This window comes from Microcoleus sp. D3_18_C4 (genome assembly GCF_036702355.1).
In the GTDB taxonomy this organism is placed as follows: domain Bacteria; phylum Cyanobacteriota; class Cyanobacteriia; order Cyanobacteriales; family Microcoleaceae; genus Microcoleus.
In genome coordinates this window covers 1-57671 of sequence record NZ_JAUBTF010000014.1, presented here as the reverse complement: position 1 = coordinate 57671, position 57671 = coordinate 1, and the positions used below count along the sequence as shown (strand labels likewise).

The following is a 57671-nucleotide window of genomic DNA, read 5'->3' as shown; positions in this document are numbered from 1 at the left end:
TGAGGCCGGGGGGGAAACTTGCTACGGAACAGTTATTTGAATGGGCGGATTTTCAGCCTGGGGAGACTGTTTTGGAGTTGGCTGCTAGTTTTGGATATAGTTCGATCGCCCTGGCTGAACGTTTTGGCGTAAAAGTAGTGGGAGTTGAGAAAAATCCCGACAGTGTGGCCCGCGCTCGTGCTAATGTTGCAGCAGCGGGTTTGAGCGATCGAGTGGAAATTGTGGAAGGAGATATTTTTCACTTGGATCGGATTTCCCAACAGTTTGATTGGGTGTTAGCTGAAGCTATCCTGACAATGCAGTCGCCGTCGGGGAAAGCTAAAATTGTATCGGGAATTTGCGATCGTTTAAAACCAGGCGGCAAGTTTCTCTCTCACGAACTTTTAGCTAGAAACCGAGAATCAGAAATTCAAAAAGCTTTATCAGAAGTGACTCGGGCTAATTCAACGCCTTTGTCTGAGTCTGGCTGGATTGCTGTTTACCAAAACGCAGGTTTGCAAGTAGAAAAGTGTCAAAGCGGGGTGATGGGGCTCCTCAACTTGTCGCGAATGCTGCAAGATGAAGGGCTTTTGGGTACTGTGCGGATTGTGTGGAATATTTTAAGTCGATCGCAAATTCGCGATCGTATCTTAGCAATGCGTCGAGTTTTCCAGCATTACCAACAGGATCTAGGCTACATCGTTATCTCGGCCAAAAAACAATCTTAACCGACTCAATCGATTTTCGATTTTCGATTGAAGAAAGTGAAGCCACTGATAAATTCGAGACTTGTGACCAAATTAATTAATTGTCAAAAACTATGACTACTACTCTTTTACCGCTACAATCTTCAGCAATCCAACTCCGAGACGCAATTGAATATCCCGCCGCCGGAGTCCTGAACAAAATTTTAGTCAAAGACAAGAATTGTCAGTACAGTTTATTTTGTCTGGCTGCCGGAACGGAAATTTCGGAACACTCTTCGGCACGGAATGCCACAGTTAATGTCATAGAAGGAAAGGGTATTTTGACTTTGGAAGGCAAGGATATTGTTTTGGAACCGGGGGTATTTGTCTTCATGCCCGGTCAAGCTCTTCACGCTTTGAAAGCCGAAGAAAATTTGGCGTTTATTTTGACACTTTCCGAGTCTCATTAATCCCATAAATATTGCTTGGGGGGCGGGTTTAATCAACCATACTTGCCTAAAATCAATAATCTCATAAAGCCGCCCCAATTAATTGATTATGGGGGCGGTTTTATATAGTGAGTTGCAGTCAAATATTGGTTGTGAAATCATGTCCCGTAGCATCATCAGTTGGGGCGGGGCGGGTTTACGAGATTGTTAGTTTGAGACGTAAATTGTTGGTAAAACCCGCCCCTACAAAAATTGGGATTTTAACATTTAGTCTATGTCATCTCCAGAGGCGATATGCTCCAATTTTTCCCAATCCAATACAATAATTTTACCGCCTCGACTGTAGGAAACAAACGGCTTGAGTTTCTTAAATAACCGCACGCATTCTTCGTAGGTAATTCCAATACTGCGAGCAATTTGATAGTAGGGAAAACGTTTTTCTAAACATACACTATTATCCGCCATTTTCCTACCTTGCTCGACGCCAAAGTAATGAATAAATCGGGCCAGCCGCACGATCGCCCTTTCCGACACCAAACCGTGCACTGTCTCGTGCAGTTGCTGCAACCGCTGATTAAACACCGCCAATATTCGCAAGGCAATCTCAGGATTTTCCCGAATTGCTGCTAGCAAAACTTCCCGTTCTGTGGTAAGAACTTCCACATCAGTTTCTGCCGTCACCGTTGCGGGGGCAATGCCGTTGCCTAGCAAAGCAGGTGCGGCAAAAATATCTCCCTGAAACAAAGTGCGGAGAATTGTTTCTTTGCCCGCCGCCGCTGTTTTTGCAACCCGCAGAGAACCGCTCAAAAGAGTGTATAATTTTTCGGGGATGCGATCGCCCTCATACATCACAACTTCTCCCTGTCGGTAACTGCAAATTACTGTGTGTTCTTGCAATCGCTCTAATTCAGTTTGGTTTAAGCTGGCAAATATTCCTATTTTAGCCAGTTGCTCAACAGTTGATTTCATAGATTTAACTCTACCCGATCCGAGTCCATTGAGAGTATAGTAACGGTGAATTCAGAATATATCGAGACAAGCAGAGCCATCTACGAAAATGCCCAACCAGAATATCGGCGATATTATTTTGATGAGATAGCTGGCGGATTTGTACTCGTCCACCAAGACCATAATCTTAATAATTCCGAAAGTTTTGTCGCTGAAGTTTTGGCTAAAATGGGAAAGAGAGTTAGACTTTTGAGCGAGCAAGCACCGTCTGGAACTAAAACTCCAGATGCTGAGATTGACGGTCAAATTTGCGAATTTAAGGAATTAACAAAAGAGTCGAGTAATTTAAAAAATAGAGTACAAGAAGGGTTTGGAAAAGCCAAAAATCAAAGTGCAAATGCAGTCATTTTTCACGTAAATATAGAAATTTACGACATTCGAGAGATAGACGAAGGCATCAGGCAAGCCATATATTGGGATGTTAAGCATCTCATGCAAACTATCATTTTGGTTTTCAACAACCAATCTGTTCTAAAAATTACTAGAGAGGAATGGGAAAATGGGCAGCGTTTTTCAAGAATTTGAAGAAATTGTAAATAACGGTATAAAAAATAATATGCCGCGGGATGCAAGATTGATTATTGTTGGAGAGATCCTCTACGCAGTAACTCGGGACGAACTAACCAATAAAGAAGGTTGGCTGCTAGAAAATATGCTTGGAGGCAGAGAAGAATGGGAAAAGGGGCTAGAATATGCTATTTTTGGAGACCCAAAACACGGACACATAGCGCCACCCCTAACTATCTCTGATCAACCTCTGGTTATTGCAGGCAAAACTTTTCATTCTCGTTTGATGACGGGGACGGGAAAATATCGCAGCATCGCAGAAATGCAGCAAAGTGTCAACGCTAGCAGGTGCGAAATTGTTACCGTGGCTGTGCGGCGAGTGCAAACAAATGCTCCGGGGCATGAAGGATTGGCAGAGGCTCTTGATTGGACTAAAATCTGGATGCTGCCAAATACTGCCGGTTGTCAAACTGCGGATGAGGCGATTAGAGTAGCTCGTTTGGGCCGGGAAATGGCGAAACTTTTAGGGCAAGAAGACAATAATTTTGTCAAATTAGAAGTTATTCCTGATGCTAAATATTTGCTGCCAGATCCGATCGGCACTTTGGAAGCTGCAGAACAATTAGTTAAAGAAGGTTTTGCCGTTTTGCCTTACATCAATGCCGATCCCTTGCTGGCAAAACGCCTCGAAGAAGTCGGTTGTGCGACAGTCATGCCTTTAGGTTCGCCCATCGGTTCAGGGCAAGGGATCAACAATGCGGCCAACATTCAAATAATTATTGACACGGTAAATATTCCTGTGGTTGTCGATGCGGGGATCGGAACGCCCAGCGAAGCGGCGCGAGCAATGGAAATGGGAGCCGATGCACTGTTGATTAATTCCGCGATCGCCAATGCCCAAAATTCCCCGGCAATGGCAAAAGCAATGGGAATGGCAGCAGAAGCGGGGCGGATGGCGTACTTAGCAGGCAGAATGCCGATCAAAGATTACGCGATCGCCTCTTCCCCCCAAACAGGCACTGTCACCTCAAAATAAATTCCTGAATTTTCCTGGGCGCTTTTTTGGTAGAGTTGTAAACATCAAAAATATTAAGGATTGTGACTGATGCCTTACATCAAAGATGACGATGGACGCCTGAACAACTTTGCTAAAGAGCCGAAGGTGTATGAAGCCGTACCTCCCAACAAAAATCAGCAACGCAACTACATCATCCTGGGTATTGCAGCAGCCATGTTAGTCGCCGGTTTGGTGTACGTGGCTGCCTCCGTCTGAAAACTGGCCTGAGACTCAAAGCTGCTTCAAATCGCAATTTTAAATAATCCTTCGAGAAACCATGTTTTCCTTTCCCAAGGAAACATGGTTTTTGTGTTTCAATACAAAGCAGGTAGTTGCGACAATCCTGAAGCGTGCCAAGCGAGCTGGAAAGCTAAATAAGACCAGCATAAATTTGGTGTTTTCCTCTTGGCTGTCGGGTTCAGGGACTTGGGTTGCAAATACTAACACGGGTTCGTCACCCACATAAAATTGCAAATTGAAAATCTACAATCCTTTAGTCATCACCGGTGCGATTGACTGCCTTCGGGGCTTAGTTGTGAGTTATGAGCGATCGAGATTTCAACTCTCAACTCTACAATCTAAAATCTACAATCCCAAATCTAAAACCTAAAACCTAAAATCTAAAATCTAAAATCGGCTGCTCCTGATGTCTATTCCTTCCCAAAAAGTTTCTAGCTCAAACAAGCTGATCTATCAACGCTTGAAACAGGCGATCGACCTCAATTTACGCCGTCAAATTTTTATTGCCGCCTGCGACGACTTGTGCTTGCGAGACTGTCTGGCAGCCCGCTTGCAGACAGAATTAGCCGCAGAGAGCGCAGGCTCAGATCCTCGCTCCCCGATCGACTACCCCCGATTTGTCAGTTTGGAACTCGACTTGAGCGATCCAAATCCTTGGGGTTCGATCGCCGCGTGGCTGACCCAACACCCACCGCCGCAAAACAGGGGCAGCTACAGCCCTGTGCCGGGATTTCAAATTCTTGGGGCCGAACACCTGACCAGGCAGTCAGCAGCCGTGCAGTGGTCGTTCCTGAGCTATTTGAGAGACATCGAAGCAAACCTGCAAATGTGCGAGTCTACTCTGTTGCTGTGGGTGTCGCGGCCCTGGCTAAGTTCGATCGAACAATCGGCCCCGGAATTTTGGCACTGGCGAACCGGAGTATTTGAGTTTGAAGGCGAACCAACTCCAGCTAAGGGAGACTTCGGGCACTTTGAGGACTTGGAGAACTCAGGAGACTTGCGAAACCTGCGGGACAGCGGAGATTTTGGTAACAAACTTTTAATATCTTCTTTGTCTGGACAATCCCCAATTCCCGACGAACAATTCCCAATTGCCTATCCCCCGTCCCCAGCGCCAGATTCTAAATCCGTCCAACTGACAGATGAGGAACCATCGCCAATTTCCCATCCCCCGTCCCCAGCGCCAGATTCTAAATCCATCCAACTGGCAGATTTGGTGCTAGCAGCGGCTTCTGAGGATTTGGAAGGCGAAAATAATCCCTCATCAGAGGAGAATTTTCTGCCGCTGCAAACCCTGCAATACATCGAACTGCTGCAAGAACATCAGTGTTGTTCCGAAGCATTGGCTTTGGCTTATCACGGTTTGGGAAATTACTACCGCGATCGCATTCTGGGCGGAGACGTTTCAGAGCAAAACCTGACAATCGCCATTCGCGCGATCGAACAAGTGATTGCGTATCTCGAAGTTGACAGCAACTCGCAGCAAAATCAACCACTAACTGAGGAATGCGCGCGACTGATTGCCCAATTGACAGAAAATTTAACTCTGTACGCCCAGGAGTCCAACAGCCTACCGCCAATTTCCGATCTGCTCAACGATCTCGGCACTCTCTACTGGATGCTGTCACGCGATCGCACTAATGCCCTCAACGCCTCAGATCCAGTATCCAGCCTTGAACGCAGCATCGCCCTCTACCTTGAAGGTTTGAACCGAACAGATGCTGAAACCGTACCCCAAACCCGCGTTAGATTAAACAAAAATTTGGGAATCGCCTCGGCAGATTTAGCTCGCTATCGAGACAAGACAGAGAACTTGCAGCACGCAGTTGCAGCTTACCAACAAGCGCTGCTGGATCTAGACCCCGCCGTGGAGCCTCAGCAGTACGCTGCTGCTCAGAATAATTTGGCGACAGCATACTGGAATTTAGCTCAAGATGGTGAGCCGATCGTATATCTCAAAAGTGCGATCGCAGCTTACACCCAAGCCCTCTCCTGTTACAGTCCCGAACGAGAACCCCTCAACTATGCCGGAGTACAAAACAACCTCGGTACCGCCTGCTGGAACCTCGCCCAGCACGAACCCTCAGAACCCCTGCTAGTCACGGCGATTTCCGCCTACCGCGAAGCATTGAAATACCGCACCCGCGAATTAGTACCCGCAGCAGCCGCGGCCACCTACAATAATCTCGGTACCGCTTATTGGCATTTGGCGAACCAGTTTCAGCAGCAGAAACAGGGGCGGACGGAATCATTGCAGCAGGCGATTACCGCCTACGAAGCCGCCCTGGATATCGCCGGAGAGATCGATCGAACCAAACTCACTTTTGACGCCTTGGCCGCCCGTAACAATCTCGGACTAGCCCACTATCAACTAGCCACCGACCCAGATTTCGCCGCTAACAAAGTCGCACAGACAAGCCATCTAGAAGCAGCACTGCACCACCAGTTGCAAGTGTGTGCCGAATGGGGACAAAATCTCAATGACAAAGGGTTAACATATGGGGATAAACTCAACTTGCAAGCCGCGGCAAACTCCCAAGCTGCTGATTCCCGGCAAACAGCATTGAGCTATATTGTCAAAACGATTAGAGCTTTCTATAGTGAATGTGGGCTGCCAGGCCAAAATTTAGCCTTATCCAAAGTTCCTGGAGATTTATTGCCTGAAATTTTGCGTAGGTTATAAATAGGGCTATAACTATTAAAAGCTCAATTTTTTCGAGATTTGTATCCAGTTTTCTATTATTATGGCTGAATATTCTTGCCTAATTCTTCAAGCAAACTTGTGGTCATGGCCCCTGTAAAAATCCTTGTGGTTGATGACGACCCGGCAATCCGAAATTTGATTCACCGTTTTTTGAGCCAGCAAGGTTATCAAGTAGAGTCTGGCGAGGACGGTCAGACTGGTCTGGAATTATTTGAGCAACTCAATCCTGACTTAGTAGTTCTAGATGTAAATTTACCTGATACAACTGGCTACAAACTGTGTCAAGAAATGCAAAGACGCACGGGTGTGTTTGTGTTGATGCTGACTGCCCGAACCGATGAAGCTGACAAAATGAAAGGGTTTGCCGAAGGTGCTGACGACTACATTACTAAACCTTTTAGTCTTGTAGAGATTGGAGCTCGCGTTGCAGCAATTTTGAAGCGCAAACGCATTGTTACTCCCGCCGAACAACAAACTCTTACTTTTGGAGAGCTACTAATAGATCCGGTTCGCCGCGAGGTAATTCTCGGCAGCCAGATAGTTGCTTTGACTGCTTTAGAATTCGACCTGCTGTACTGTTTGGCTAGCAAACCCGGTCGCGTGTGGAGGCGATCGGAATTGCTGCATGAAGTGTGGGACTACGAGTATGTAGGAGCCGATCGCGTGGTGGATGTCCATATCGGTCAAATTCGCCGCAAAATTGAACTAGATCCCAATCAAATGCCGATGATTCAAACCGTCCGGGGGGTGGGTTACAAGTTTGAGCCAACAACCTAGTAGCATCCGCCATTCCGCTCTAGGGGCGGGTTCACCAATATCTCGGATTAACATACTCGATATTTGTAAACCCGCCCTCCCCACACAAGAATTCAGATTGATCGAGTATCTGATTGTTTGTTCTGCAAATACTCGCCCACTTCTCGTGCACGATCAAAACCCCTTCGCACGCAATCTCCCAAAGCCACTCCGCCAACGTAGTTGCTGCACAAATACACCCCCGGCAAAGATTTTAAGCCTTCATCGATTTGTTGCAGGCGATCGAAATGACCCAAATTGTACTGAGGAATCGCCCGCTTCCACACATTCACCGCTAAAACTTTTGGCTGTGGCACATCTGGTTTCAGCAAAATCCGAGACAAATCTCGGTGCACCTCCCGAACGATTTGTTCTGAGTCAAGATTGCCAATTTCCGAGTCTGTTGCGCCGCCGATGAAACTGGTGAGAGTGTGCCAGCCCGCAGGCGTGCGATCGGCAAATAAACTTGATGTCCAAATCGTCCCCAGAGTGCGAATTCCCTGCCCCCTCGGAATTAAATTTCCAAAACCTACTAATTTACCCTTGAGATCAGAATGCGGATAGGCTAAGACAACGCAGGCAACCGTAGGATAAGTAAAAGCTTGTAAAGCACTGCTAACTTCCGGTTGCAGAGGCTGCAACAAATCGGCTGTAACGTAAGCGGGCGTTGTCAAAACCACGGTGCGCGCCTCAACTTCCTGCTGTCCTTCGGGCGTGGAGAATACAGCAATGTAAGTTTCGCGTTGTGTACGCTGGAGGCGAGTCAGGTGCCAGTTGAGTTTCACTCGATCGCCCAATTTAGCAGCGATCGCCTCTGGCAAAGCCTTCAACCCCTGTTTGAACGAACCCAACTCCCCCGGCCTAGTCTTAGGCACATTCGGGTCTGCAGGCACTTGCTTCGGTCTTTTCCTAGCAGAAAGCAGCGCCCCCGCCATCAGCCCGCCACCCAGATCAGCCATCTTTGCTACCCGGCCAAAAGCCGCCGCCGCGCTAAGTTGTTGCGGATCGCCCGCATAAACCCCAGAAACAAAAGGTTCCACCAACCGCTGCATCACTTCCGTCCCCAGATGACGGCGGAAAAATTGAGAAACAGTTTCCTCGTTACCCTGCTGCGAAAGTCCAGCGCCCATTGCCGGCGCGACAAACCCCAAAGCCCCGAACAACGCCCGCAGTTTTCCCGGAAAACTCAGTAACTGAGACTGAATCATCGCCGGTGGAGTCATCGGCACCGGTTGCAGCTTTTTTTGCCAATACACAAAACGAGGCAATTTGCGATCGGCAAAAATCAACTCTTGCTTCAATCCCACATCCACAGCCAACTTCATCAATTCCGGCGTCGGCGAAAAACTGTTCGGGCCCTCCTCCCAGAGAAACCCTTCGGCTGTCACAGTGGTGATGTTCCCGCCCACACGTCCCTGACTCTCAGCGACTAAAATCTTTAGCGAGGATGGATTCGTTGCTTCCTTGTGAAGTGCGTGCGCCAAACTCAAACCGCTAATACCCGCACCCACAATCAAGGTATCTAATAGTTCCATATTACATAGAAAAATATCGCAATCTTTATGTTACATGGCTTTGCACGGCTTGCGTTCTTTGCTGGGCGTACTGCCAAACCGCTTTCAGATTACCGAATTGGGAATTGCGAATCGGGGATTGGGAATCGGGAATTGGGAATTGGGAATCGGTAAGCTTTCCGGCATTTCTTAAGCATTTTTCTCGCAGGTTGTGGATGAGAACCTCTGCCCACCTCCCCGTCTCCCCGCCTCTCCATCTCGCTTTTGTCTCCGCTGGGTCTGGTTTAAAAAAAGAGCATCTGCTCTAATTAAGGTATATTCCCAAAAATACTATTTCTTTAAAATTTTTGTATTATAGGGAACAGCGCCAAAAATTGCACCGGGAAACGCAGCCGTAAACTGTGCAAAAAAATTGGAGTGGGTTAAACTAACTTTAGGAAAATTTTAGAGCTTAACTTGCAAGTCCGCACACCCCTTTGAACAGATGGGGTTTCATGCCCTAATCAAAAGACATAGTTGACCAGCTATCGTCTTAACTGATTAGGTTATCAAAAATATGCGTGTAAGCTCAAGCTGCTATGCGATCGCGCGTGAAATATTTGAAACGGTAATTGTTCCGTTGAAAGTAGATCATCAAAGTACCAAGTGACCAAGTAGCCCCGTGTAGGAATAATCAATATTCAAGGCGGTTAAAACTGCCTGATGCGTGCTGCCTCGATCGGTCTACTCACATCTTGCACCCTTCTCGATTAACAGGCTTTCCGGCCTGTTCCACATTGAAAATGGTGCAACATATGAGTCTAAAGACACGAGGTTTCCATAATACTAAGCTTTTCTCATGAAAAAATACCCATGCAGGAAGTTATCAACTCGTTTCAGTCTTTTTTCTCTAACTCTGTTGATGCTTTCCTAGAGTGCGATCGACAGCAAAAGTACCTATCGATCAATCCTGTCGCTGCTGCTTGGATGGGATTGGAGCCTGCTGAAATAGTCAACAAAAATAATCAGGAATTATTAAAATTATATCCCAATAATGCTGCTGTCAAAAATATAATCTCGCAGATTGATTCTTGCCTGCAACAAGTATTTATAACCGGGGAAAAACGGCTGGCAATTCATGAGGTGACGACGGCAGACGGCGGGATTAAAATTTACGAAACTGCTTATACGCCAGCGGTGGATGCCTCTAGCAAGCAGATGCGGGTTTTGGGTATTGGTAGAGATATCACCAGGCACTACCGCTGGCAGCAGCAGAAAACTCAACAGTTACGCCGATCGAACCATTTACTGTGGTTGAATGCAGCTAACAGTCCGCTGGCAATGGTAGGCTGGGATGAAGATTTTCGGATTGTTCAGTGGTCGAAACGCGCCGAGGAAATCTTTGGCTGGACATCAGATGATATGATGGGCAAGCAGTTCGGCGATTTGGCTTTGGTTTGCGAGGAAGATAGAGAGGCTGTAAGCGCGATCGAGCTCGAACTAGCCACCGGCAACGGCAATACTTCAATTAACCGCAACTATACTAAAAGCGGACAGGTGATTTGGTGTCGCTGGTTCAACTCGATTATTCGCAGTGGCGATACTTTTACCGTGCTTTCTTTGGTGGAAGATATCACCGATCGCAAAAGATTGGAAGCAGAAAAAGCCCAAGCTTCTCGCCTCACAGCAATGGTAGCCGATGTCGGTATTGCCCTCACCAAACACCCTCAAGATATCCTGCTTCCCTGCTGCGAGGCAATGGTGCGGAATCTTGATGTTGCTTCGGCTGAAATTTGGACTTTCAACTCTCAACAGAATGTTTGGGAATTGCAAGCAGCATCGGAAATATACAGTCGCACAGACGATCGCGCTAGCTTTATTGAAAATAAGGTTAACTCGATCGCCCAACAGCAAAAACCGGAATTTGACTGCGGATTTGAACTGAATAATTTTGGACTCCCAGAGGAAGAATCCGCGAAAGCAACAGCGGCACAGATTTCCGAAGTAGCACTTCTCAACACCAGCCAAAAGCCGACAAATTGCCCAATCCCCAAGCAAATTCTAACTTTCGCCGGCTACCCTTTGATAGTCGAAGAACGGCTGGTGGGAGTCATGGTAATTATCAGCCGCCAGCCGCTGACAGCACCTTTTCAGGAAACTTTAGCATCGGTTGCCGATGTCATCGCTTTAGGCATCGAACGCAAGCGTGCAGAAGCTGAATTAAAATCAGCTAGAGGGTTCCTTAATTCCGTAGTAGAAAATCTGCCTGTGGGAGTTTTTGCTAAAGATGCTTCTTCGCTGAAATTTGTGCTATGGAATAAAGCGGGAGAAACGATCGCAGGTGTTACCTCTCAAGAGGCGATCGGCAAAAATGACTACGATATTTACCCCAAAGAACAAGCTGATGTTTTTACTGCTCAAGACAGAGAAATATTGACCGGTCATCACAATCAGTCTACTGTTAAAGACATCGCCGAAGAGCCGATCCAAACTCGCCACAAAGGTATGAGAATACTGCACACCCGCAAAGTGCCAATTCTCGACGCCGCAGGCCGTCCTCAGTACGTTTTGGGGATTACTGAAGATATTACCGAACGCAGGCAGGTAGACGAAAGCGTGCGCCTCTACGATCAAATTGTCGAGAATATGCAAATTGGTTTGTACGTCTACCATTTAGAAAATATAGACGATGACAGCACTCTCAGGGCGATCGCCTCCAATCCTGCAGCTACCCTATTTACCGGATTAGAAATGGCTGATGTTTTGGGAATGACAATCGACGAGATTTTTCCCCAACTGCGATCGAAAAACATTCCCCAAGCATTTGCTTCGGTAATTCGCACCCAGAAAGCCGTAGAACTTGAAGATATTGACTGCGATGAAGGCGGCCGCATAACTCGCGCTTTTTCTATTAAAGCTTTTCCATTACCCAACAACTGTGTCGGTGTTGCTTTTGAAAACATTACTGCTCGCAAGCGCCTAGAACTAGAACTGCAGGCTTCTTTGGAAAAAACTGAACGTTCCGAACAACTCCTACGCACAGTAATAGACAAAACCAGCGACTGGATTTTTGCCAAAGACAAAAATTTTCGCTATATTCTGGTCAACAGGAGTTTCGCTCAAGCGATCGGTAAAACAGTAGAAGAAATCATTGACAAATCCGATTTAGAGTTAGGATTTTCAGAAGATATCGTTTTTGGGAATTCCGCCCAAAATATCCGAGGATTCCGCACAGACGACTCTGCTGTACTGGCCGGCGAAATTATCCACAATCCCTGCGATCCGGCAACTATTGCTGACGGTTCAGTACATATTTTTGATACCCAAAAACTTCCCCTGCGCGACGCTGAAGGTAATGTATTTGCAGTGCTAGCTTTCGCTCACGATATTACCGAACGACATGAATCGGAAGCAGCTTTGCGTAGAAGTGAATCAAGATTTAGGTCTTTGGTTGCTAATATTCCCGGAGTTGTTTATCGCTGGCAGTGCGATTTTTCGACTAATTTTATTAGCGATGCCGTTTACTTATTAACCGGCTACCCGGCGGCAGATTTTATTTGGCTTTTGGACAGGAGAGGCCGGACTTTTGCTAGCATTATTTATCCGGAAGATTTGGCAAAAGTAGAAGCAACTATTCGGCAAGGCATAGAAAACAAAGAGTCTTATAACTTGGAATACCGCTTGCTAGCAGCAGACGGCACGGTTAAATGGCTGTGGGATAAAGGTTCTCCTGTGTTCGACGCTGAGGGAAACGTTTGCTATTTGGACGGGGTAATTTTTGATATTAGCGATCGCTACTACGCCGAGGAAGCATTGCGCCAAAAAACTTTAGAGTTAGAAGCAGTTTTTCGCGCTTTGCCTGATTTGTATTTTCGACTAGATGCTGACGGTATTATCGTGGATTATTTGTCAGGAACTTCTTCGAGTTTATACCTACCTCCCGAACATTTTATGGGTCAACGAATAACAGACATATTGCCACACAATGTCGCCTGCCAATTTGCCCAAGCAATCTTTGAAGTTTCCGAAACAAGAAATTCAATCGATATAGAATATTCGCTTTCCATGTCGGAAGGAGAAACAACTTATGAAGCCCGACTGTTGCCGTTTAATTCAGATCAGATTATTATTCTAGCACGCAATATTACCAAGCGCAAACAAGCCGAAGCTCAATTAAAACATAAAAATCGCCAGCTAGAGCAAACATTGAAACAATTAGGCAGGACGCAAGCTCAACTAATTCAAGCGGAAAAAATGTCGGGTTTGGGACAGCTAGTGGCGGGAATTGCTCACGAAATCAATAATCCCGTCAGTTTTATTTACGGTAATATCACTTACGCTAGTGAGTATGCCAAAAACTTGCTGGAACTGTGTAGTTTGTACCAAGCACACTACCCGGAACCTGTTGCTGTTATCCAAGATTTGGCAGAAAAAATAGAACTAGAATTCATGAAAGAGGATTTCCCGCACCTGCTGAATTCAATTCAAACCGGAGCAGATCGGATTCGCCAAATAGTTCTGTCTTTGCGTAACTTTTCCCGCCTGGAAGAATCAGATCTTAAGCGTGTTAATATTCACGAAGGAATAGACAGTGCTCTATTGATTTTGCAACACAAGATTAAAGAAAATGGCCGAAACCGTCATATTCAAATAGTTAAAGAATATGGGGAATTGCCCCAGATACAGTGCTACGTGGGACAGTTAAATCAAGTGTTTATGAATATTTTAAATAATGCTGTTGATGCTTTAGCAAATGTCAGGAATAGGAAGTTGGAATTAGCGAGTTATTCGGAAGATGAACGGCAAGATTTGGCTGGTTTACCTTTAACTTGCGACACATTGCCCTGGATTCGGATTCGCACGGATGTGTTGGAGAACAATCGGGTGGCGATCGTAATTTCAGATAACGGGTATGGCATGGTAGAGTCTGTTAAGTGTCGGGTATTTGACCCGTTTTTTACTACTAAACCAGTAGGCAAAGGTACAGGTTTGGGACTGTCTATCTCCTATCAGATTGTGGTGGAAAGGCACGGAGGGACGCTGCAGTGCATTTCCGCGCCGGGAGAGGGAACTGAATTTGCGATCGAGATTCCAATTCGGCAGAGGTAATGAGTTATTGGTAATTGGTAGTTGCACGAGAAAAATGATAATCTAATTAAAGGTTCTAAAAGTCAGGAATATTAGCATGGTATACAAAAGCATACATACTTCTAGTGCCGTTGCAAAACAAATTAAAGAAGAAGAAGATGATGATTCCTATGTTGACTATTTTTATGACGATCAGGGGGCTCCGCCGGGAACTCTCGACTTAGAACCAGATGCGCCGCCTCCGGAGATTGTATTAATTGACTATTGCGACACAGCAGCTACTCGCGCCCACTTGGCAAATCCTCAAAAAGCTGCTGCGTATTTAGATACAGCATCTGTTTCTTGGGTTGATATGTTGGGATTGGGAAACAAAGAAACTTGGCGGCAAATGGCCGAAGTATTTAATTTGCACGTAATGGCTCAGGAAGATGTAGTTAATGTTCCCCAGCGACCGAAAGTTGTAGACTATGAAGAACACATTTTAATCATTGCTTGGATGGTGATGCTGCATCCAGAATCAGATACTTTTCATAAAGAACAAGTAAGTTTGATTTTGGGCAAGCATTACCTGTTAACTGTTCAGGAAGAACCGGACTATGATTGTTTTGAACCAGTGCGCGATCGCATTCGTAAAGGACAAGGCATGATTCGCAAACACGGAGCAGATTATCTGGCTTATACTTTGTTAGATTCGATTATAGATGGATTCTTCCCTGTATTAGAAGTTTACGGAGAGCGCATTGAAGAATTAGAGGATGAAGTGGTGGTGAACCCCACCCGCAAAACCCTGGAAAAAATCTATAAAATCCGCCGAGAATTGCTGACTCTGCGCCGCGCCATTTGGCCACAGCGGGATGCAATTAATGTTTTGATTCGAGATAGCAGTGATTTGATTAGTCCAGAGGTGCGAATTTACCTGCGGGACTGTTACGATCACACGGTGCAGGTGATGGATATGGTGGAAACCTATCGAGAGTTGTCTTCGGGTTTGATGGATGTTTACTTGTCTTCGGTTGGTAATAAAATGAATGAAATCATGAAATTGCTGACGGTGATTTCGAGTATATTTATTCCTCTAACCTTTGTGGCGGGAGTATACGGGATGAATTTCAATACAGAGAAATCGCCATTGAATATGCCGGAACTGAATTGGTATTTTGGCTATCCGCTGTGTTGGGCGGTGATGGTAGGAATCGCCTCTGGTTTAGTTTACTTCTTCTGGCGGCGCGGCTGGTTTGATAATTTTTCTACTATCAAAGATGACTCATTAAAGTAACCGAATTGAAGATTTCAGATTGGGGATTAAAGATTGAATAATTCAAAATCCTGTTAGGTAAAAAGGTTTCCTGCCCCTAGTTGAATCCGTGCGATAAATCCTTGGATGATAATTGCCAACTTTTGTGCCCCCTGATTCATCAGTGAGTGATTTTAAGGGAGTTGCAGGGAAATTTAATTGTTGGGCGGGCTTTCGGGCCCACGGTACAAGAGTTTGAATAAACTGAGATGTTGCACCATTCTCAAGAACAGGCAAGATGCCTGTTCCACAAAAAATAAACTTGATTGTGGAACAGGCATCTTGCCTGTTCATAAAAAGCTTATTGACAATAGTGCCAGATGTGAGAATAAACACAAATGTCCAAGTTAAGTGGGCGACAAGTTAAAATATTCAATCTCAAATCCCAAATTGATTGACGAACGATCGCGTACAATAAATCTGGGGAAAAAGTAGGCGCAGGCGGTTGCGGATTAGCGAAAGCTTGTCTGAGGAAAGTCCGGGCTCCCGAAAAACCAAACTTGCTGGGTAACGCCCAGTGCGAGCGATCGTGAGGATAGTGCCACAGAAAGATACCGCCCCCCATTTGAGATTTGAGATTTGAGACTGGAGATTGAATCAAAAATCAAGCCTCGAAAATCGCCAAGTGTTAGGGGGTAAGGGTGCAAAGGTGCGGTAAGAGCGCACCAGCAGCATCGAGAGGTGCTGGCTCGGTAAACCCCAGTTGGGAGCAAGGTCGGAGGGACTATGGTTGGTTTTTTACCAGTTCCGTTTTTTGGTACTGCTTGAGGCGTCTGGTAACAGGCGTCCCAGATAGATAACTGCCCTCGACAACTGCTTGCAGTTGAGAGAACAGAACCCGGCTTATGTCCGACTTTTTCCCCACCCAAATTTGGGTAAGGTGCTTAGGGCAGATTTGTCAAGGTGTAGTTAAGGTGTTGGCGTCATCGTAACCGTTGAGCTTTATTCTTGATATGTTATTTATTGCTAATAATTTATCAAATAAAGAAGATTGATCGATCGCCAGAAGCAGAGATTTCCAGCGTTTGAGGCACTTCTTCACCACCTTGACAGAGCGGACTATAAGCACCAGGAGGACTATTTAGTTTTTTAATAAAAAGCTTTTTAGTGATATGAATCTGATATACCATTTTCAAAAAGTCATGCAACTTTATACAATATCCAAGCCCGGATAGTCATCCGTAATTCGCAATTAATTATAAAATCTAAAATCTAAAATCTAAAATCTAAAATGGTATGATTTATCCGGGTCGCCAAAAGCAACTTGAAACAGTAATTCAAAAATTGGGACTGCCAAAGAATGATGCGATAAAATGGCATCTCCTCGATTTAGCTTTGACTCATGCGAGCGCGTCAGCTAAGGCAAATTACGAGCAACTAGAGTTTGTCGGTGATGCAGTGGTGCGGCTGGCTGCGTCGGAATTGTTGTTTGAGACTTATCCTGACTGTACAGTGGGAGAATTTGCTGCTATTCGATCGATCTTGGTGAGCGATCGCATTCTTGCTAAAATCGCTGAAAGTTACGGGTTCGATCGCTATTTAATTGTTTCCAGCAGCGCCGCCTCGGACAAAACAGGCGCTGAACCCCGACTGGCCGATGCTTTGGAAGCGGTACTGGCTGCGCTTTATTTGAGTACCCAAAGCTTAGAATTAATTCGCCCTTGGCTAGATTCTCACTTTCAACGCTTAGCGACAGAAATCCGCAGCGATCCGGCCCGCCAAAACTACAAAGCTGCTCTCCAAGAGTTGACTCAAGGCAAATACAAAACTTTGCCCAAATATAGCGTGCAAGAAACCGGGACAGTGCAGGGGGGGGAGGATCGTTTTACCGCAGAAGTTCTCATTCAGGGAAAGTTGGTAGCAGAGGGAAAAGGTCGATCGATCAAAGCGGCGGAACAAGCAGCGGCTCAGGCAGCTTTTAATAAATTAGTTAATAGTCAGTAGTCAGTAGTCAGTTGACTGTTGACTGTTGACTGTTGACTGTTGACTGTTGACTGTTGACTGTTGACTGTTGACTGGTGTTATCAGTTATTTGTTATTTGTTAGCTGCTACCAATAACCAATAACCAATAACCAATAACTACTGCCAACAGTCAACAGTCAACAGTAATTTTTTTGAGTTAAAACATAGATAATAATAACAAAATATGCTATAATTGCTGTGCGATTTTTGAAATTATAATCAATGAAAATCGGAATAGCTGTATTGGGTGCAGGTCGCTGGGGAGTTAACCTAATTCGCAACTTTCTCGAACATCCCAACAGCCAAGTTTTAGCGGTGGTAGACCCGAATCGAGATTCATTGGCGGCCGTTCAAAAACAGTTTAATCTCGATGCCTCGGTGATTCTAGCTACCGATTGGTCTCAAGTGCAAGCCTTGCCGGGACTGCAAGCTGTGGCGATCGCTACTCCAGCTTCCACACACTATACCCTCGCAGCAGCAGCGCTGAAACAAGGCTACCACGTCTTAGCAGAAAAACCCCTCGCCATCAACCTCACTGAAGCAATAGAACTCTGTCAATTAGCCGAAAAACAGCAGCGGCAACTCTTCGTTGACCACACTTATCTGTTTCATCCAGCAGTCGATCGAGGCCAAAGAATTATTCAACAGCATCAACTCGGAAAATTGCGCTACGGTTACGCCCAGCGCACCCATTTTGAACCGGTGCGCCATGACGTTGATGCCCTTTGGGACTTGGCAGTTCACGATATCGCTATTTTCAATACTTGGTTGGAACAAACGCCAATTGAAGTAAGGGCGATCGGCACTGTTTTTCCGAAGGAAGAAGGAATAAATCAAGAAGCAGCAGAAATTGAAAATCAATTTTCTCCTTCACTGCTGACTACTAATCCTGCAGAAAAACTAGCAGATTTAGTTTGGGTAACGCTCACCTATCCCGACGGATTTCAAGCATTTATTCATCTGTGCTGGCTAAATCCCGACAAACAACGGCGCTTAACAGTTGTTGGCAGTTTGGGAACCTTGATTTTTGACGAAATGTCGCCAGAAACTCCCCTGATTGTGCAGCGTGGCAATCCAGATTGGGGAGGCGAAGAGAATAACTCTTTTGAAAGTGCGTTAGCGAAGCCCGCCCCTACGGGGGCTACGCCAACGAAGAGGATCGCGCCGCAGCCAACAAGCCTCAGACACCGCGAAGTGTTGAGTTTAGAACAAGTAGAACCGCTGAGGCGAGTGTGCGCTCGCTTCCTCAACTGCGTGCAAACAAATACCCCCTGTCTTACCTCTTCCGGCTCCGCCTCCGTCGAATTAATCCGCATTCTCAGCACTTTGAGCAAATCCCTCGAACTCGGCGGACAGCCCCTAAGACCATTTTAGATTTTAGATGTTAGATGTTAGATGTTAGATTGGGAAAATCACTCCTCAACTTTTGAAATTTCCCTTTTCCGTTACTAAGTCGGGGCTGTGAAAATAAAAACTTGACTGCTGATTGACAGGCAAAGAAATCATCACCGTAGTACCTTGATTCACGCCCGCGCTGTGCAGGGTAATGCTTCCGATCATAGATTCCATTATCCTTCGCGAGATAGCCAAGCCCAAACCGTTACCGCCAAACTTGCGAGTTGTAGAACCATCAGCCATCACAAAAGGTTGAAACAATTTCTGCTGGTGCTCGGGATCGATACCAATTCCCGTATCTTTAATTGTCACCACCACCCAATCGCTTTGACCGCTGGGACCCGTCATACTTTCCCCACTGCCGTTAAAACTACCAGAATTAGTCCTCGACTCTACCCGCACAGATATATTAATGCTGCCCGACTCTGTAAACTTAACGGCATTGCTCAAAACATTTAAAAACACCTGTTTTAGCTTCTCTGGATCGGCATGAACAATAATCGGATCATGAGGAGCTGGCAAACTTAACTTCAAGCCTTTTTCCTCGATTGGAGTCGCTTGCAAATCAATCGCGTCTTCAAGTACCTGAGTAATATCAACTACTTCTAACATCATGGAGAACGTGCCGGATTCTATTTTAGCAATGTCCAAAATATCATTAATAATATTGAGCAATTGCATTGACGAGTCGTGGGCCCGCTGTAAAAATTCCATTTCTTCATCTCGGTCATCGCAGTAGCCGTCCCGCACAATTTGAATAAAACCAATAATCCCGTTGAGCGGCGTTCTCAATTCGTGAGAAATATTGCCCAAAAATTCATTTTTTAATTGATTGGCAACTTGCGCTTCCTTGGTTGCGACTTCCAATTCTTTGGCCCTGGATCTGAGACCCTGCACCATGCTGTTTAGTGCTTCTGATAGTTGATTGAATTCCCTAATTTGGAAATTTTGTGGCACTGTCTGCGACGCTTCTGTATCTACTTTCATCGCGTAGTCTCTCAGTTTTTCCACAGGACGCGCCAAGTCGCGAGACAGATATAAAGTCGCGATGATACTAGCAGCAACCAAACCTACAATTAAATTAAATAAAACTTGCTGAATTTCTTCCAAACCCGACAGAGCGTAATCTAAACGAGAGACAGCTAAAATAATCCACTTGCTGTTCTCCTGTGTAGTTGAAGGACTCGGGATAGCGGCGTATCCTGCTAGCAACTCTACACCATTTCTTTCAAAGGAAAATAGGTGGAGAAAAGCTGTTCCGCCGGCGATCGCCCTTCTGACAATACTTTTTAGTCGAGCGGCATCTGCCTCTTGGTCAATATTGCGGCCCACGCGATTGATATTCGGGTGCGCCAAAATCGTCCCATCTTGGTCGATCGCCACCGTATAGCCGGCTAAAGAACCCTTGGGAGCGCTGGTTTGCACAGGCAATGCCGACTGCAAACTCAAAGCATAACTCAACTGCAGGGTATTGCCCCGACGAATGTAAACAGGAGCGCTCAACACCAAACTCGCTTGGCTATCGGAGCCTTCTTTACCCGCATCGGGAAAATCCTCAGCCCCTAAAGCCGCCTTCTGATCGTTTGCTGTCCCCTGTCGCTGCGGAGGTAAGGACAGACTGATGTAAACGCTCTTGTCGTCCAGCAGCGTTTGCTGCTGCTGTACGGGTGGCCAAAATTTGGCCGGCAACGACTGAATCGGCTGTTGCCCGCAAGTGCTTGCTATCACTTGATTTGTCTTTAAATTAGTCAATTGCAAGCAATCAACCTGCGCTGGCAACCGCTGCCCTAATTGGGCGATAAACTTTTGATAATCCTTCGGATCTACCGACTGCAACATCGAGCTTTCCGAAGCGCCGATCAGATTCGACTTCAGCGATTTCGCCCACTGTTCAATAGTGTCTGCTTTTCTGACTGCACTTTCTGTCAAGTTTTGACGAGCAGTTTCCAGAAGCGTCGAGCGTGCCTTGCGATAGGTAACATACTCCCCCACCAGTAGAACAGGTACGCTGAGCAACAAAATCCGCGACAGTAAAATACGGCGAAAGGAGGATTGACCTAACTTAACCATAGGAAATATCTAAATTAAGGTGCAACACCCAACAGCGACCATTACAGTGAAATAAACCAGACCGAAAGCATGAATCTGTCTAGGGGGCTCTGCTGACTGGACAACACAGCTTCAGAACAACATTTAAACACAATTATAGAAGCCACTGTAGTAATCTCGATTCTAAGTGTGTGGACTAAAAGATGCTCAGCAATTTGTTGGGCAAATGCCTGTGATTTGGGTCACACTTCCCTTCTCAATTCTCGGAGCGAGTGACACCCGATCGCCCAGGTGCCTATTTTTCAGGCTGCAAAAAGCATCGGGTGGACATACCGCAGTGGCTTGAAGCTAGAATCGCATAGATGCACTCGCCCCCAATTAACAGGCAAAAAGTTCGGTTTCCGGCTAGTGTACAGAGATCATTCTTGCTCGATCGGACTTTTTCTTTCCCAAGGCCTTCGAGAGATGGGCCAGAGATGGGCGATGCGAGATTTTGCACCCTGTCAAATATTTCTTTTGCCATCCGATTGATTCAGTGACAATAATTCACCTGTCAAACAAAAAGAATGAGACGATCGAGCTGCCGATCGACTCTGACAACCCTAATGTGGGGAACCTTGGCCCAAACAGTGCACCCACGCTCCGTAAATTCGCGGTCTCGGCAATAATCTCCATAGCTTAATCGATGAAAAAAAACTTTAGCAATTATACGTATTATTACACAAACAACCGTCCGAGATATCATCACGCTTATTTGATATCTCCCCTTTTAGAAATGCTGGCGACACTTCAGCATACCAGCAAGACAAAACTCCGAGTTTTGGATCTCGGCTGCGGCAATGGCAGCCTCAGTCACGTTATCGCAGAGCACGGCTGCGAAGTTGTCGGCGTTGACACTTCTGCGCCCGGAATTGCCATCTCCCGTCAAAGTTTCCCCGATTGTCAGTTTATCCAAGCAGATATTTACGACCTTCCAGATATCGATATTCTGAACTCATTTGATGTTGTCTTAGCTATTGAAGTAATCGAACACTTGCTTTATCCTAAAGAACTAGCAAAAACTGCAAAAAGATGCCTCAATCCGGGAGGAAGACTAATTATTTCCACACCCTATCACGGCTATTTAAAAAATCTGGCTTTAGCGGTTTCTGGCCAACTAGATAAACATTTTACCGTGCTTTGGGATAACGGTCACATTAAATTTTTTTCAGTAGAGACGCTGACCAAGTTATTAACATCGGAAGGATACACGGACATAAAATTTAAATTTGCTGGTCGGTGTCCCTATCTTTGGAAATCAATGTTATGCTCTAGTAAGTTCTCGCCACAAGCGGATAAATCATGAGTTTTGAGGGGTGATTTTTCAGCCCATTAATTTCTCTGAATAAACGACCAGCCCTCATGAAAAGTAAAAGATAACTTTTATGGTGAAAGGGTGAAACAAATAAAATGACGGTCGGCGTTTGGATCTTAGGCGATCGACTTTGGCAGAACCAAGCTGCTATCAACTGCACCGATGATAAATCTTCCCTACTGGGATTTCCTAGCGCGCCACCGGGACAAACTTCAGTCGATCGGTCCCATGAGTGTTCTCTTAGCCAATCTCGACAAAATGCCGCCAACAGAATTGGCAACCATCCGGCAACAAGCGGCAGAGTGGCACTTAGGAAGTCATTAGTCAGTAGTCAGTAGTCAGTAGTCAGTAGTCAACAGTCATTAGTTATTTGCTATTTGCTACCAATGCCCCATGCCCTGTTTGGCCGATGCCCGATGGCCTGTTTGGCCGATGGCCTGTTTGGCCGATGCCCCATGCCCTTTGCAATTCTTATTTTTTCCCTGACTTTTCCCTAAACATTCCACAGCGTTTCCACAGGCAAGTCTGAGGTTTTCCACAGATCCGACAAAGTTTTCCACAGAAATTAACGGCACGGTAGCATCTTGCTGCGGAATTGGGGATTTCCTTAACTTGCTGGCTAATTACTTATAAACCCCCCACTACATAAAGATATGTAACAAAAAATGCCCTAAAAAGCTTATTATTTGGTAAACCTTTTTTTTATCTAAAGGACTTTGTAATATTTCGCAACATTGACAAACCCACCCCCTCATAGCGCACAATGATGCGACCGACCTAAAAAAAAGCGCTCTGATTTCGGCTGTGCCTGCACCTGTATCCGGCCGAAGGGGGGGTTCTGTTTTCAATTTATTAGCGAGACTAAAAAAAATGATGAACCCAACAGTCAGTATTTTTGCTGAAATTCCCGAAACGCTGCACGATTCTCTCAAAACTTACCTGGAAACCCATCCCGAATGGGATCTAGACCGAGTATTTTGCGCGGCGCTGTCGCTGTTTTTGTTGCAGAATGCCGATAGCGGTACGCCTGAAGCTTCGCGCAGTTATCGCCAAGCTGCGAGAGTTTATCTCGAAACTCTGTTTCAATCTCCTCAAGACTTGCACAGCAACAATGTAACTCCGTCGTCTTAAAGGATAAGGGGAGAGGGGGAGACGCGGTTTCTGGGAAGGATTTTAGTTCATCGAGAGGGCGCGCACTGCATAGCTGTCAACTTCAGCTTAAAATCCCTGAGAACTATCGCTCATAGCTTAATGCTGAGCCCCATTGCATCTCCCTTAAGAAGCAGGCCGGTTTCATTCTCAGGGAAATCATCGTTTTGTAGGGGTAGTGCCCCCGTGCCTACCCCCTCCACGGACAAGGGAATCGGTGTTTCAAATATCGGGGCAACCACGGGAGATTGCCCCTACAAGAGAATGAAAAATCCCCCCGGACAATCAGGGGATGCCGGGGGGATAAACTGCCTTAATCGTCAAACAGTAGACGGGTAGTAAATAAGACGCGCTTGTTTACACCCATGGTGCTTATGGCGCACTCTACAGACTACAAACTCATGGCTGAAGACTACATCATGCCCATGCCGCCCATGCCGCCCATGCCGCCCATGCCGCCCATGCCGCCCATGCCGCCCATGCCGCCCATGCCGCCCATGTCGCCCATGTCGCCGCCGGCTTTTTTCTTCTCGGGTTTTTCGACAATCACAGCTTCAGTGGTCAAAACCATACCAGCGATGGAACCGGCATTTTGCAAAGCCGATCGCACTACCTTAGCCGGGTCAATAATCCCGGCGGCAATCATATCTTCGTACACGTCGGTGAGTGCGTTGTAGCCAATGTTGAACTCGCTCGCCCGCACTCGCTCGATGACGATCGAACCTTCAACACCCGCATTATCAGCGATTTGACGCAAAGGTGCTTCCAAAGCTTTCTTCACCAAGTCAGCGCCTACTTGTTCTTCGGCGTCTAAAGTATTTCTGATCGCATCTATTTTTGTAATCAGGTGAATTAGTGTCGTGCCACCGCCGGCAACGATACCTTCTTCCACAGCAGCTTTAGTAGCGTTCAAAGCGTCTTCAATACGCAGTTTACGGTCTTTGAGCTCGGTTTCGGTAGCTGCGCCGACTTTAATTACAGCGATGCCGCCGGCGAGTTTGGCGATGCGTTCGGTTAGCTTTTCCTTGTCGTAGTCGGAATCCGTCGCTTCTAGCTGCTTGCGGATTTGCTCGATCCGTTTTAGCACGTCAGCTTTGTGTTCTTCGCCAGCAACAACGATCGTGTTTTCTTTGTCGATCGTAATTTTGCGGGCGGTACCGAGCATTTCTAGGGTTGCGGTATCGATGCTGAGTCCGACTTCTTCGGAGATCAGTTGACCGCCAGTAAGAACGGCGATATCTTGAAGCATAGCTTTGCGCCGCTCCCCAAAACCAGGAGATTTCGTTGCTGCGATGTTCAATACGCCGCGGGCTTTGTTGACTACCAGAGTTGCCAAAGCTTCGCCTTCAATATCTTCGGCGATAATTAGCAGGGGTTGACCGGTGCGGGCGATTTTTTCGAGAACTGGAATGAGTTCTTGAATCGAGCTAATTTTTTTGTCGGTAATCAGGATGCGAGCGTTTTCGTACTCAACTTCCATGCGATCGGTGTTAGTGACGAAATACGGAGAAAGATATCCGCGATCGTACTGCATCCCTTCGACAACTTCCAATTCTGTTGTCAGAGATTTCGACTCTTCAACAGTAATTACGCCGTCTTTGGTGACTTTTTCCATGGCTTGGGCAATCATGGCGCCGACTTCTTCGTCGTTACCGGCGGAGACAGTGGCGACTTGAGCAATTGCAGCCCCTTCGACGGGTTTCGCCAATTTCTCGATTTCCAGCACCAAGTGGGCGATCGTTTTTTCAATACCCCGGCGCAGCGCGACTGGGTTTGCGCCTGCAGCGACATTCTTCAAACCTTCGCGAATGAGGGATTGAGCTAGAACCGTTGCGGTTGTTGTGCCGTCGCCTGCGATATCTTTAGTTTTGGAGGCGACTTCTTGAATTAAGCGAGCGCCGGCATTTTCCAGGGGGTCTTCGAGTTCGATCTCCCTAGCAACGGTGATACCGTCGTTAACGATTTGGGGAGCGCCGTATTTCTTTTCCAATAGGACGTTCCGGCCTTTCGGGCCCAAGGTGATGCGGACAGCATCGGCGAGTTGATTGACGCCGCGTTCTAGTGCCCGCCGAGATTTGTCGCTAAATGCAACTATTTTGGTCATGTTTGTCTCCAATCACTTACATTAGCAAATTTAGCACTCTCTGAGGCTGAGTGCTAAGTTGATCGATTTTTGATTGTAGCGCGACTCAACGGTGTGGGGGATTGCGGGGACGGATTGGAGATTGGGGCGATCGTTCCGGGTGGCTAAGGACAGGGCATTGCCGTGTCCCCACATATCTCGTGTTCCCACAGATATAATGTGGTTTGTTACATATCGATATAATCAGGTTTTAGTTAATACCAAAACCTAATTTTGATGGCACGTTATCCCAAAGCAGAATTTTTATTAAAAATTTCTTAACTTGTGTTTTCGGTCATCTACCTTTCGATAGAGCTTCTCTTATTTTTCAAACTTCTACCTTCTATAGCAACACAACAGCCAAGACTATTAGGACGTTGTTAATTGCTGAAAACCTTGGGGAAGAGTCCTTCTTCCTTCAGCATCCATCCGTTACATCCCGTACATTGCTCGTTGCCGAACCTTCTTCCTTTCCTCAATCAATCTCAAATTACGCACTAACAAATGGCTCGTTATTCTCGACTGCAAAAACTCGGCTCTTATATGCGCCCGCACTGGAAACCAACATTCTGGGGCGTTTTTTCGCTATTAGTTGTCAATGCTGTGGGCGTTTACATTCCCCTGCTAATTCGGAATTCAGTTGACACTCTGCAAGTGGCGACAAAATTTGACGAAGTTTTCAACTTCGTGGCACTAATTCTGATTCTCGCCTCAATTATGTGGGTGATTCGGATGGCGTCGCGGATTTTGCTGTTTGGCGTCGGGCGTCAAGTCGAATTTGACCTCAAACAGCAAATATTTAATCATTTATTAACATTAGAACCGTCTTATTTTGCAGCCAATACGGTAGGAGATTTAATTAACCGCGCTACTTCCGATTTGGACAATATTCGGCGCTTGGTGGGCTTTGCGGTGCTGAGTTTGGCGAATACGGCATTTGCCTATGCTTTGACTTTGCCGGTGATGCTGGGGATTAATGTAAGGCTGACACTGTTTGCGATCGCAGTTTATCCTTTAATGCTGGTTTTGGTACAGTTATTTAGCGACAAACTTCGCATCCAACAGTTAGCCGTGCAAGAGGAATTGTCGGCGATGAGCGATTTAATTCAAGAAGATATGAGCGGGATGTCCGTAATTAAAATCTACGCTCAAGAAGAGAACGAACGCCGAGCTTTTCGCAATTCCAATGCGAAGTTGCTATCAGCAAATTTAGAATTAGCAAAAACTAGAAACTTTATTTTTCCACTGCTGGGCGGTTTGGCAAGCATTAGTTTGTTGGTGCTGCTTTCTGCTGGTGGCGGGGCAATTGCTAATGGTCAAATTAGCATTGGCGATTTTGTGGCGTTGCTGATTTATGTCGAGCGTTTGGTGTTTCCGACGGCGCTGTTGGGTTTCACAATTACTGCTTACCAGCGGGGAGAAGTGAGTGTCGATCGCATCGAATCAATTCTGACTGTGGAACCGCAAATTAAGGATGCTGCCGACGCAGTGGAACTGGCAACTCCAGTCAAAGGCGAAATTGCGGCTCGCCATCTAAATTATACTTATCCGGGTGCTAACACACCCGCGCTTAGAAATGTTGATTTTACCATAAAACCGGGCGAAACTGTCGCAATTGTCGGGGCGATCGGCTCAGGAAAATCAACTTTAGCTAATGCACTGCCACGCTTGCTAGATATCGATCGGGGTCAGTTATTTGTAGACGGACAGGATATTACCGAGGTAAAATTGACAGAATTGCGTGGGGCGATCGCCTACGTTCCACAAGAAAGCTTTCTGTTCGGCACTACCATCAAGAATAACATCCGCTACGGAAACCCTTTAGCGGAACAGCCGGAGATTGAAGCCGCAGCAAAACAAGCGCAAATTCACGCCGAAATCCTCAACTTTCCGCAGCAGTACAAAACAGTTGTTGGCGAGCGCGGCATTACTTTATCGGGTGGACAGCGCCAGCGGACGGCACTTGCTCGCGCTTTGTTAGTTGACGCCCCGGTGTTAATTTTGGATGACGCTCTTTCCAGCGTTGACAATCAAACTGCTACCGACATTTTGCGAAACTTGGCAACGGGAACCGATCGCAAAACAGTAATTTTTATCTCGCATCAAATGTCAGCGGCGGCCAGTGCCGATCGCATTTTTGTGATGGAGAGAGGAGAAATAGTTCAGAGTGGCACTCACCTTGAATTGGTAGGGCAAACAGGGCTTTATCAGTATTTGTGGAACCAGCAAAAATTAGAGGAATTGCTGCATTGACAAGTAACAGATGCTTTGATTTATATCAAATCCGCTAGCTAGCATCGGAATTAATATTACCCACAGCTTTCGACACCGCGAGTGTCCCGTGTCCCTACAATTAATCCGTATAGGGACACAGCACTGCTGTGTCCTCTATATAATTCCGGTGCAACCGGAAACGAGATCATAGGATGGTGGGGATAAAGAAGCAAGCAAATTTATTGCCCACCGATTTTAATTAGCTACATTACTCAAGGGAATTTCTTCTTGTTGTTGAAATAATTTAATCGATTGCAGACTATCTGAAGCAGCATCCCAAAGAATGAATTGGAAGCAGTCAGGAATATCGCGAATTGTCAGTGATTTTGAATTAGCCAGCAGGTGAATATTAGCATTGTGACAAGCCCGAAGATTATAGTTAGGTATTCGCTCAGAGAGATGATGAATATTGTGGTAAGCAATATCAGCCGAAAACCAATTAAGAATAGTTGGTAATTTCAGATAACTGCTGCCTTCTATTGCGCCCAGCAGATAGTCCCAGCCCTCTGTTTTGTGGGCGTAGGAACCGTCAAAATTATGCTGTACAAAGAAAATACAGATAAATATCGCTGCAGAACAAGTCATGACAATTGAGTAAACACTCCAGAAAAAGCCAAACCCCAGTAAGTTGCTCAGATAAATCCAGCTACCACCAACACAAATATTGTTGAACAGTAAATCCCAAAATTCAGCCGTCGTATACCAATGTTTGGATTTATAAGAAGCAATGATTGCAAATAAACCCATGCCAAAATCTTTAGTTATACAAGCAAAAATATGTCTGATAAAACCAGTAATTCCCAATATAAGGGCGAGTCTTGGCTTAATAATTAGATAGAAAAAACCACCTGGAAAAAGCATCAATGGGTGTCTGAGTAACTGATAGATTTTTTGACTAGAGGGACTTAGCGTCGCAAATTGTTCAGTGGATATCAACGCCGAAGGGCCTCGGTACATATCCCAATTACCATTATGTTTGTGGTGATAAGCGTGCCCCCTCGACCAGGGGTACTGAGGAATCGCATTGATGATACCTAGCAGAAAACCCATAATGCGATTGACTTTTTTGGAACTAAAAAGAGAATAGTGCCCGCAATCGTGCATCAAAGAGAAACAACGTCCTGAAAAAAGTGTCATCAACACCATTATCGGCGGCAGCAGGAATACAGAAATGGCCGCAGATTTAAAGGCTAAAAACCATAAGAATATATAAGGAACCACTGTATTGAGTATTTGGCAAGTAGCTGTCAAATTGTTGCTCTTCATATAAGGAGCTAGCACAAAATCCGACTTTTTGATCGCGTTTTTCATTCAGTATATCTAGGGTGTGTGGATAAGTGCTTAGCTTACCATCAGGATAGGATGCGTATTTTTGGCAGTGTTTTATTGCAGGTAATTGGCTTAATTGCGGTTAAAAATTTGCCCCTACTTTACAAAATTGCTGATAATATTTAGTTCATTATATCCTCCTTGGGATGGTTTCGCCAAGCTGAAATTAATCCCAGCATTGACGTACTTGCTCATAACAAAGGGCAAGAGTAATTTCTAATTGTTGCAGAAAATCGATTTCTATTTGACCGTCATTTGTTAGCAGAATAATTTCTTGGGTGGGATGGTATGTCGCAAGGATTTGAAGCAAAATTGAGATAGCGGATGGCTCTCTTGACAGTCGTTACAGATAATCTGTTAGCGATAATTCAGTTAGGAATTGCAAGTGATGCGGAACCGTAGGACTGTATAATCTCATCACATTTGCGGGACAGGGGCGGATTTACGCCGGACTTTCCCCGTTTCTTCCAAAGGTTTTTTTGTTGGAACCGATTTTTGCACATTTATGAGGTTATCACAACTCTGCTTTGTTTACAGAAAAAACTGTGAAGCCTGTCAGCCGCCGAACAAATCGCTGCACCGGAAGGCATGAATATCATTGGTTGGTTGGACGCCATTCAGTAATTTATGCCACTATTTTTGCTTGCATCGTCTGTGCCACACTTTACTGTACCGGGTTCTAGCCCAACTCGATCGCACGCTCAAAAGTTGGGCTACTGGCGAAAACTTTTTATTGGCGGGCGATAGGGGCGATCGACAAACCGCCCGCCCCGGAAACCAAAGCTGACACAACATCCACAACCGCAGAGGATTTTGGCTGAACTCCTTGAGAAGAGAATTTGAGGAGCGATCGTAATTGCCTGCGTTTTTTGTGCTCGGAGATAGCTCGGATTTGCTACAATCTAATCGCACACGCGATTAGAAATGGGTTATGACCGAACTATTAGATGAGACGCTTTCTATTGAAATGGCCGCTCGCATCAAAAGCAACCGTAAAAACTGCTTTGACAACGCCTGTAAAGCAGCATTAGCCACCGAGGGCGCGATTTATGTTCAAGGCTTTTTAGCCGTGCCCGGAGTGCCATATAAACCCATCGAATATAGCTGGATTGAACTCGACGAGCGAATTGTTGACCCAACCTTTCCCCATCTCGGTTTCATCGCTCAAGACATTCATTACTTCCCAGTTCAGCGCTTCAGCGTCAAGAAACTCAAAGCAATCCTAGAAGAATCAAAAGAAGATTATCCTGAAGACGACCCGCTGCCGATTTATGGCAATCAACCTTATGAATATTACGGCGATTTGATGTTAGGCGGTAGCGATTACCAAAATGCTTACGATTTGGCTGCCGCTAAATGCAGGGAATTAAACCAACCCAAAAAACAGGATGCGAACTAATTCAAGACTTACTAAAAAATGGTTGGATGCGCCTCTTATAGCAGTAAGGTACGCTGCACCCTCCGTATAGAGGTTCAAGTAAGTGCTGAAGCTCCAAACCTCGAATAATGAAAAGCAGCCAATAACGGATCTAATTTCTGATTCCCAATCAAATCAGCCAACAATTTAGCCGTCACCGGAGCCAACAAAATGCCATTGCGGTAATGCCCCGTAGCCCATGTCAAATTCTCCCAAGCACTAGCACCCAAAATCGGCAATTCATCAGGAGTAGCGGGCCGAAATCCCCACCAAAACTCCAGAATCGGATAATTTTGTAATTCGGGATATAACTTAATCGCTCCTGCTAGCAAACTTTGCATTCCCGCAGGCGTATTTCCCGGCGTGAAATCGACATTTTCGCTAGTTGCGCCAATAATAATTCTTCCATCTTGACGTGGCACAATATAAATGCCAGTCCCGAATAGAACGGTTTGCAGTGGCTGGATAACTCCCCAATCTTCTGGTACACATACTGACAGCATTTGTCCCTTTCTTGGAAAAACCGGAATAGCCAATAATTTCTCAGACCAAGGGCCCGCCGCCAAAACATAACGGTCTGCTTGGAATTTTCCGGCTGTTGTTTCAATGCCAAAAACTCGGTTTTTCTGCCGAATAATTTCCTCTGCAGTGCCTTGAATAATCTCAATCTGCAATTCTTTAGTTGCGGCCTGAAGCGTCCGAAATAAAGCGCGGTTGTCTACTTGAGCATCGTCAGGATACCACCAACCGCCCATTACTTCTTGACCTAATCCAAACTGGTGCTGGCGAACAGTATCTCTGTCCAACCATTGATAATTAAGGTTTGACAAAAGTGGCTTTTCTTGAGGCTCATTTTGACAAACTGGTGCGAGAATTCCCGATCGCCAATATCCCGTTTTTAATCCGGTAATATCTTCTAGCTGTTCCACCCAGGCAGGATACAGTGCGCGACTTTGCAAGCACAAATCCAGCATCGGACTGGGGGGAATTCGTTCGGCTTGCGGGGCAAGCATTCCAGCAGCAGCCCGGGTCGTCGGTTGTTTAGAATCGGCGGTGAGAACTGCGACAGATGCCCCTCGCAATTTCAGTTCTACTGCTAGCGAAAGGCCAATTATTCCGCCGCCAATAATCAGAATATCTTTAGATGAATTCATTAACTTTTATAGGGACTTTCTGGGTTTTTTAACCTCTCGGCTTTCTTTAGGGTAAGGTGCGCTAAGCACACCTTCCAGTTAGAATTATTATGCAAGTCTTACAGATTATCTGGCAAGGCGATCGTCCTATCTGCCTTCCTTAACAAAAAATCTATGCTTGGGGTTTCCAGACAGTTTCAGAACCTTGACCCCAGAAACCGTCATATTTTGTCACCTTAATATCGCCTAAAACCTTGGTTTGGCAGGACAAACGGCGGTTGGAGGCGGAAGAATGGGGAGGAACCGAAAGTCGGGCTTTTTCGCGCCACTGGGGCTCGGAAACTTCGCCCTCGACGGTGACGGCGCAGGTGCCGCAAGTGCCGAGGCCGTGGCAGTTGATGACTTTGGCGTTGCCGTTGTAGAGATCGATGCCGTTTTTGAGCAAAACTTCACGGAGATTCGCTCCGCGGTCGCACTCAAATGTTTTTCCTTGCGCTTGTACCTTGACCACAGCAATTTACCCCAGTTAGATTTATGTTAATTTTCCTATATATTATCGCATTAAATTCAAATAAATTCATCTAATATGGTAAGTGATATATTACCAATTTCTCGATCGCAATTTCCCATGACAAATCGGCTCTGGATCTACGATACCACGCTGCGAGACGGTGCTCAGTGCGAGGGACTCTCCTTATCTCTCGAAGACAAACTGCGAATTGCTCGACAGTTAGACAGTTTAGGAATTCCCTTTATTGAAGGCGGCTGGCCGGGGGCAAATCCTAAAGACGTACAATTTTTTTGGCGTCTCAAAGAACAGCCCCTAACTCAAGCAGAAGTTGTAGCTTTTTGTTCGACTAGGCGGCCGGGAACTACGGCAGCTAATGATGAAATGTTGCAGGCTATTTTGTCCGCCGGTACTCGCTGGGTGACGCTGTTTGGCAAGTCGTGGGATTTGCACGTTATTGAAAGTTTGAAGACGACGCTAGAAGAAAATCTGGCGATGATTCGAGATACAATTGAATATTTGCGGAGTCAGGGAAGGCGCGTTATTTACGATGCCGAACACTGGTTTGACGGCTACAAACACAATCCAGATTATGCTATTAAAACTTTAGAAGCTGCGGCGGATGCCGGTGCAGAATGGCTGGTGCTTTGCGATACTAACGGGGGTACTTTACCTCACGAAGTCAGTCAGGTTGTTCGTGATGTTTTAGAAGCTTTAGGAACCAATCGCGAAAAATATTTACAATTAGGAATTCACACTCACAACGACTCAGGAGTTGCGGTTGCTAATGCTTTGGCTGCTGTGCGGGAAGGAGTGAGGATGGTACAGGGAACTATTAACGGTTACGGCGAACGCTGCGGCAATGCGGATTTATGTTCTTTGATTCCAAATTTTCAGCTAAAGTTAGGTTATGATTGCATTGAAGACCAGCAATTAGTTAGATTAACTCAAGTAAGTCGCTCGATTAGCGAAATTGTCAATCTGGCTCCCGATGATCATGCTCCTTTTGTGGGTCTTTCGGCTTTTGCTCACAAAGGCGGAATTCACGTCTCGGCTGTTGAAAAAAATCCGTTAACTTACGAACATTTGGAACCGGAAAAAATTGGCAACAGGCGGCGAATTGTGATTTCGGATCAAGCTGGTTTGAGCAATGTTTTGGCGAAGGCGCGCACTTTTGGCATGGATCTCGATCGCAAAAATCCTGCTTGCCGCCAAATTTTGGAAAAATTGAAAGATTTGGAAAGTCAGGGATATCAATTTGAGGGTGCTGAGGCTTCTTTTGAATTGTTAATGCGGGAGGCTTTGGGAAAGCGGAAGCATTTATTTGAAATCAAAGGTTTTCAAGTTCACTGCGATAAAGGTAAGGAGGAAACAGTTAATTCTTTAGCAACCGTGAAAGTGACTGTTAACGGTCAAGATATTCTGGAATGCGCGGAAGGAAACGGGCCTGTTTCGGCACTTGATGCGGCTTTGCGGAAGGCTTTGCGGAATTTTTATCCGGCAATTACTGATTTTAACTTAACAGATTATAAGGTGCGAATTCTGGACGGATGTGCCGGAACTTCTGCTAAAACTCGCGTGTTGGCTGAGTTTAGCAACGGTCAAGATCGCTGGACAACTGTTGGGGTTTCTGGTAATATTTTGGATGCTTCTTATCAGGCGGTTGTTGAAGGTTTGGAGTATGGTTTGGTGTTGGGAGATAGGGAGGCGATCGTTTTAACTGTGTCGAGTTATTAGGTTAACGACCAAGAGAAGTTGCCTGAATATCGATGTTTAAATAGATACCAAATACCAAGGGGAGCATCTCAATGAAAGCAGCCAAGCCCAAAATTGGAGTTTTGAGGCATGAGGCTCTCTTGCTGCGAGGCAGGAGGAAAGAGTCATATCAATTCCGGTTACACCGTCCGTGATTGTTGACTGTTGACTGTAGAAGGAGGGGTCGAAAAACTGAATAGTTGAGTGTTAACTGTTGACTCGATTTTATGATTCCGATGCAACCGGAAACGATATCAGAAGGAAGGAGCCAGAAGAAGTGTTTTTACAAATGTGAGATGCTCCCCTACTTTTGGGAGCATCTCAATGAAAGCAGCCAAGCCCAAAATTGGAGTTTTGAGGCAGGAGGCTCTCTTGCTGCGAGGCAGAAGGAGCCAGAAGAAGTGTTTTTACAAATATGAGATGCTCCCCTACTTTTTCACGTCATTATTATTACCTTCCCCAACGATCGATCGCATTCCTTCGAGCGTGGCGGGAATGCTGCGCGGGTCCATAAACATCACCTTGCTGCTGTCGCTGGTGCCAATTTTCAAGCCCATATCGAGATAGTTTTGAGCTAACAAAAATTGTAAAGCTTCGCGAGCAGTGGGGTCATTTTGCAGAGTTTTGGCGATTATTTGCAAGGCCTCAGAAGTAGCTTGAGCTTTCAAAACCTGACTTTGGCGTTCTGCTTGAGCTTTCAGGACGATCGCCTTTTGTTGAGCTTCCGCCTCCAAAATAGTCGCTTTTTGGCGCGCTTCTGCATCCAAAACTTGCGCTTCTGCTTTACCTTTGGCGCTGTTAACTGCTGACTCGCGTTCGCCCTCGGATGTCAGAATTGCCGCCCGCTTGCGTCGATCGGCTGCCATCTGCAATTCCATCGATTCCTGTACAGTTTTAGAAGGGATAATATCGCGCAATTCTACCCGCGTTACTTTCACTCCCCAAGGATCAGTAACAATATCTAAATCTCTGAGCAATATTTCATTAATTTGAGAACGAGCAGTAAAGGTTTGTTCGAGATCCAGTTGACCCATTTCGGCGCGAATTTGAGTCAGCACCATATTTACCATTGCTGACTGGAGATTTTCTACTTTGTAACAAGCTTTTTCCAAGTCTACAATGCGCCAGTAAACCACAGCATCAACCGTGAAGGAAACGTTATCCCGGGTGATACAAGCTTGCGGAGGAATATCTAAGACTTTTTCCCGAATTGTTTGCTCGTACACGACGCGATCGAGAAACGGCTTGACAAAATTCAAACCGGGTTCCAGTCTCCTGCCACTGTATTTACCTAAAGTTTCCACCAGCGCTTCATTTCCCTGATTGATAATCTTGACGGAACCTGCGAGGGCTGAGCCGCCGAGTGCTAAAAAGACAAGTAAAAAAAATTGTTCCACGGTCGCCTCCTATAAATGTTGAGTGTTGAGTGTTAAATGTTAAATGTTGACTAAAGACTGATGACTAACTACTAATTGTCTGTAATTAATTACGCATTTTGTTTAAGAATGCAAGAGATTTTCTGGCAAAACTATCAGAGTAGTGCCTTTTCGTCCCACGACAATTACGTTTTGGTTGGGGGGGATAGTGGCCTTCGTGTCTTCGCAGCGAGCTTGCCAAGAATTCCCCTCATAAATGACTCGGCCGGCTTCTCCGGGGGGAATTTCTGTTAAAGTTTTTGCTTCCTGAGAATCTGCGATCGCCCTTGCGGTGCCTTTTGGTATCAACCGCCGAGACAGCAGCACAAAAACTGTCGAAAATACCATCCACAGGAATATTTGTAAATTAACGTAAGGTAGAACTAGAGAGCATCCAGCTACGGCGAAGGCGCTCAGTCCCATCATAAAAGCGACAAAAGCAGTGGGGAGAAATATCTCTGCCAAACAGAGCAAAGACCCAGCTATCAGCCAAAGGAGCGTCGGAGTCCAGATCATAAAAAGAATAGGTGATACTATTTAGATCTTAGATTGGAAATTTAAGATTTAAGAAATGCAAACAACTGACTATGCAAGGGTTTGCGACTTGCTGGCCCTCAGAGCGATTTTTCGCGCCACGGTATCAGGTTGAGGCTTATACCGTACTCCAAGTCTGAGTTTAGCTAGGCAGACGGACCTCCCCACAGGGTAAGTCGTACTCGACTTACCTTGGGGATGAGAGTCGAGTGAGTTGACGATTGCACCGCCAAATAAATTGACAAGCGATTCTCTCTTTGATTGAGGCGGTGTATGAGAAAACGAACAAATCCATTACTCTATTCCTGGCTCTATGTTATCATGGTTAGCAGAACTGCGGTAAAAGTATTGTGTTAAGAGTCCTCAAGGTCAGAATCTATCCCAACAAAGAACAACAAAGTCATTTGACCGGGGCGTTTGGCTGTGTTCGTTGGGTGTGGAATCAGTCTCTTGCTACTATGTCCCAGACCTACAAAGAAACTGGGAAAGGTATCTCTGCCTTAACAATGAAGAAACAGATTCCAGTCTGGAAAAAGGAGCATGAGTGGCTCAAAGAATGCTATTCCCAATGCCTCCAATCTTCTTGTCTGAATCTGTCTCAAGCTTTTATCAACTTCTTTGATGGTCGAGCACAGTACCCTACATTCAAAAAGCGTCAGGGTAGACAATCAATGCAGTACCCTCAGAACGTCAAAATTCTGAGTAACTCCTCGATTAAGTTCCCAGGAAATCTTGGCATCGTAAAAGCCAAAATTCATCGTGATACTGTTGGCAAATTAAGAACTGTCACGGTGTCTAAAATGCCTGACGGTCGTTATTACGCTTCCTTGTTAATGAAGGATGGGCTGGAGTCACCGACAGCCGATGAAGAGGGTAAAGCCATCGGCCTAGACTTGGGACTGCTTGATTTTGCTGTCACATCTAACGGCTCAAAGTATCAAAATCCCAGACATCTCAAGAAACACGAACGCAACCTCAAACGCAAACAGCGTCAGCTATCTCGTAAAAAGGATAAGACGACTAACAAACGTCGCAAAGCTAAACGGGCTGTTGCCAAGGTGCATTCAAAAATAGCCAGAGTGCGTGAAGATTTCCGACATAAACTATCCCGTAAGATAGTCAACGAAAACCAAGTTATTGTTGTCGAAAATCTGGCAGTAAAGAACATGGTCAAGAACCACAATGTAGCCAAAGTAATAAGTGATGCTAGTTGGGGGATGTTCTGCACTATGCTCAAGTACAAAGCAGAGGCAGAAGGCAAAGTTTACCTAGAAGTAGGTAGATTTTTCCCTTCGTCACATCTTTGCTCAAATACTTTACTGCCAATACCAAAAATGGATCTATCAGTCCGTGAATTTAACTGTCCCCACTGCCAATCGCAACACGATAGAGACATCAACGCGGCGATTAACATCAGAAACGAAGGCTTACGGATATTGGCGTTGGGAACCAGCGTTACTGCCTTTGGAGGCAATGTAAGACCAAAACAGTATGGACGCAAGTCCACTGCTGCCGAGGCTGTTGCCCTTGAATTGGGAAGCCCACATCATACTGCTCCGGCAGTTGATGTGTGGTAGTTCACTAACTTAAATTACAATTTAAGCCGGTGCAGACTGGCAGAAACTACAATTTCTAGGGGCCCAAAGGCAGTTAAGAAATTGATAGGGGCTAAAATCAGTTTATTCTCAAGCTCATGAATTTGAGCTTGCGAATTATATATCTTCAGAATGTTTTTACACAAACTATTTCGATATGATCAGCAGTTTCTCCGAACCCATTTATTGCCCGAGTCTTAGCTGTCCCGATCCCCGCAATACCTTTGGCCGCCAGCACTGTGCAGCGTGCGAAACGGATTTAATTTATCGCTATGTGTGGGTGGTGGGGCAAGCAGCCGAGGAAGTGCCGACGGGTAAGGTAATAGCCGATCGATACTTTGTCATTGCACCCCAAATCTGGCTCGACAGCCGTCCAGCTTTGCCTCCGAGCGTCCCGGAACAACTGCCGGATACGATTATGCCTTACCTGCATTTGTATCCCCAACGGCTGCATACGCCGGAAGTATACGGTTTTTGTTCGCTTGGGGAAGCACCGGAAGCCACAGAAGTGCTGTTGTTGCAAAATGTGCCCATCAATAATTTCGGTCGCCTGTATCCTTCTATTTTAGAATCTTGGTCTGGGACAACCGCCGCGCGCCAAGTTTACTGGCTGTGGCAAATGCTCCAACTGTGGGCGCCGCTGTCGGAACAGGGAGTCGCTTCGAGTTTGCTGGTACCGGAAAATTTGCGGGTGGAAGGTTGGCGGGTACGCCTGCTGGAACTGCACCGGGGCAATTTTGTACCGACGCTGCGGGATTTGGGAGATGTGTGGTCAGGTTTGGTGGAATCAGCGCAACCCGAGGTGCAGTCGAAACTCGGAGAGATTTGTCAGTTTATGCGCCGCAGCAGCATGAATTTCGAGGCGATCGCCCTGGAACTAAACGATTTACTATTAGAACAAGCCGCTCAATTGCCTCTGCACTTAGAAGTAGTCGGCATGACTGATACCGGGCCACAGCGCTCCCAAAATGAAGACAGTTGCTATCCGGTTGCTGCTGATTTTCAATTTAGCAAAACTTCAGGGGGCGAGAAACTAATTCCTTACTTGACAATGGTTTGCGACGGGGTTGGAGGCCACGAAGGAGGAGAAGTTGCCAGTCAATTAGCCGTGCAGTCCCTGAAAGCTTTAATCCAAAATTTGCTCGCAGAAATTGCTCAACAAGAAGAATTGATGACGCCAACAATGGTCATCAAGCAACTTGAAGAAATAGTCAGAGTTGTGAATAATGTGATTTCCGCTCAAAATAATGAGCAGGGAAAAGAGTTGCGGCAACGGATGGGGACGACTTTGGTGATGGCCCTCCAGTTGCCTCAAAAAGTGAAAATTTCCGAGGATTTGCCCTCGAATAACAGCCACGAACTTTATTTAGTCAATGTTGGAGACAGCCGCGCTTATTGGATTGGCAAAAATTACTGTCACCGGCTGACTGTGGACGACGACGTAGCCTCAAGGGAAGTCCAGCTAGGACATTGTTTGTACTGGGAGACTCAACTGCGATCGGATGCAGGAGCCCTGACTCAAGCTTTGGGTACGCGGGATGCCGATTTCCTGCGCCCGACGATTCAGCGATTTATTGTCGAAGAGGAAGGCTTACTGCTGCTGTGTTCCGACGGTTTGAGCGACAACGACTGGGTAGAGAAATCTTGGGAGAATTATGGCCCAGAGGTGCTTGAGGGCAAAATGTCTTTGGAAGCGGCAGTTCAGTCTTGGATTCGTCTCGCCAACGAGAAAAATGGTTATGACAACACCTCCGTGGTAGCGACTCACTGTCGGATGTCGCCGGAGAGATTGGTACTGTTTGATCCGGCGGTGGCCTCAGCGCCGGCGTCAGCGCCAGTGTCAGCCTCGGTGTCGCTGCCGCCTTCCCTCGTCGCTGCGTCCCTCCAGAAGTCCGGGAGGATTCCAGAATCTCAGCTTTCAGAATCGTCCAAACAGTTGTTGTACCCCGAAACTTCCCCCGCCCCGGAACCAGTTCAAAAACGGCGCTCCAAGCTGCCGCTGCCCCTACTGGGGGTGTTGGGGCTGATATTAGCCGGCGGCGGTTTAGGTTTGTGGGTGCAAAGCCTCCAAAGCCCGCAGCCAGATCCCGCACAACTTCCACCACCGCCGGAAACTCCCGCCCCAAGTCCTTCGGAGACTCCCTCGCCCGGGGCCGAGAGTCCCTCGCCGTCGCCCGAATCGACTCCTGCGGAAATTCCGCCGCCCGATAGCGAGAGTCCCTCGCCGTCGCCCGAATCGACTCCTGCGGAAATTCCGCTGCCCGATAGCGAGAGTCCCTCGCCGTCGCCGGAATCGACTCCTGCGGAAATTGCGCCGCCCGAAGAAGCGGAAACTCCTTTGCCATCAGCGGAGTAAGCGAGAGTCTCTCGCCGTCGCCCGAATCGACTTTTGAGCTTACAAAATAATGCTTCGAGCGTCGCAGCTCTCTACTATCCAAATTCGGGAAAACTTTCCCAGTGTAAATGGAATGATTTCTGGTAGAGGTTGTTGATTTACAGCATATTCCATGTAGATGTAGATCGCGAGAAACCGGGTTTTTTGAACAGAATCAGTAAGGATGCGAGAACTGTAAAGAAACCTGGTTTCTGGGGTGTACTTCATAAACCTGGAATACGCTGTATATAAATCACACTTCACAGAGGAGCATCTCACTTTTGCAGCAAAGCTAGAAATTAAAGTTTTGAGGCAGAAGGAAGGAGCCAGAAGAAGTGTTTTTACAAATATGAGATGCTCCATCACAGTTAATGATTTTGTATCATAGTCCGCTTGCAGAAACAAGATGGCTAAAAAGTCAGCCATCACTACAAAAAGTAGTTAAAAATGCTTAATAATCTCCATGCAGCTAACAATTAGCGATTAGCAACTAACAAGATAAGCTTTTTTTATATTGACGACGCACAATTTATTAACTATAATTACCAGGCTAAAAATAACAAAAATCTTACGCCTAACAGTTTTTCTCAAATAACCGTTAAACTATTCTAACGTTTGCGCGTACCCAACCTCGCAGGCACAACCTATATCTGTTAAGGATTCGTCCTGATTCACAGGAGCAAGATTTTAAAATATGCATCTCAGCGAACTGACTCACCCAAACCAATTACACGGCCTCTCGATTCATCAACTCGAACAAATTGCCCGACAAATTCGAGAAAAGCATTTAGAAACTGTAGCCGCTAGCGGCGGCCACCTCGGCCCAGGATTGGGTGTAGTCGAACTGACCTTAGCACTCTACCAAACACTCGACCTCGATCGCGACAAAGTTACCTGGGATGTCGGCCACCAAGCTTATCCTCACAAATTAATCACCGGCCGCTACAACCAATTCCACACCCTACGCCAAAAAGACGGCGTTGCAGGCTATCTCAAGCGCTGCGAGAGCAAATTTGACCACTTCGGTGCAGGTCACGCTTCCACAAGCATTTCCGCAGCGTTAGGAATGGCAATGGCGCGCGACCTCAAGGGGGAAAACTTTAAAACTGTAGCAGTCATCGGCGACGGCGCATTGACTGGCGGCATGGCACTCGAAGCCATCAACCACGCGGGCCATATGCCGAAAACCAATTTGTTAGTTGTGCTCAACGACAACGAGATGTCAATCTCGCCCAACGTCGGCGCAATTACGCGGTATTTGAACAAGATGCGATTGTCGCCACCGGTGCAGTTTCTCAAAGATAACTTAGAGGAACAATTCAAACACATTCCCTTTGTCGGCGAAACTTTTACTCCAGAAATGGAACGCCTCAAAGAAGGGATGAAACGCTTGGCCGTCTCGAAAGTTGGAGCAGTAATTGAAGAATTGGGCTTTACTTACATGGGCCCGGTAGATGGACACAATTTGGAAGAGTTAATTGCCACTTTCAAACAAGCTCATACCATCCAAGGGCCGGTGTTGGTTCATGTGGTGACGGTGAAAGGCAAAGGATATGCGATCGCCGAAAAAGACCAAGTAGGATATCACGCCCAAAATCCCTTTAACTTAGCCACCGGCAAAGGCATTCCCTCCACTAAACCCAAGCCTCCAGCTTACTCGAAAGTATTTGCCCACGCCCTAGTCAAGCTAGCAGAAGATAATCCCAAAATTGTCGGCATTACCGCTGCAATGGCAACCGGAACAGGTCTGGATAAACTTCATGAAAAACTGCCTAAACAGTACATTGATGTCGGGATTGCCGAACAGCACGCCGTGACTTTATCCGCTGGTTTAGCCTGCGAAGGAATGCGCCCGGTTGTGGCAATTTACTCGACATTTGTGCAGCGAGGCTATGACCAAATAATTCATGATGTCTGCATCCAAAATTTGCCAGTTTTCTTCTGTTTGGATCGCGCCGGCATTGTCGGTGCTGACGGCCCCACTCACCAAGGAATGTACGACATTGCCTTCTTGCGGTGCCTGCCAAATATGGTAGTTATGGCGCCAAAAGATGAGGCAGAATTGCAGCGGATGATAGTCACGGGAATCAACCACACCAGCGGCCCGATCACCATGCGTTACCCGCGCGGCAACGGTTACGGCGTGCCTCTGATGGAAGAAGGTTGGGAAGAATTGCCGATCGGCAAAGCCGAAATTCTCCGCAACGGCGACGATGTGCTGATCTTGGGTTACGGTTCAATGGTTTATCCGGCAATGCAAACTGCCGAGATGCTGAGCGAACACGGTATTGAAGCAACTGTGATCAATGGGCGTTTTGTCAAGCCTTTGGACACCGAATTAATCTTGCCTTTAGCACAGCGAATCGGCAAAGTTGTCACAATGGAAGAAGGCTGTTTGATGGGTGGCTTCGGTTCAGCAGTTGCTGAATCTTTGCTCGACAATAATGTTCTCGTGCCACTGATGCGGCTGGGCGTACCGGATACATTAGTAGATCATGCAACGCCAGAGCAATCATTTGCAAGTTTAGGATTAACTCCGTCGCAAATGTGCGATCGCATCTTAGCAACATTCAGCCGCAAACAGTCTCCTGTTAGCGTGTAAATAGCTAGAATTGTAGGGTGCGCCTAGCGCACCTTACCATTCGAGACTAATCCTAAGAAATACCCGATCTATGACAGTGTAATAAAACGACCCCGCAAGTCCGATGGTGTCACATTCAGAACTCTACCTAAAATTTGACCGTTTGAAGCAATTTGAATAGTAGTAGCGTCATAACTACCATTGCGATCGGGATCTAAATCGGCTAAAGAAATTTTGCTTTCTTGAGGAAATCTCCCCGAAACCAAGCGAATATTTTGCAGCGGTACTGAAAAGGCGGTGAGTCTGACGTTTGCCTCAGTTAAACCATTAGTAAGACCAATTCGATCCAGAGAATTTTCAAAGTCGAGAATAATATCCCACGCCTGTACGCTACTGTTAGGGTTGCGCTTTGGATCTCCTAAAACAATATCCGTTCTTAGGACGAACACATCACTACCAGTTCCCCCTTTATAGAGAGTGTAACCCAGGTCGCCGCTCAGAGTATCGTTACCCGCACCTCCATCTAATAAATCATCACCTCGACCGCCATTCAAAATGTCGTCTCCGTCACCACCCGCGATATAATCATCACCAAGACCGCCAATGAGAGAATCTCGACCAACTTCGCCGTATAAATCATCTTCGTCTCTACCGCCTTGCAAGTTGTCATTGCCATCACCACCGAATAAAATATCTTTACCAGCATTTCCGTTGATGATTTCACTCTCAAACGAGCCTCTGATTGTATCATTTCCTTCTAAAGCAAAAACACCTCCAGGGAACTGAACCATCAAACCAGGGGGGACTGTAAAATTATCAGGATTAGGAGTCAAGTTGAAAGTATTTGCCATAATTAATTTCAGAAATATTCGATTCAACCAATAAATATATTACCATCTGACACAACGGAGAAAAAACAATGACTAACGTGAAACCAAATCGTACCGTGCGGCGGGGAAGATTGTTCCCAGAGATTCAGTGGTCAGAAGAAAAAAAAGCCCAGTGGCGAGCTGAAAGAGAAGCATTTTATCAGCGCTGCAAACCTATTTTCGATCGCCTCAAACCAGAATTGATTAAAACCCACTACAACTGGTACATGGCCGTTGAACCCGACAGCGGGGAATATTTTATCGACAAGGATGATATGCAAGTTGCAAACATAGCCCATGAGAAATACCCGAAAGCTAAATTACAGGTTTTTCGGATCAATGAAACCGGAGTTTGTGGCACAATATGATTCAAGGAAGATTTGGTGATGAGGACGAGCTATTTTTTGAACTTGAACTGATTGCTGATAACGGCTTAGAATTACCTGTTGATGCTCTGCTTGATACAGGTTTTTCTGGCTGGTTAGCAATGGACACTCAGGATTTAGATGGACTTGATTGGACATATGTGAAACAAGAAAAAATGCGAACAGCTAAGGGAGAATTCGATTTTGAGCTTTATGTAGGAAAAGTGCGTATTGAGTACCTAGAATTTGACATTCCCGTTCATGTGGGTGACGGAGTACCGGAAATTTTAATCGGCCGCCAGTGGCTGAAAACTCGGCGGTTAGTAGTTGATATGTCGGCGGGTATTTTGACATTGGAAGCTAGTTAAAAGCAAAATGAATTTAAAAAGTTTTGACATAGTAATAGTAGGAGCAGGCCCAGCAGGCGGTCACTGCGCGAGAATCCTAGCCCAATCCGGCCACAAAGTCTTGCTGGCAGAGCAAAACGACAATTTTAATAAAAATGACTTTTCTAGCGCCGCTACACCTCTAGAAACTCTCTCTAAATTCGATTTACCAGAGTCCGTTATCGGCAGTTTTTGGCACAAACTTACTATTGAAACTAGCAAAGTCAGTCAAACTTGGGAGTCTCCCGAAAGCTTGGGAGTTGTTCTCAATTTTGCTAAATTTAGAGCATTTTTGGCCAGCGAAGTTGAGCGATTTGGCGGTGAAATTTGGCTTGGTTATCGCTACACCGGACATTCACAAAGCAAGGGCGAAACAACAGTCGAGTTTAAACAGTTATCCGACGGTCAACTTATCAAAGTTAGAACTAAAGTATTGGTTGATGCTACTGGCTTTGCTAGGGCGATTATGTACGAAAAAGAGAATGATAAGCCGGATTTTTTGTCGGGAACCGGAATCGAATATTTGATTGAAGTAGAGCCAGAAGTTTACAATAAATACAGCGGTGATTTAATCTTATTTGTGGGCGATAAATGGATGCCTAAAGGTTATTCTTGGATATTTCCCATGGAACAAAATAGGCTGAAAGTTGGTGCTGCTCGCATTTTTTTAGAGCAGAAAACACTGAGGCATTTGTCACCGCTGAAAAAATATATTGATTTACTGATTGATGAATATCTAAAGTCTAAAAATTATAAAATTCTTGACAAACACGGTTCCATGCTGAAGTATAGTCGTGGTTTGAAGGATATTTATTGCAAGGATAATATAATTGCGATCGGCGATAGTGTTTCGACAGTAAATTTTTTGGGTGGCGAAGGGATTAGACACGGGATGGATGGTGCCCAAATCGCGGGGAAATATATTCAAAGGTATTTGGAGGGGAAAATCTCAGATTTTCGGGATTATGAGACGGAAATGCACCGCAAGTTTGATCAGAAATGGCATATTTCGGAAAGGTTGGCGGTGAGAAAGTATATCGATGATGTTAATGATGAGCTGACCGATAAAATAATTTATTATTTAAAGTATATGAAAACTGAAGATGTGATGGATATTTTATTTTATTATAAATTTGAGAAAATTTCCAGAGGGTTAGGCGGTTATTTGCAGAGAAAAATCAAGGAATTGATTAATAAATTTCACTGGTAAGGTGCGTCCGGTGAGAGATGGTTTGTTGAGGGAAAACTCTCGCTGATTGACGCACATTACTAAGCTAATTTTAAGGCATTTTCGGCGGTGACTTGAATGCGCGGCAGCGACAATAAAGAATCTTCAAAACTGCTCAAATTTAATGTATATGATACACCAAAAGTATATCCACTCGCTCCAATTAAATGCGCTACAATTGGATCGACATCGCCGTAAGGATAGGCAAAACATTTAACAGGTTTCTCTAATTCCCGTTCCAAGATAGCACGGGATTTGGCTGCCTCCCGCACAATTTCTGTCGGCGACAATGCAGTCAAAGGTTGATGAGTAGCAGACATAGAACCGAATTCAATCCCTGCATCCCGCAGTTGCAAAATTTCCGACCATCCCATTAACGGCACTTCTTCAAATTCGGCTTTTTCCCAACTATTTGTCTTTCCTATTGACTCCGCTACGATAAAAACAGTTGCTGTAAAATCAAACCGTTTTAGCAGAGGCCAAGCATATTGGAAAAAGTCGAGATAGCCGCCGTCAAATGTCATCAATACAGCTTTACCGGGTAAAGGAGTTTTAGCCAGTTTCGCGCTTCGCCAATTTTCCCAACTCGCACTGTAATAACCCAGATTTTTAAGATTGTGTAACTGTTGTTCAAAAATTTGGGGAGTAACTGCGTCTAAACCGTCAGGAGAAATGCGGCGGTAGGAGAGAATCGGGAGTTTTTGTGTAACGCTATGGTTGTCCAAAAATTGAGGTTTCACCGAGTGAGAAACTTCCCGATAAGAAGATTTTGAGCCAATGATTTCCGGTGCGTAAAATACTTGCTTTGGAAACTCGTTTTCTTGGGGAATTTGCATTGTCGGTTCCCCAGCGATTGCTGCGGCTGACTCGATTTCCGGCAGCGCCGCCGCCGGGAGTGAGGCGCGACGGCTGACACTCGTCCCGATCGCACCCGATCGCCTGCCGAACATCACCGCATTTTGGGGGTAAATGCCCCCAGCACCCGGTGCATTCAACCATTCGGGCAAATTAGACCTTTGTTGAGCACAAGAGGCTAAGCGCGATCGTAGCCATTGCTTGCCGTTGAGTGGTTTTCCCAGCAAAGCTTCTCGCACGGCGGCGATGCACAACTCAAAACCCATATTTCGATTAATTGTCGATCGCAATTTTTGAGCCGAAACAAAATTATTTTCCACCGCAACAGTAACAATACCGACAGCAACGCCGCCTACTTTTACCAGCACGTCTATTTCAGAAAGCTCAACTTTTATATTAGCAAATTCCTCGCTAATTTCTAAGACAATCAATTTTTTTTCGAGGGTAATTGTTGGAACTTCCTCAGCTATTTCAGGCTTGTAGAAATCCTCCAAATGCCAATGCGGACGCCCCCATAATTCTTGCATAAATAGCGTCCAGTCATGTTTAGGGTGCAATGGTTCCAGCAAATTTTCCCACAATTTATTGCCTTTTTCGCAGCGATTGCGTTGAAAGAAGCGATCGAGAATTTGCCAAGCAAACTGGGCTGCAACCGCATCCGCCAACACCGCAGCCGCCACCATGCCATCGCAAATCGGCAATTCAATAATACCGAGTTGAATTCCTTCTAGTTTGATCGTACAGCACAGGCGATCGCATAGTTGCCAAGCGTAAATATCCGAAATTGGTTCGGTCACTTCCACCGTAACTTTCCAGGTCATTTCATCCTTGACTCGCTGAATTTTATCTAAAATATATCGGATTTCATTGCGCGTGAAAATTTTATGATATTTGTGAACGTTACTACTTTTGACATCTCTCTCAATTCCTTTGTGCCAAGGTAGATTTAAACTGAGCTTCGCGGCTTTTTCTTGATAATTAACGAGCATTGTGCCGTCATATTCAATGCCCATGAAATTACAAATTTTTCCTAAAATTTGTGTTTTGTTATCTAAAAGCTCCTCATATTTAACTAATATATGATTGGATTTATTAATGTATTTGTGGCTAGTTAACATCGCGTGTTCCCAGCGATAGATACAGTGGTTTAAATCCCAACCAGCGCCCCACAATTCGTTAAAACTCCTAGTAGCATCATACATAGAAGCTATTGTATCCATACCGTTTCGCAAAATATGTATAAATTTCGCATCCGGCAAAAAGCGCTCTATGTCATCAATAAAATATATGTGTTCCGGCGTTTTTTCCAACCAAATGCTTTTTTTTTGTTCAGCAGCCAAACCATCCAAAACTCTCACAAACCAACTAGCTTTAGCTTCCACACTTTGGCTGTCATCAAAATCTTTCAAAAGTTCAGGACGTTTAATCTCATCCTTAAAAAAAGCTTCCATTCTACCTGGCAACTTTCCCGCAAACTGATCGTATAGCAAATAGTGAAAAAACTTAGATTCCGGAAAAGAAATAACTTCGGGATGAGCAGCTAATAAGCTTTGAAGAATTGTCGTGCCACTGCGAGGCGAGCCTAGGAGAAATATGCGTTTCATAACATTTTGCAATTCTAATTAACTCTAGATTTTGAGGGGGGGGTTGGGTTTTGTTCTCGGAACCCAACCTGCCAATTTTAACTCCAAGTAAAATCCTGTTTTAACATATCAGAAAGTTCCTGATTGTAAGGTTTGAAATAATCTGTCAGTTGTTGTTCGATTGCTGCTGGTATTTTGCTGTACTCCTCGATCGTATTAATCTCATATTGTTTACTTGCGAGCGCACTAATATCCAAGAAATCTAACACTTCCGAAAAAACTTTATCGGTATTTGCCTCAAAATCTTCGCTTTTGAGAATTAGCAACTGTTCCCTCGGAAAATAATCAAGCCAATTCCTGATTTGTTCAACATAAATTCCTCGCGACAAATACGAATAATGTTGGTGGTTGAAACTGTAATAACTTTGATCGGTTTTAATTTTTTCAATTTCACCTTTTAGGCGATCGGGTTCGGAAGCGATCGCCTTTTCAAAATCCAGCTTTTCGCAGCCGATCGCCACTTCTAAATGATAGTGCAGCCAAGCTCGTTTGACCGGGTTTCGCAGCATTACAATTAGCTTAACATCCGGGAAACACTTGTAAACCCGCTCTGCCACCAACGGATGATAAATATAGTAAGGAGTCATTTCCCACAGCACCACCTTCTCATCCGCAACACTGCGCGTCAACTGCTTGCTGTACCAATCAACACCCCGCTCAAAATTCAAATCAAAAAAGTGAATGTTGCGGGAACCATCTTTGATAATTTGCAAGTGATTTGCGAGATAGCCGGATAGAGGTTCCGTGCCGCACTTTTGAGCGCCAATAATTAAAAAGTCTGGTTCCTGCTTATTTTTCAACTGAGTCGAAATCTGGGCATAGGCGGGATTATTTTTATTCAAGGCGTGAACTTTATCGGCTGGTTCTGGTAAATCCGCAACTTGCATTTTGCCATCAAATTCCCAGTGGTAGGGCGGACAAAGAATCGTTTTTTGGCTTACAGTCGATCGCACGTACAGCGGATAAAGATGCCAATGATAATCGTAGGCGTAAGCCAAACTCTTCTCGTAAACCCCAGCATTCACGTAATACTGACCATTGCCTAAATCTAACCTGTCTACGTGCAGGCGGATTGTGCCTTTACCTTCCGCCAGCGGCAGCAATCTGCCCATTTGATTAGTATTAGTCTCAAAACAACTTTGACCGTCTTCCCGGCTAATTGTCACGCCAAAAATAGCAGCCGAAATTGGCTTCGGTACAGAATAATGAATTTCCACAGTAATAGGATCGCCACTGTTTATCTCATCATCCGGCAACACTTTAACATCCGTAATTTCTACTTCCAAAGAACCGAAGCGATTGTCATTGACTCGCAGTTGCGAACCCATACTCGTCACTTCAGGAGGACGCATGGGAGTGCGTTGTTCGGTTGCTGGGCGCATTTCCGACAAATACTGACCGACTACCACTTCCGGTTCCCCGTAAGCCACGATTTCACCTGATTTCAGCCACAAAGCCCGATCGCACAGTTTATGAATTTGCGCCGCGTTGTGAGAAATCAAAACAATCGCACATCCTTGATTCTTAAACTCCGTGATTCTGTTCAAACATTTAGTTTGAAAAGCCACATCACCAACCGACAAATGTTCATCAACTAACAGCACTTCTGGATCGGTGTGCACCGCCACCGAAAAAGCCAGCCGCATTTGCATCCCGGTACTGTAAGTCCGCAGCGGACTATCAATAAACTGTTGCAATTCCGCAAATTCAACAATATCATCAAACCTGCGGGCCACTTCCCGACGAGTCAAACCGGCCACCACCGCACCCACAAACACATTTTCTCTGCCCGTTAAATCCCAGTGAAAACCCGCACCCAAATCCAACAAACCGCCAATTCTACCATTAACTTCAATAGTTCCTTCTTGAGCATGACCGATACCGCCAACAAGTTGCAGCAGCGTCGATTTTCCCGCGCCATTCTTGCCGAGAATTCCCAGCATTTCGCCGGGAGAAACAGTGAAATTGATATCCCGCAGTGCCCAAAAACGCGCCTGCGGTTTCATCTGCCGAAAACCCGCCAAAGCGGCCTGCATAATCGTATAAGGTCGATCGGCAGAGTAGCGGTTGAAACGTTTCCCCAAACCCTTGACAACAATAGCGTGACGCATTTACAATTCCTCCACAAAAGTATTGCTTTGCCGTCTAAAAATTCCCAGTCCGATCGGCAAAAGAGCAGCCACAACCAAGCTAACAATTAACAGCGCCAGCCAATCCGGCTGCGTACCTTTGAGCAGAATGGCGCGGTAAGCTCCAAGCAGTGGCACCATAGGATTTAACTGATAAAAAGGCTGAAATTCTTTCGGAACGCTGTTGAGGTCGTAGAAAATCGGAGTCAGGTAAAACAGCATCTGCAAAACTACGCCCAAAGTGTGCTGAGTATCGCGAAAAGTGACATTCAAAGCGGCGAGGGGATAAGCCAAACTTACTGTCAAAATAAACTGAATAACCATCAGCAGCGGCAACACTAACAGCACGGCACTCGGCTGAACGCCATCAATTGCCAGAAAGATAATTAACACCGGCAAAGCTAACAGAAAGTGAATTAGCCCCGTCATAGTCGTGACTACCGGCAAAATTGCCGTGGGGAAATTCGGCTGTCTGATTAGCGCTTTATTGTTGGTAATTAATCCCGTTGCTTGAAATAATGCGGTTTGAGACCAACTCCAGATTAACAAACCGCTGAAAGCAAAGGAAGAAAATTGCGGAACGTTAATCGGTACAACAGAACGAAACACAAAGGAAAATACAGCTAACTGCAACAGCGGATTGATTAAAGTCCAAGCAATCCCCAAAGCCGATCGCTTGTAAAGTAATTTCATATCGCGATCGACCAACACCCGCAGCAAATCGAAGAAATGAGCGATTTTGCGCCTGTCAATCAGCTTTGGAACACTTCTCATCGCACACCTCCGGCGACTTCCTGCGGTTCCGACTGTAGTTGCTCTTCCGGCTCAATCTCAGCTAACTGCTGCGCCTGCAACTGCGCTTTTCTGTAAGCAAAAGGACTGTCGAGAGCTCCCAGCAACTCGCTGACTACCAACTTGCGCGGCAGCAAACCCGGAGATCCCAAGCGCCGCACCAGCCACCAACCAAGCCACTGAAACATAGCAAATTTCCAAATTTCCCAGCGCGGCACAGTGCGGTTGCGATAGCACGTGAGTACATAAGCCCCAAAACCGCGCCCGTTATCCTGCAACTGTCGGCTCAAAGCATCGGCGCTGCGCCGGTGCAAGTGCCACACAAAAGCTCTCGGCTCATAAAAAGTCGAGTATCCATTCGCCAAAATCCGATGAAACATCTCAATATCCCCACCACCGCGAGTCGCAGTCCCCACATCGAGAGCAACGTCAAAATTGCCCACAGCCTCGAAAACTTGCCGCCGGAAAGCCATATTCGCCCCCACGCCGTATTTGCTCGCCCACAGCAACTCCCGCACAGAAAGCTTGCTACCGTTGGTTTTGTGGCTGTCGAGGTGTTGCAGCATTCCGCCATATATCAGTTCAAATTGCTGTTGTGGCAAGGTTTCCAGTTCGGCTGCCGCCACTAAACCGCTCACGGCCATAATTTCTGGGTCAGCAAACGCCGAAGCAATACCCCGCAGCCAACCGCGATCGGGCCGCACGTCGTCGTCAGTAAAAGCAATAATCTCATGCCGCGCTTCAGCGATCCCGCGATTGCGCGCCCAGTCCAATCCTGGCCGTTCTTCCTTGACGTAGCGTACAGGCAAACGCGCGACTAATTCAGCGGTGCTGCTGCTTGCAGGAGCGTTGTCTATAACGATAATTTCGCGGTGGGGATAGTCGAGGGCGAGCAGAGCTTCCAGAGCGCCTTTGAGCAAATCTGTGCGATCGCGCGTGCAGATGACAACGCTAATTGACGGCAGGTCGCGATCCGCCACTGCTTCAGAAACAGCGCCGAACTCCTCTCCTAAAGTCGATCGCACCAACTCTTTTCCTAACTGATCCACAATTGTTTGTCGCACTCGCTCCGCGGAAATTGTTTGTTCCCAGGGATTGTTACTAACATAAGCCCAGCCCAGAGGCCGTCCCCGGTAGCGAACTAAAATCCGAACTCCTTCGTATTGTTCGAGTTGCCGAATCGGATTAATCTGTTCGGCAAACTCAATCTCCATCACTTTTATTGCCATAACTTGCTCCTGAAAATTTTGCAGCGGGCACTAGATAGAAAAGTTTTGACTTGGGACTTTTAAGTTTGGGGTGGCAATTTTCCAATTTCCCAACTTTTGAGGTTTGAGTTTTTGGTTTAACTTCCCCGAATTTAGTAGATATGCACGAAAAAAAATATCTTCTAGGGGCTAGTTTAGCTAAGCATAACGAGATCTAAGCGAGAAGATGAAGGCACTCACCTGCCCGAATCCTGTAATTTTTATTTGCACCTATTTACTTAGCTCTTAATTGCTAACTCGTAAGTTTCAAAAGCAACTAAAGGTTTTTCTTCAAGCGTTTCAGCACTGCGGGGCATACCGTTAACCGCGATCGCCCCAGCCAGCGGTTGAGCAAAGTGAAGCGCCAGAATCGATCGCAAGTGAGCGCCCCGCAGCGGTTCCGCCCCCGCTTGCGGAAAAATATGGCCGATTGCCAGTTGGTCGTAATACAGGTAAACCCCAGCCGGTCGTTCCGCGTCCAGCAGACTTTCTGCCGCTTCCCAACCTTGCTGCAAATCAATGTTAATTTCATATCCGCCCAAATCAGCACGGGCCGGGCCCCCTTGCATAAAACTAGAAATAGCAGAGCGACTTTTTAGCTCATCAATCACACCCCGCAAATACCAATAACCGCGCAATTTTGCCCGCAACCACCGCCAAGTTTCCCGCATCCCCAAGCTTTCGAGCAAATCCAGAGATTTCCTGCCTCCCACAGCCAGCCAATCCATAACCGCCGGCCAGAAAAACGTGAGCGCCACCACAATCTTGTCTACCAAAAAATAAGGAGTTTCGTAGTCTTTTATGTGCAGCGTCGGTCTGAGTTCCGGGTGTCGGCGGCCGATCAAAACATCCGATCGCCCTTCCTGACGAGAGCGGCGGAAAGAGCGATCGAGATTGTTAGTTTCGTGTTCGTAATGATAGCCCACAGCATCCTCCGCTAAAGCAAAAGGTACATCAGCTTTCAGCAAACGCAGCCCAAACTCGTAATCTTCCCCGCCGCAGTTCCCGAAAGCCGAATCAAAGCCTTCGACCCGAGCAAACAGTTCTGCATCCAAAGAAAGGTTGCCGCTGAGCAAATCTTGATAAGTAAATCGGTGATCAGGTTGGCTCATCTGATAAAACTTCTCTTCCCACCACGAGCGCACTTCCACGTCAAAAAACCTAGTTCCTCCGTGCAACTTAGGCGGATAGGGCCCCATGACAGCCGCTCCCGGACGCAAAGAGTGAACCCGCGCGTGGCTTTCCACCAAAGGCGGCAGCGCTTCGATGTCGTCGTCGAGAAACAGCAGCAATTGCCCGGTAGCCGAAGCCGCTCCTGTATTGCGGGCGATGGCAGCGCTCCGGCAATTTACCTCGATCACCTGCAGTTTAAACTGAGCTTTGTAGTCTTGTAGCATTGCCAAAGTATCGTCAATGCAGCTATCTGCCACTACCATAACTTCGAGCAGGTCGATCGGATAAGTCTGCGAGTGCAAAGCATCAAGAGCGCGCCGCAGCGAAGAACTTCGATTGTGGCTCGGAATAATTATGCTAATTGTTGGATTTTCCCTATTCATATTAGAGTGGTATTTGGTAATTAGTAGTTGTTATTTAGTAGTGGGGAATTAATATTTGGTATTTGGTATTTGGGGATTTATAAGTAGTGATTAAAATTTCCAACACTCTTACTTCTTCCCTGTACCCTCAATATCCATCTGTTAAATCCCTTAAATCCATTACACCATCCGTTGCCGGACTTCCCTGTTCCTCCTGACTCATGACTAATCCCAAAAGCTTAGACCTTAGTTTCATTTCCCAGATTCATTTGTGAGTAAATCTAAAATCTAAAATCTAAAATCTAAAATCGATTAACTTCCCCTTTAACTTCCTGCAACCGCTTGCGAGACGAAAAATAAGCCCTCGGCCCGCTAATGCAGCCCCGCATTTGAGCCAAAAGTAAATCACTAGGAATACAGCCCGGTTGCTTTCGCAAAGAAGCAATTAATTCAGGAATTTGCTTGTAATACAGCCATGCCCAAGCTAATAGAGGCACACTAAATTCTTTGTTAATTACAAACAGCCGCGTCCAGAAAGCATAGACTCCGATTCCGTAGCATCGGAGCAAGTTGCGTAGTTCTTCCCAGGTGCGTCGGTGGCGGTGCCAACTCAAAGCCCTCGGTTCGTAGACGATGCGGTAGCCCGATCGCAAAATGCGGGAAAACAGCTCGCTGTCTGAACCGCACTTAGCGGGCGTGCCCACGCCCAAAGCTTCGTCAAACAGGCCAATGTAGTCGATCAAACTTTTTCGCAAAGCCATACTCGCCGAAACCCCCACTGGAGCTATCATCAGCGGATTGCAGTACGCCCCGTCAACAACTCGGCGCTCGTAGCCCCGCCCGTGGGGGCTGTAGCACTCAAACCATTCTTGCGCTTCGGTTTCCAGTTCCAAGGGCATCACCAGCCCCGTGACGCACATCACTCGCGGATCACTAAAATTCCACAAGAGCGATCGCAGCCAGTTCGGATCGGGAGCAGCATCGTCATCTGTAAACGCTACGAATTCGTGTTTAGCTTCGCGTAAAGCTCGGTTGCGGGCAGCGCTCTCGCCCGCTACATCTTCGCGGACATAGCGGATTTGCGGGTAATTTTTGACCAATTCACTGCTAGCCTCGGTGGCGGGACAATTGTCAATTACCAGGTATTCCTGACCATCATCTGGCAGTAGCATCAGCGCGTCTAGACAGCGCCGCAAATCTTCCGGGCGATCGCGCGTGCAAACTGCTACTGTGGCGAGCGGCAATGCCTCCACAGGCCCCCGCTCATCCCATTCTAGAGTGTCGTAGAGCCAGTTTTTCCACAAGTTGTCACCAGCAGCATTCATCAGTGTTTCCCGTAATTCGTCACCGCCAAAGCGGCCTCCGACTACGGGCAAAAGAGCTTGACCGAGCGGTTTTCCGTGCAGTCGAATTAAAATCAAGGCTTTACTGTAACGCTCCTCAACCGTAATTTCTGGCGGGAGTTTGGATATTTCCAGGTCAAGAATAGCTGTTGCCATTTTAGATTTTAGATTTTAGATTGGGAAAAAATCCTAGATACTCCCTATATTACCGGAGGTATTTTAGCAGAAATTGTTTTAGGGGATAGCAACTTCTCAATGCCATACTTGCCGATTGCTGATCGCGAATCAAAGATAAAGCCTCATTGTTTTTATTGCTTTTATTTATTTTTACTTTCAATTACCCGCTGATGTCAAGTTTTTTCCCAACACAACTTTTACCACCGGCAACGATCTCTCGTCGAGGCTTGTGTCAATTGCAGGTGTTATTGGCAGCCGACCGCCACCAAGCCTCGCCATTAATGCCACCTCTAAAAACCAGATTTTTTGACAAAACCCGGTTTGTGCGATCGTTCCTCATTTCAGCTTTAATTGCGATCGGGTACTATTCAAGGGCAATATACCAAACCATTAAGCACTCTCGCAATTCCAACTTTCGCAATTAGGTAGTTATATAGCAATCCCAAACCCGTTGTGAGAATAGAGACCAAGCCCATGAAATACTCTTTTTTGACAATCAAGCCCAATGCTAAGTATAACGGCACAAAAAAACATAATATCTTGTAGGGTCTTGTAGGGGCCACTTGAGCTAAGAATCACTCCTATAAGTAACCACACAAAATTAATTACATAAAGACTCCTTGCTAGGTAATGGTTTCAGTAGAAATATTGTGTAATTAATTCTGAACTACTACTTACAACCCACTTTATGAGTGATCTCACCCGCCTGACCCACATTTTCGCGATTGCCCAAATCAGCACGCGCCAGGCCTCCGTGCATAAAATTGAGATGCACCCTTGGTATTTGGTATTTGGTAATTTATCACGGCTGATTAAAATTGCAAACACTCTTACTTCTTCCTTGTCCCCTCAATATTTATCTGTTAAATCCCTTAAATTTATTACACCATCCGTTGCCTAACCTCTTTGTTCCTCCTGACTAATGAGTAATCCAAAAAGCTTTAGACCTTAGTTTAATTTCCCCGATTCATCTGTGGAGTAAATCTAAAATCTAAAATCTAAAATCTAAAATCTAAAATCTATTGACTTCCCCTTTAACTTCCCGCAACCGCTTGCGAGAATAAAAATAAGCCATCGGCCCGCTAATGCACCCCCGCAGTTGAGCCAAAAGTAAATCACTAGGAATACAGCCCGGTTGCTTCCGCCAAGAAGCAATTAATTCAGGAATTTGCTTATACCGCAGCCATCCCCAAGCTAATAGAGGCACACTGAATTCTCTGTTGATTACCAACATCCGCGTCCAGAAAGCATAGACTCCGATGCCGTAGCCTTGGAGCGTTTTTCGCAATTCTTCCCAAGTGCGCCGATGGCGGTGCCAGCTCAATGCTCTCGGCTCGTAAACAATGCAGTAGCCCGCGCGCAAAATGCGGGCAAAAAGTTCACAGTCTTCGCCGCCCACCGTGGGTGTTCCCGCCCCCAAAGCTTCGTCAAACAGGCCAATGTAGTCGATCACACTTTTCCGCACAGCCATACTCGCCGAAACTCCCACAAGATGCACAATCAGAGGATTGCAGTGCGCCCCATCAAACACTAGGCGCTCAAATCCCCGCCCGTGGGGGCTGTAGCACTCAAACCATTCTTGCGCTTCGGTTTCCAGTTCCAAGGGCATCACCAGCCCCGTGACGCACATCACTCGCGGATCGCTGAAATTTCCCAAGAGCGATCGCAGCCAGTTCGGATCGGGGGCAGCATCGTCATCTGTAAAGGCTACGAATTCATGTTTAGCTTCGCATAAAGCTCGGTTACGGGCAGCGCTGGAGCCTGGTAAGTCTTCGCGCACATAGCGGACTTTTGGGTAATTTTTGACCAGTTCCTTGGTAGCGTCCGTGCTGGGACAATTGTCAATTACTAAGTATTCCTGACCCTCGTCTGGGAGCAGCATCAGCGCGTCTAGACAGCGCCGCAAATCTTCCGGTCGATCGCGCGTGCAAACTGCTACTGTGGCGATCGGCAATACCTCAACCGACCCCCGCTCATCCCATTCTAGAGTGTCGTAGAGCAAGTTTTTCCACAAGTTGTCACCAGCACAATTCCTCAGTGTTTTCCGTAATTCGTCACCGCCAATGTGGCCTCCGACTACGTGAAAAAGAGCTTGGCCGATCGGTTTTCCGTGCAGTCGAATTAAAATCAAGGCTTTGCTGTAACGCTCCTCAACCGTAATTTCTGGCGGGAGTTTGGATATTTCCAGCTCAAGAATAGCTGTTGCCATTTTAGATTTTAGATTTTAGATTGCGAAAAAATCCTAGATACTCCGTATATTACCGGATGTATTTTAGCAGAAATTGTTTTAGGGGATAGCAACTTCTCAATGCCATACTTGCCGATCGCCGATCGCGAATCAAACATAAAGCTTCATTTTGTTATGGCTATTATTTATTTTAACTTTCGATGACCCGCTGATGTCAAGTTTTTTCCTACAGAATATTTTTTATGGAAAACCTTCGCACATTGAGGCTTGTGTCAATTTCAGGTGTTATTGGCGCTCTGCGCGCTCCCCAGTCTACCCATTAATACCAAATCTAAAAACCAGATTTTTTGATCAAACCGGGTTTGTGCGATCGCTCTTCATTTCAGCTTTAATTGCGCTCGGATAATATTTAAGGGCAACATACCACACAATTAAACACTCTCGCCCTTCAAACTTTCGCGATTAAGCCGCGCACGGATTAGGTGAAAAACACTCCCAAACTCAACCCTAAATCAGACCTAGCAATGATAAAAAAACCGGAGATTACAGGCTGGTTGGAGACTCATCGAGCTGAGATTACTTCTGGCAAGTTATACCAATTTAATATGAAGCTGCATAGAATAGGGCTTCAAGAATAAAATTGTAAGATGACAACGAACAGATTTCC

Annotated in this window: 43 protein-coding genes and 1 other RNA gene (1 of these 44 running past the window's edge); 26 read left to right on the top strand and 18 right to left on the bottom strand. The window is 46.0% G+C overall.

Going from position 1 to position 57671, the window contains the following annotated elements:
- Together QUA90_RS09695 and QUA90_RS09690 are read left to right on the top strand one after the other, a co-directional pair.
- On the top strand, window positions 1–707 hold the 3' portion of the coding sequence (locus QUA90_RS09695) for a class I SAM-dependent methyltransferase (protein ID WP_333445188.1). The gene continues 73 nt to the left of window position 1, outside the view; 707 of the gene's 780 nt are visible here — the last part of the coding sequence; its start codon lies beyond the left edge, outside the window; its stop codon occupies window positions 705–707.
- Window positions 708–799: 92 nt separating this feature from the next.
- Window positions 800–1135 carry a cupin domain-containing protein gene (locus QUA90_RS09690; RefSeq protein ID WP_333445186.1) on the top strand — a complete coding sequence of 112 codons (336 nt, stop codon included), beginning with the start codon at window positions 800–802 and terminating at the stop codon, window positions 1133–1135.
- 246 nt (window positions 1136–1381) lie between these two features.
- Here the strand turns inward: QUA90_RS09690 and QUA90_RS09685 are convergent, their stop codons facing one another.
- On the bottom strand, window positions 1382–2083 hold the full coding sequence (locus QUA90_RS09685; protein WP_333445184.1) for a Crp/Fnr family transcriptional regulator: 702 nt from the start codon (window positions 2081–2083) through the stop codon (window positions 1382–1384).
- Window positions 2084–2128: 45 nt separating this feature from the next.
- Between QUA90_RS09685 and QUA90_RS09680 the strand changes: the two genes are divergently transcribed.
- From QUA90_RS09680 to QUA90_RS09660, 5 genes are all read left to right on the top strand, one after another.
- Window positions 2129–2647 (top strand): CdiA C-terminal domain-containing protein, encoded by a 519-nt coding sequence (locus tag QUA90_RS09680; protein WP_333445182.1) that lies wholly within the window; start codon window positions 2129–2131, stop codon window positions 2645–2647.
- Window positions 2622–3665, top strand: a complete 1044-nt coding sequence (locus QUA90_RS09675) for a thiazole synthase (RefSeq protein ID WP_333445180.1) — start codon at window positions 2622–2624, stop codon at window positions 3663–3665. The genes QUA90_RS09680 and QUA90_RS09675 overlap by 26 nt, the downstream gene beginning before the upstream one ends.
- A gap of 69 nt (window positions 3666–3734) precedes the next feature.
- Window positions 3735–3902, top strand: a complete 168-nt coding sequence (gene psb34 / locus QUA90_RS09670; protein WP_333103838.1) for a photosystem II assembly protein Psb34 — start codon at window positions 3735–3737, stop codon at window positions 3900–3902.
- 430 nt (window positions 3903–4332) lie between these two features.
- The gene (locus QUA90_RS09665; protein ID WP_333445177.1) at window positions 4333–6609 is read left to right on the top strand and encodes a hypothetical protein; all 2277 of its coding nucleotides are present in this window, start codon (window positions 4333–4335) and stop codon (window positions 6607–6609) included.
- 105 nt (window positions 6610–6714) lie between these two features.
- A complete protein-coding gene (locus QUA90_RS09660) occupies window positions 6715–7407 on the top strand; it encodes a response regulator transcription factor (RefSeq protein ID WP_333059446.1) in 693 nt (230 codons plus the stop codon).
- Window positions 7408–7499: 92 nt separating this feature from the next.
- Here QUA90_RS09660 and hemG read toward each other — a convergent pair whose 3' ends face one another.
- On the bottom strand, window positions 7500–8960 hold the full coding sequence (gene hemG, locus QUA90_RS09655) for a protoporphyrinogen oxidase (RefSeq protein ID WP_333445175.1): 1461 nt from the start codon (window positions 8958–8960) through the stop codon (window positions 7500–7502).
- A gap of 34 nt (window positions 8961–8994) precedes the next feature.
- Here hemG and QUA90_RS09650 point away from each other — a divergent pair, with 34 nt between their 5' ends.
- The 6 genes from QUA90_RS09650 to QUA90_RS09625 all read left to right on the top strand — a co-directional run bounded on the left by QUA90_RS09650 (window position 8995) and on the right by QUA90_RS09625 (window position 18637).
- Entirely contained in the window at window positions 8995–9132 is a 138-nt protein-coding gene (locus tag QUA90_RS09650; protein WP_333323564.1) for a hypothetical protein, read from the top strand.
- A 659-nt stretch (window positions 9133–9791) separates the two neighbouring features.
- Window positions 9792–14027 (top strand): PAS domain S-box protein, encoded by a 4236-nt coding sequence (locus QUA90_RS09645; protein WP_333445173.1) that lies wholly within the window; start codon window positions 9792–9794, stop codon window positions 14025–14027.
- Between the two features lie 76 nt (window positions 14028–14103).
- Window positions 14104–15282: a magnesium/cobalt transporter CorA gene (gene corA, locus QUA90_RS09640; RefSeq protein ID WP_333323568.1), complete on the top strand. Its 1179-nt coding sequence runs from the start codon at window positions 14104–14106 to the stop codon at window positions 15280–15282.
- A 446-nt stretch (window positions 15283–15728) separates the two neighbouring features.
- Window positions 15729–16161: RNase P RNA component class A (gene rnpB, locus QUA90_RS09635), an RNA gene on the top strand.
- Window positions 16162–16536: 375 nt separating this feature from the next.
- Window positions 16537–17244 carry a ribonuclease III gene (gene rnc / locus QUA90_RS09630; RefSeq protein WP_333323569.1) on the top strand — a complete coding sequence of 236 codons (708 nt, stop codon included), beginning with the start codon at window positions 16537–16539 and terminating at the stop codon, window positions 17242–17244.
- Window positions 17245–17485: 241 nt separating this feature from the next.
- Entirely contained in the window at window positions 17486–18637 is a 1152-nt protein-coding gene (locus QUA90_RS09625; RefSeq protein WP_333445171.1) for a Gfo/Idh/MocA family oxidoreductase, read from the top strand.
- 45 nt (window positions 18638–18682) lie between these two features.
- Here QUA90_RS09625 and QUA90_RS09620 read toward each other — a convergent pair whose 3' ends face one another.
- Window positions 18683–20728, bottom strand: a complete 2046-nt coding sequence (locus QUA90_RS09620) for a sensor histidine kinase (RefSeq protein WP_333445169.1) — start codon at window positions 20726–20728, stop codon at window positions 18683–18685.
- Window positions 20729–21392: 664 nt separating this feature from the next.
- Between QUA90_RS09620 and QUA90_RS09615 the strand changes: the two genes are divergently transcribed.
- The 3 genes from QUA90_RS09615 to QUA90_RS09605 all read left to right on the top strand — a co-directional run bounded on the left by QUA90_RS09615 (window position 21393) and on the right by QUA90_RS09605 (window position 23192).
- Window positions 21393–22052: a class I SAM-dependent methyltransferase gene (locus QUA90_RS09615; RefSeq protein ID WP_333445167.1), complete on the top strand. Its 660-nt coding sequence runs from the start codon at window positions 21393–21395 to the stop codon at window positions 22050–22052.
- Window positions 22053–22223: 171 nt separating this feature from the next.
- Window positions 22224–22385: a hypothetical protein gene (locus QUA90_RS09610; protein WP_333323577.1), complete on the top strand. Its 162-nt coding sequence runs from the start codon at window positions 22224–22226 to the stop codon at window positions 22383–22385.
- 549 nt (window positions 22386–22934) lie between these two features.
- Window positions 22935–23192, top strand: a complete 258-nt coding sequence (locus tag QUA90_RS09605) for a DUF2811 domain-containing protein (protein ID WP_050813024.1) — start codon at window positions 22935–22937, stop codon at window positions 23190–23192.
- Between the two features lie 430 nt (window positions 23193–23622).
- Here QUA90_RS09605 and groL read toward each other — a convergent pair whose 3' ends face one another.
- Window positions 23623–25314 (bottom strand): chaperonin GroEL, encoded by a 1692-nt coding sequence (gene groL / locus QUA90_RS09600; RefSeq protein WP_333208886.1) that lies wholly within the window; start codon window positions 25312–25314, stop codon window positions 23623–23625.
- A 30-nt stretch (window positions 25315–25344) separates the two neighbouring features.
- On the bottom strand, window positions 25345–25503 hold the full coding sequence (locus tag QUA90_RS09595; protein WP_333086364.1) for a hypothetical protein: 159 nt from the start codon (window positions 25501–25503) through the stop codon (window positions 25345–25347).
- 333 nt (window positions 25504–25836) lie between these two features.
- Here QUA90_RS09595 and QUA90_RS09590 point away from each other — a divergent pair, with 333 nt between their 5' ends.
- Window positions 25837–27585, top strand: a complete 1749-nt coding sequence (locus tag QUA90_RS09590) for an ABC transporter ATP-binding protein (protein WP_333445164.1) — start codon at window positions 25837–25839, stop codon at window positions 27583–27585.
- A 216-nt stretch (window positions 27586–27801) separates the two neighbouring features.
- On the opposite strand, the gene QUA90_RS09585 is transcribed toward QUA90_RS09590, so the two are convergent.
- Window positions 27802–28917: a fatty acid desaturase gene (locus tag QUA90_RS09585; RefSeq protein ID WP_333445162.1), complete on the bottom strand. Its 1116-nt coding sequence runs from the start codon at window positions 28915–28917 to the stop codon at window positions 27802–27804.
- Window positions 28918–29866: 949 nt separating this feature from the next.
- Between QUA90_RS09585 and QUA90_RS09580 the strand changes: the two genes are divergently transcribed.
- Window positions 29867–30334: a hypothetical protein gene (locus QUA90_RS09580; protein ID WP_190734193.1), complete on the top strand. Its 468-nt coding sequence runs from the start codon at window positions 29867–29869 to the stop codon at window positions 30332–30334.
- Between the two features lie 74 nt (window positions 30335–30408).
- Here the strand turns inward: QUA90_RS09580 and thiO are convergent, their stop codons facing one another.
- Together thiO and QUA90_RS09570 are read right to left on the bottom strand one after the other, a co-directional pair.
- Complete coding sequence (thiO, locus tag QUA90_RS09575; RefSeq protein WP_333445160.1) at window positions 30409–31506, bottom strand: glycine oxidase ThiO; 1098 nt, start codon at window positions 31504–31506, stop codon at window positions 30409–30411.
- Window positions 31507–31657: 151 nt separating this feature from the next.
- Entirely contained in the window at window positions 31658–31996 is a 339-nt protein-coding gene (locus QUA90_RS09570) for a 2Fe-2S iron-sulfur cluster-binding protein (RefSeq protein WP_333383353.1), read from the bottom strand.
- 75 nt (window positions 31997–32071) lie between these two features.
- Here QUA90_RS09570 and cimA point away from each other — a divergent pair, with 75 nt between their 5' ends.
- Complete coding sequence (gene cimA / locus QUA90_RS09565; RefSeq protein ID WP_445300097.1) at window positions 32072–33730, top strand: citramalate synthase; 1659 nt, start codon at window positions 32072–32074, stop codon at window positions 33728–33730.
- A 446-nt stretch (window positions 33731–34176) separates the two neighbouring features.
- Here cimA and QUA90_RS09560 read toward each other — a convergent pair whose 3' ends face one another.
- Together QUA90_RS09560 and QUA90_RS09555 are read right to left on the bottom strand one after the other, a co-directional pair.
- Window positions 34177–35145, bottom strand: a complete 969-nt coding sequence (locus QUA90_RS09560) for an SPFH domain-containing protein (RefSeq protein WP_333383356.1) — start codon at window positions 35143–35145, stop codon at window positions 34177–34179.
- Window positions 35146–35247: 102 nt separating this feature from the next.
- Window positions 35248–35679, bottom strand: a complete 432-nt coding sequence (locus tag QUA90_RS09555) for an NfeD family protein (protein ID WP_333154583.1) — start codon at window positions 35677–35679, stop codon at window positions 35248–35250.
- Between the two features lie 368 nt (window positions 35680–36047).
- On the opposite strand from QUA90_RS09555, the gene QUA90_RS09550 reads away from it, so the two are divergent.
- The 3 genes from QUA90_RS09550 to dxs all read left to right on the top strand — a co-directional run bounded on the left by QUA90_RS09550 (window position 36048) and on the right by dxs (window position 42268).
- A complete protein-coding gene (locus QUA90_RS09550) occupies window positions 36048–37274 on the top strand; it encodes an RNA-guided endonuclease TnpB family protein (RefSeq protein ID WP_333445158.1) in 1227 nt (408 codons plus the stop codon).
- Window positions 37275–37449: 175 nt separating this feature from the next.
- Window positions 37450–39648, top strand: coding sequence for a protein phosphatase 2C domain-containing protein (locus tag QUA90_RS09545; RefSeq protein WP_333445156.1), 2199 nt, complete (start codon window positions 37450–37452; stop codon window positions 39646–39648).
- A 712-nt stretch (window positions 39649–40360) separates the two neighbouring features.
- Complete coding sequence (gene dxs / locus QUA90_RS09540) at window positions 40361–42268, top strand: 1-deoxy-D-xylulose-5-phosphate synthase (protein ID WP_333445154.1); 1908 nt, start codon at window positions 40361–40363, stop codon at window positions 42266–42268.
- A gap of 68 nt (window positions 42269–42336) precedes the next feature.
- Here the strand turns inward: dxs and QUA90_RS09535 are convergent, their stop codons facing one another.
- The gene (locus tag QUA90_RS09535; protein ID WP_333445152.1) at window positions 42337–43098 is read right to left on the bottom strand and encodes a calcium-binding protein; all 762 of its coding nucleotides are present in this window, start codon (window positions 43096–43098) and stop codon (window positions 42337–42339) included.
- Window positions 43099–43166: 68 nt separating this feature from the next.
- Here QUA90_RS09535 and QUA90_RS09530 point away from each other — a divergent pair, with 68 nt between their 5' ends.
- From QUA90_RS09530 to QUA90_RS09520, 3 genes are read left to right on the top strand one after another with little or no spacing between them, the layout of a single operon-like run.
- Window positions 43167–43484, top strand: coding sequence for a hypothetical protein (locus QUA90_RS09530; RefSeq protein WP_333208870.1), 318 nt, complete (start codon window positions 43167–43169; stop codon window positions 43482–43484).
- Entirely contained in the window at window positions 43481–43849 is a 369-nt protein-coding gene (locus tag QUA90_RS09525; protein ID WP_333445149.1) for an aspartyl protease, read from the top strand. Before QUA90_RS09530 ends, QUA90_RS09525 begins: the two co-directional genes overlap by 4 nt.
- 7 nt (window positions 43850–43856) lie before the next feature.
- Complete coding sequence (locus tag QUA90_RS09520) at window positions 43857–45077, top strand: NAD(P)/FAD-dependent oxidoreductase (RefSeq protein WP_333383374.1); 1221 nt, start codon at window positions 43857–43859, stop codon at window positions 45075–45077.
- 59 nt (window positions 45078–45136) lie between these two features.
- Here QUA90_RS09520 and QUA90_RS09515 read toward each other — a convergent pair whose 3' ends face one another.
- The 6 genes from QUA90_RS09515 to QUA90_RS09490 form a co-directional block, all read right to left on the bottom strand.
- Complete coding sequence (locus tag QUA90_RS09515) at window positions 45137–47554, bottom strand: sulfotransferase (RefSeq protein ID WP_333445147.1); 2418 nt, start codon at window positions 47552–47554, stop codon at window positions 45137–45139.
- Window positions 47555–47631: 77 nt separating this feature from the next.
- Window positions 47632–49704, bottom strand: coding sequence for a Wzt carbohydrate-binding domain-containing protein (locus QUA90_RS09510; RefSeq protein WP_333383380.1), 2073 nt, complete (start codon window positions 49702–49704; stop codon window positions 47632–47634).
- On the bottom strand, window positions 49705–50496 hold the full coding sequence (locus QUA90_RS09505; protein WP_333445145.1) for an ABC transporter permease: 792 nt from the start codon (window positions 50494–50496) through the stop codon (window positions 49705–49707).
- Window positions 50493–51743, bottom strand: coding sequence for a glycosyltransferase (locus QUA90_RS09500; protein WP_333445143.1), 1251 nt, complete (start codon window positions 51741–51743; stop codon window positions 50493–50495). Before QUA90_RS09500 ends, QUA90_RS09505 begins: the two co-directional genes overlap by 4 nt.
- Before the next feature lie 257 nt (window positions 51744–52000).
- Window positions 52001–53317, bottom strand: coding sequence for a glycosyltransferase family 2 protein (locus tag QUA90_RS09495; RefSeq protein WP_333445141.1), 1317 nt, complete (start codon window positions 53315–53317; stop codon window positions 52001–52003).
- 281 nt (window positions 53318–53598) lie between these two features.
- Window positions 53599–54795, bottom strand: a complete 1197-nt coding sequence (locus QUA90_RS09490; protein WP_333445139.1) for a glycosyltransferase — start codon at window positions 54793–54795, stop codon at window positions 53599–53601.
- Between the two features lie 709 nt (window positions 54796–55504).
- On the opposite strand from QUA90_RS09490, the gene QUA90_RS09485 reads away from it, so the two are divergent.
- Window positions 55505–55717, top strand: coding sequence for a hypothetical protein (locus QUA90_RS09485; protein WP_333445137.1), 213 nt, complete (start codon window positions 55505–55507; stop codon window positions 55715–55717).
- Between the two features lie 111 nt (window positions 55718–55828).
- Here the strand turns inward: QUA90_RS09485 and QUA90_RS09480 are convergent, their stop codons facing one another.
- Entirely contained in the window at window positions 55829–57025 is a 1197-nt protein-coding gene (locus QUA90_RS09480) for a glycosyltransferase (protein WP_333323612.1), read from the bottom strand.
- Between the last annotated feature and the right edge of the window lie 646 nt (window positions 57026–57671).

Bases quoted from the DNA above. Each gene is read 5' to 3' on its own strand.
- QUA90_RS09690 (WP_333445186.1), top strand. From the start codon at position 800: ATGACTACTACTCTTTTACCGCTACAATCTTCAGCAATCCAACTCCGA.
- QUA90_RS09685 (WP_333445184.1), bottom strand. From the start codon at position 2,083: ATGAAATCAACTGTTGAGCAACTGGCTAAAATAGGAATATTTGCCAGC.
- QUA90_RS09675 (WP_333445180.1), top strand. From the start codon at position 2,622: ATGGGCAGCGTTTTTCAAGAATTTGAAGAAATTGTAAATAACGGTATA.
- psb34 (WP_333103838.1), top strand. From the start codon at position 3,735: ATGCCTTACATCAAAGATGACGATGGACGCCTGAACAACTTTGCTAAA.
- QUA90_RS09665 (WP_333445177.1), top strand. From the start codon at position 4,333: ATGTCTATTCCTTCCCAAAAAGTTTCTAGCTCAAACAAGCTGATCTAT.
- QUA90_RS09660 (WP_333059446.1), top strand. From the start codon at position 6,715: ATGGCCCCTGTAAAAATCCTTGTGGTTGATGACGACCCGGCAATCCGA.
- hemG (WP_333445175.1), bottom strand. From the start codon at position 8,960: ATGGAACTATTAGATACCTTGATTGTGGGTGCGGGTATTAGCGGTTTG.
- QUA90_RS09650 (WP_333323564.1), top strand. From the start codon at position 8,995: ATGGCTTTGCACGGCTTGCGTTCTTTGCTGGGCGTACTGCCAAACCGC.
- QUA90_RS09645 (WP_333445173.1), top strand. From the start codon at position 9,792: ATGCAGGAAGTTATCAACTCGTTTCAGTCTTTTTTCTCTAACTCTGTT.
- corA (WP_333323568.1), top strand. From the start codon at position 14,104: ATGGTATACAAAAGCATACATACTTCTAGTGCCGTTGCAAAACAAATT.
- rnc (WP_333323569.1), top strand. From the start codon at position 16,537: ATGATTTATCCGGGTCGCCAAAAGCAACTTGAAACAGTAATTCAAAAA.
- QUA90_RS09625 (WP_333445171.1), top strand. From the start codon at position 17,486: ATGAAAATCGGAATAGCTGTATTGGGTGCAGGTCGCTGGGGAGTTAAC.
- QUA90_RS09620 (WP_333445169.1), bottom strand. From the start codon at position 20,728: ATGGTTAAGTTAGGTCAATCCTCCTTTCGCCGTATTTTACTGTCGCGG.
- QUA90_RS09615 (WP_333445167.1), top strand. From the start codon at position 21,393: ATGAAAAAAAACTTTAGCAATTATACGTATTATTACACAAACAACCGT.
- QUA90_RS09610 (WP_333323577.1), top strand. From the start codon at position 22,224: ATGATAAATCTTCCCTACTGGGATTTCCTAGCGCGCCACCGGGACAAA.
- QUA90_RS09605 (WP_050813024.1), top strand. From the start codon at position 22,935: ATGAACCCAACAGTCAGTATTTTTGCTGAAATTCCCGAAACGCTGCAC.
- groL (WP_333208886.1), bottom strand. From the start codon at position 25,314: ATGACCAAAATAGTTGCATTTAGCGACAAATCTCGGCGGGCACTAGAA.
- QUA90_RS09590 (WP_333445164.1), top strand. From the start codon at position 25,837: ATGGCTCGTTATTCTCGACTGCAAAAACTCGGCTCTTATATGCGCCCG.
- QUA90_RS09585 (WP_333445162.1), bottom strand. From the start codon at position 28,917: ATGAAAAACGCGATCAAAAAGTCGGATTTTGTGCTAGCTCCTTATATG.
- QUA90_RS09580 (WP_190734193.1), top strand. From the start codon at position 29,867: ATGACCGAACTATTAGATGAGACGCTTTCTATTGAAATGGCCGCTCGC.
- thiO (WP_333445160.1), bottom strand. From the start codon at position 31,506: ATGAATTCATCTAAAGATATTCTGATTATTGGCGGCGGAATAATTGGC.
- cimA (WP_445300097.1), top strand. From the start codon at position 32,072: ATGGTAAGTGATATATTACCAATTTCTCGATCGCAATTTCCCATGACA.
- QUA90_RS09555 (WP_333154583.1), bottom strand. From the start codon at position 35,679: ATGATCTGGACTCCGACGCTCCTTTGGCTGATAGCTGGGTCTTTGCTC.
- QUA90_RS09545 (WP_333445156.1), top strand. From the start codon at position 37,450: ATGATCAGCAGTTTCTCCGAACCCATTTATTGCCCGAGTCTTAGCTGT.
- dxs (WP_333445154.1), top strand. From the start codon at position 40,361: ATGCATCTCAGCGAACTGACTCACCCAAACCAATTACACGGCCTCTCG.
- QUA90_RS09535 (WP_333445152.1), bottom strand. From the start codon at position 43,098: ATGGCAAATACTTTCAACTTGACTCCTAATCCTGATAATTTTACAGTC.
- QUA90_RS09530 (WP_333208870.1), top strand. From the start codon at position 43,167: ATGACTAACGTGAAACCAAATCGTACCGTGCGGCGGGGAAGATTGTTC.
- QUA90_RS09525 (WP_333445149.1), top strand. From the start codon at position 43,481: ATGATTCAAGGAAGATTTGGTGATGAGGACGAGCTATTTTTTGAACTT.
- QUA90_RS09520 (WP_333383374.1), top strand. From the start codon at position 43,857: ATGAATTTAAAAAGTTTTGACATAGTAATAGTAGGAGCAGGCCCAGCA.
- QUA90_RS09515 (WP_333445147.1), bottom strand. From the start codon at position 47,554: ATGAAACGCATATTTCTCCTAGGCTCGCCTCGCAGTGGCACGACAATT.
- QUA90_RS09510 (WP_333383380.1), bottom strand. From the start codon at position 49,704: ATGCGTCACGCTATTGTTGTCAAGGGTTTGGGGAAACGTTTCAACCGC.
- QUA90_RS09505 (WP_333445145.1), bottom strand. From the start codon at position 50,496: ATGAGAAGTGTTCCAAAGCTGATTGACAGGCGCAAAATCGCTCATTTC.
- QUA90_RS09500 (WP_333445143.1), bottom strand. From the start codon at position 51,743: ATGGCAATAAAAGTGATGGAGATTGAGTTTGCCGAACAGATTAATCCG.
- QUA90_RS09495 (WP_333445141.1), bottom strand. From the start codon at position 53,317: ATGAATAGGGAAAATCCAACAATTAGCATAATTATTCCGAGCCACAAT.
- QUA90_RS09490 (WP_333445139.1), bottom strand. From the start codon at position 54,795: ATGGCAACAGCTATTCTTGACCTGGAAATATCCAAACTCCCGCCAGAA.
- QUA90_RS09485 (WP_333445137.1), top strand. From the start codon at position 55,505: ATGAGTGATCTCACCCGCCTGACCCACATTTTCGCGATTGCCCAAATC.
- QUA90_RS09480 (WP_333323612.1), bottom strand. From the start codon at position 57,025: ATGGCAACAGCTATTCTTGAGCTGGAAATATCCAAACTCCCGCCAGAA.